The 44,387-nt window shown below is 52.5% G+C and carries 41 protein-coding genes and 2 tRNA genes; 25 read left to right on the top strand and 18 right to left on the bottom strand.

The annotated features are described in order from the left end of the window. Together PKY88_11915 and PKY88_11910 are read left to right on the top strand one after the other, a co-directional pair. The coding region (locus PKY88_11915; GenBank protein ID HOQ05906.1) for a hypothetical protein at positions 1–219 on the top strand (219 nt) is incomplete at its 5' end. Further along, positions 219–1,520, top strand: a complete 1,302-nt coding sequence (locus PKY88_11910; protein HOQ05905.1) for a TRAP transporter large permease — start codon at positions 219–221, stop codon at positions 1,518–1,520. The genes PKY88_11915 and PKY88_11910, both read left to right, overlap by 1 nt. A 33-nt stretch (positions 1,521–1,553) precedes the next feature. On the opposite strand, the gene PKY88_11905 is transcribed toward PKY88_11910, so the two are convergent. Both PKY88_11905 and PKY88_11900 read right to left on the bottom strand, forming a co-directional pair. Continuing rightward, complete coding sequence (locus PKY88_11905) at positions 1,554–3,914, bottom strand: glycyl radical protein (protein HOQ05904.1); 2,361 nt, start codon at positions 3,912–3,914, stop codon at positions 1,554–1,556. A gap of 5 nt (positions 3,915–3,919) precedes the next feature. After that, positions 3,920–4,837 (bottom strand): glycyl-radical enzyme activating protein, encoded by a 918-nt coding sequence (locus PKY88_11900; protein ID HOQ05903.1) that lies wholly within the window; start codon positions 4,835–4,837, stop codon positions 3,920–3,922. 238 nt (positions 4,838–5,075) lie between these two features. On the opposite strand from PKY88_11900, the gene PKY88_11895 reads away from it, so the two are divergent. Further along, a complete protein-coding gene (locus PKY88_11895; GenBank protein HOQ05902.1) occupies positions 5,076–6,908 on the top strand; it encodes a hypothetical protein in 1,833 nt (610 codons plus the stop codon). 137 nt (positions 6,909–7,045) lie between these two features. Next, positions 7,046–8,182 (top strand): acetoin utilization protein AcuC, encoded by a 1,137-nt coding sequence (locus PKY88_11890; GenBank protein HOQ05901.1) that lies wholly within the window; start codon positions 7,046–7,048, stop codon positions 8,180–8,182. A 140-nt stretch (positions 8,183–8,322) separates the two neighbouring features. Here the strand turns inward: PKY88_11890 and PKY88_11885 are convergent, their stop codons facing one another. From PKY88_11885 to PKY88_11870, 4 genes are all read right to left on the bottom strand, one after another. Beyond that, positions 8,323–9,702 carry an OFA family MFS transporter gene (locus PKY88_11885; protein ID HOQ05900.1) on the bottom strand — a complete coding sequence of 460 codons (1,380 nt, stop codon included), beginning with the start codon at positions 9,700–9,702 and terminating at the stop codon, positions 8,323–8,325. A 102-nt stretch (positions 9,703–9,804) separates the two neighbouring features. Beyond that, positions 9,805–11,076 carry an OFA family MFS transporter gene (locus PKY88_11880; GenBank protein ID HOQ05899.1) on the bottom strand — a complete coding sequence of 424 codons (1,272 nt, stop codon included), beginning with the start codon at positions 11,074–11,076 and terminating at the stop codon, positions 9,805–9,807. Positions 11,077–11,154: 78 nt separating this feature from the next. Next, positions 11,155–13,137, bottom strand: coding sequence for an acetate--CoA ligase (gene acs / locus PKY88_11875; protein ID HOQ05898.1), 1,983 nt, complete (start codon positions 13,135–13,137; stop codon positions 11,155–11,157). Between the two features lie 195 nt (positions 13,138–13,332). Beyond that, positions 13,333–14,103, bottom strand: coding sequence for a hypothetical protein (locus tag PKY88_11870; protein HOQ05897.1), 771 nt, complete (start codon positions 14,101–14,103; stop codon positions 13,333–13,335). 245 nt (positions 14,104–14,348) lie between these two features. Between PKY88_11870 and trpS the strand changes: the two genes are divergently transcribed. The 16 genes from trpS to PKY88_11790 all read left to right on the top strand — a co-directional run bounded on the left by trpS (position 14,349) and on the right by PKY88_11790 (position 29,450). Then, positions 14,349–15,320 (top strand): tryptophan--tRNA ligase, encoded by a 972-nt coding sequence (gene trpS / locus PKY88_11865; protein ID HOQ05896.1) that lies wholly within the window; start codon positions 14,349–14,351, stop codon positions 15,318–15,320. Further along, positions 15,317–15,586 (top strand): DUF2007 domain-containing protein, encoded by a 270-nt coding sequence (locus PKY88_11860; protein ID HOQ05895.1) that lies wholly within the window; start codon positions 15,317–15,319, stop codon positions 15,584–15,586. Before trpS ends, PKY88_11860 begins: the two co-directional genes overlap by 4 nt. After that, a complete protein-coding gene (locus PKY88_11855) occupies positions 15,583–16,629 on the top strand; it encodes a segregation/condensation protein A (protein ID HOQ05894.1) in 1,047 nt (348 codons plus the stop codon). The genes PKY88_11860 and PKY88_11855 overlap by 4 nt, the downstream gene beginning before the upstream one ends. A gap of 95 nt (positions 16,630–16,724) precedes the next feature. Beyond that, positions 16,725–17,051 (top strand): thioredoxin, encoded by a 327-nt coding sequence (gene trxA / locus PKY88_11850; GenBank protein HOQ05893.1) that lies wholly within the window; start codon positions 16,725–16,727, stop codon positions 17,049–17,051. A gap of 123 nt (positions 17,052–17,174) precedes the next feature. After that, entirely contained in the window at positions 17,175–18,053 is an 879-nt protein-coding gene (gene rfbA / locus PKY88_11845) for a glucose-1-phosphate thymidylyltransferase RfbA (GenBank protein ID HOQ05892.1), read from the top strand. After that, complete coding sequence (gene rfbC, locus PKY88_11840; protein ID HOQ05891.1) at positions 18,053–18,610, top strand: dTDP-4-dehydrorhamnose 3,5-epimerase; 558 nt, start codon at positions 18,053–18,055, stop codon at positions 18,608–18,610. Before rfbA ends, rfbC begins: the two co-directional genes overlap by 1 nt. 3 nt (positions 18,611–18,613) lie before the next feature. Then, on the top strand, positions 18,614–19,465 hold the full coding sequence (gene rfbD, locus PKY88_11835) for a dTDP-4-dehydrorhamnose reductase (GenBank protein ID HOQ05890.1): 852 nt from the start codon (positions 18,614–18,616) through the stop codon (positions 19,463–19,465). Further along, positions 19,462–20,475, top strand: a complete 1,014-nt coding sequence (rfbB, locus tag PKY88_11830) for a dTDP-glucose 4,6-dehydratase (GenBank protein HOQ05889.1) — start codon at positions 19,462–19,464, stop codon at positions 20,473–20,475. Before rfbD ends, rfbB begins: the two co-directional genes overlap by 4 nt. Positions 20,476–20,548: 73 nt before the next feature. Beyond that, the gene (locus PKY88_11825; GenBank protein ID HOQ05888.1) at positions 20,549–22,723 is read left to right on the top strand and encodes an ABC transporter ATP-binding protein; all 2,175 of its coding nucleotides are present in this window, start codon (positions 20,549–20,551) and stop codon (positions 22,721–22,723) included. Continuing rightward, positions 22,720–23,535 (top strand): glycosyltransferase, encoded by an 816-nt coding sequence (locus PKY88_11820; protein HOQ05887.1) that lies wholly within the window; start codon positions 22,720–22,722, stop codon positions 23,533–23,535. Before PKY88_11825 ends, PKY88_11820 begins: the two co-directional genes overlap by 4 nt. 25 nt (positions 23,536–23,560) lie before the next feature. Continuing rightward, positions 23,561–24,361 carry an FkbM family methyltransferase gene (locus PKY88_11815; protein ID HOQ05886.1) on the top strand — a complete coding sequence of 267 codons (801 nt, stop codon included), beginning with the start codon at positions 23,561–23,563 and terminating at the stop codon, positions 24,359–24,361. Positions 24,362–24,376: 15 nt separating this feature from the next. Next, a complete protein-coding gene (locus PKY88_11810; protein HOQ05885.1) occupies positions 24,377–25,411 on the top strand; it encodes a glycosyltransferase in 1,035 nt (344 codons plus the stop codon). A 12-nt stretch (positions 25,412–25,423) separates the two neighbouring features. Then, complete coding sequence (locus tag PKY88_11805; GenBank protein HOQ05884.1) at positions 25,424–26,473, top strand: glycosyltransferase; 1,050 nt, start codon at positions 25,424–25,426, stop codon at positions 26,471–26,473. Between the two features lie 60 nt (positions 26,474–26,533). Next, complete coding sequence (locus tag PKY88_11800; GenBank protein ID HOQ05883.1) at positions 26,534–27,433, top strand: hypothetical protein; 900 nt, start codon at positions 26,534–26,536, stop codon at positions 27,431–27,433. A 263-nt stretch (positions 27,434–27,696) separates the two neighbouring features. Next, entirely contained in the window at positions 27,697–28,467 is a 771-nt protein-coding gene (locus tag PKY88_11795; GenBank protein ID HOQ05882.1) for a class I SAM-dependent methyltransferase, read from the top strand. Further along, entirely contained in the window at positions 28,464–29,450 is a 987-nt protein-coding gene (locus PKY88_11790; protein HOQ05881.1) for a glycosyltransferase, read from the top strand. Before PKY88_11795 ends, PKY88_11790 begins: the two co-directional genes overlap by 4 nt. Here PKY88_11790 and PKY88_11785 read toward each other — a convergent pair. Further along, a complete protein-coding gene (locus PKY88_11785; GenBank protein HOQ05880.1) occupies positions 29,401–30,807 on the bottom strand; it encodes a lipopolysaccharide kinase InaA family protein in 1,407 nt (468 codons plus the stop codon). The two genes, PKY88_11790 and PKY88_11785, sit on opposite strands and share 50 nt — an antisense overlap. 71 nt (positions 30,808–30,878) lie before the next feature. On the opposite strand from PKY88_11785, the gene PKY88_11780 reads away from it, so the two are divergent. Further along, positions 30,879–31,775, top strand: a complete 897-nt coding sequence (locus PKY88_11780) for a glycosyltransferase family A protein (GenBank protein ID HOQ05879.1) — start codon at positions 30,879–30,881, stop codon at positions 31,773–31,775. Here PKY88_11780 and PKY88_11775 read toward each other — a convergent pair. Next, positions 31,772–32,566, bottom strand: a complete 795-nt coding sequence (locus PKY88_11775; protein ID HOQ05878.1) for a hypothetical protein — start codon at positions 32,564–32,566, stop codon at positions 31,772–31,774. The two genes, PKY88_11780 and PKY88_11775, sit on opposite strands and share 4 nt — an antisense overlap. Positions 32,567–32,751: 185 nt before the next feature. On the opposite strand from PKY88_11775, the gene PKY88_11770 reads away from it, so the two are divergent. Then, positions 32,752–33,654 carry an NTP transferase domain-containing protein gene (locus tag PKY88_11770; protein ID HOQ05877.1) on the top strand — a complete coding sequence of 301 codons (903 nt, stop codon included), beginning with the start codon at positions 32,752–32,754 and terminating at the stop codon, positions 33,652–33,654. A 4-nt stretch (positions 33,655–33,658) separates the two neighbouring features. Next, the gene (locus PKY88_11765) at positions 33,659–34,873 is read left to right on the top strand and encodes a glycosyltransferase (protein HOQ05876.1); all 1,215 of its coding nucleotides are present in this window, start codon (positions 33,659–33,661) and stop codon (positions 34,871–34,873) included. On the opposite strand, the gene rdgB is transcribed toward PKY88_11765, so the two are convergent. The 8 genes from rdgB to PKY88_11725 form a co-directional block, all read right to left on the bottom strand. Then, entirely contained in the window at positions 34,870–35,541 is a 672-nt protein-coding gene (gene rdgB / locus PKY88_11760) for an RdgB/HAM1 family non-canonical purine NTP pyrophosphatase (GenBank protein ID HOQ05875.1), read from the bottom strand. The two genes, PKY88_11765 and rdgB, sit on opposite strands and share 4 nt — an antisense overlap. Further along, positions 35,529–36,131: an MjaI family restriction endonuclease gene (locus PKY88_11755; GenBank protein HOQ05874.1), complete on the bottom strand. Its 603-nt coding sequence runs from the start codon at positions 36,129–36,131 to the stop codon at positions 35,529–35,531. The genes rdgB and PKY88_11755 overlap by 13 nt, the downstream gene beginning before the upstream one ends. 11 nt (positions 36,132–36,142) lie before the next feature. After that, complete coding sequence (locus PKY88_11750) at positions 36,143–37,411, bottom strand: DNA methyltransferase (protein ID HOQ05873.1); 1,269 nt, start codon at positions 37,409–37,411, stop codon at positions 36,143–36,145. A gap of 140 nt (positions 37,412–37,551) precedes the next feature. After that, the gene (argF, locus tag PKY88_11745) at positions 37,552–38,463 is read right to left on the bottom strand and encodes an ornithine carbamoyltransferase (protein ID HOQ05872.1); all 912 of its coding nucleotides are present in this window, start codon (positions 38,461–38,463) and stop codon (positions 37,552–37,554) included. Then, positions 38,460–39,647, bottom strand: coding sequence for an aspartate aminotransferase family protein (locus PKY88_11740; GenBank protein HOQ05871.1), 1,188 nt, complete (start codon positions 39,645–39,647; stop codon positions 38,460–38,462). The genes argF and PKY88_11740 overlap by 4 nt, the downstream gene beginning before the upstream one ends. Positions 39,648–39,676: 29 nt before the next feature. Continuing rightward, positions 39,677–40,552 carry an acetylglutamate kinase gene (gene argB / locus PKY88_11735; GenBank protein HOQ05870.1) on the bottom strand — a complete coding sequence of 292 codons (876 nt, stop codon included), beginning with the start codon at positions 40,550–40,552 and terminating at the stop codon, positions 39,677–39,679. Positions 40,553–40,594: 42 nt separating this feature from the next. Continuing rightward, positions 40,595–40,666: transfer RNA gene (locus PKY88_11730), tRNA-Thr, on the bottom strand. A 67-nt stretch (positions 40,667–40,733) separates the two neighbouring features. Beyond that, on the bottom strand, positions 40,734–42,056 hold the full coding sequence (locus tag PKY88_11725) for a radical SAM protein (protein ID HOQ05869.1): 1,323 nt from the start codon (positions 42,054–42,056) through the stop codon (positions 40,734–40,736). A gap of 135 nt (positions 42,057–42,191) precedes the next feature. On the opposite strand from PKY88_11725, the gene rpmA reads away from it, so the two are divergent. Both rpmA and PKY88_11715 read left to right on the top strand, forming a co-directional pair. After that, positions 42,192–42,431 carry a 50S ribosomal protein L27 gene (gene rpmA, locus PKY88_11720; GenBank protein HOQ05868.1) on the top strand — a complete coding sequence of 80 codons (240 nt, stop codon included), beginning with the start codon at positions 42,192–42,194 and terminating at the stop codon, positions 42,429–42,431. Positions 42,432–42,511: 80 nt separating this feature from the next. Further along, the gene (locus tag PKY88_11715) at positions 42,512–43,183 is read left to right on the top strand and encodes an HAD-IA family hydrolase (protein ID HOQ05867.1); all 672 of its coding nucleotides are present in this window, start codon (positions 42,512–42,514) and stop codon (positions 43,181–43,183) included. A 1-nt stretch (position 43,184) separates the two neighbouring features. Here the strand turns inward: PKY88_11715 and PKY88_11710 are convergent. Next, positions 43,185–43,269, bottom strand: a tRNA-Leu gene (locus PKY88_11710). Positions 43,270–43,329: 60 nt separating this feature from the next. Next, positions 43,330–44,387, bottom strand: a 1,058-nt coding sequence (gene proB / locus PKY88_11705) for a glutamate 5-kinase (GenBank protein ID HOQ05866.1), incomplete at its 5' end; no start/stop codon positions are given.

The raw sequence follows: 44,387 nt of genomic DNA, 5'->3' as shown, positions 1-44,387 counted from the left end.
GTGATGATTCTCGGCGGGACGGAACTGGTTCAAATCACGCTGCGTCTGCAGCAGAAATCGCCGGCGCTGGGGGTCCAGATGGGATACGTGTATCTGGCGGTTCCCATCAGCGGTTTCTTTATGCTTCTGTACGGCGGAATCGGCCTCTGTGAGCGAGTGATCCAATTTTTCAAAACGTCTGTTCAGCAAACGGATGATTTTCAGGGCGAGGAGCAGTAATGGATTTTCCGATTCAGATTCTGGTTGTCAGTTTCGTGATTCTGCTGGTGCTGGGCGTTCCGGTGGCCTTTTCGATGGGGATTGCGTCGCTGCTGGGCATCCTGGCGATGGGCGATTTGCCGGCTTTTGCGGCGGTTGCCCACAAAATGGCCACGGGCATTGATGAGTTTTCTCTGCTGGCCATTCCCTTTTTTATTCTGTCCGGCTTGTTTATGGGCCATGGAGGGATTGCTCGTCGTCTGATTGATTTTGCGAACGTTCTGGTGGGGCATTTTCGCGGCGGGCTGGCCCTGGTGAATATTCTGACGTGTATGCTGTTTGGGGCGATTTCCGGTTCGGCGGCCGCGGCGGTTTCGAGTGTGGGCGGCTTTATGATTCCGCTGATGAACAAGCGCGGCTATGACCGGGATTTTAATGCCTCCGTGACGATTACAGCGGCCACGACCGGACTGCTGATTCCGCCCAGCAATGTGATGATTGTGTATTCCCTGGCGACCGGCGGGGCGGTTTCCATCGCCGCGATTTTTATGGCGGGGGTCATTCCGGGGATTCTGGTCGGCCTGGGACTGATGCTGGTCAGCAGCCTGATTTCCTGGAAGCGAAATTACGGCAAAGGCGAAACGCTGGAAGCCGGAGAGTCGGTAAGGCGGTTTATTCAGGCAATTCCGGCTTTGCTGCTGATTGTAATTGTGATGGGCGGGATTCTGAAAGGGATTTTTACGGCGACGGAGGCCTCCGCCGTGGCAGTGCTGTATTCGTTTCTGCTGGCGGTAGTGTTTTACAAGGAGGTCAAGTGGTCGGAAATCCCGGGGATTCTGCTGCAGGCCGGAGTAATGACGTCGGTGGTTTTTCTGCTGATTGCCACGAGTATGGCGATGAGCTGGGTGCTGGCGGCCGAGCGCATTCCGCAGGATATCAGCGCCTCGCTGCTGGGACTGACGCATAACCGAATTCTGGTTCTGCTGATCATTAATCTGATTTTGCTGGCGGTGGGGACCTTTATGGATATGACGCCGGCGGTTCTGATTTTTACGCCGATTTTTCTGCCGGTGGTGGCTACCTTCGGGGTCCATCCGCTTCACTTCGGCATTATTATGATTACAAATCTGTGCATCGGACTGTGCACGCCGCCGGTGGGGACGTGTCTGTTCCTGGGCTGCGGGATTGCTGAAACGACGGTGACAAGGGTAATGAGGCAGATCGGCTATTTCTATGCCGCGATGATTGTCGTATTGTTTATCTGTTCCTATGTTCCCGCCTTGTCGCTGTGGCTGCCGCAGCAGCTGGGGCTGCTGAAATAGACGTCTGTCTCTGCTGATGCAGAATCGCTGCCGTCAAATGGATGTCTGTTCCGTGCGGGCGATGATTTCGTTCTGCAGGCCTTCGCCGAGCTCCACAAAATAGTCGCTGTATCCGGCAACGCGGACAATCAAATGGCGATACTGCTGGGGATTTTTCTGGGCCTCCAGCAGGGTCTGCCGGTTGACGACATTAAACTGGATATGGTGGCCGTCCAGTCGGAAGTAGCTGCGAATCAGATGAACCAGTTTGTCCAGCCCCTCCCCTTCGAGCACCTGCGGAATGAATTTCATATTGAGCAGGGTGCCGCCGGTTCGAGCATGGTCGAGTTTGGCGGCGGATTTGAGAACGGAGGTCGGGCCGTGGGTGTCGGCTCCCTGACTGGGGGAGATGCCGTCGGACAGAGGCAGACCGGCCTTGCGTCCGTTGGGCAGGGCACCGGTAACCTGCCCAAAATAGATGTGGACCGTGGTCGGCAGGAGGTTAATGCGGTATTTGCCGCCCTTGGTGTTGGGTCTGCCGTTGATGGCGTCGTAGTATAGATTGAATAAATCGACGGCGACGGCGTCGGCGTAATCGTCATCGTTGCCGTAGCAGGGGGCCTGCCGGAGCAGATTCTGAATGTCTTCCATCCCTTCGAAGTTTGCCTCGAGGGCTTTTAAGAGGGTCCGCATGGTGAGCGTCTTGCGGTCGAAGACGTGGAATTTGACGGCCGTGAGGGCATCGGTGAGCGTACCGATGCCGACGCCCTGAATGTAGGTTGTATTGTAGCGCGGGCCGCCGTTGTGGTAGTCTTTGCCCCGCTTGATGCAGTCATCGACCAGCACGGACATAAAAACGGCGGGCATCCATTCTGCATACAGCCGTTCGATGATTTGGTTGCCGCGGATTTTGATGTTGATAAAGTGATTCAGCTGCTTTTTGTAGGCGTCGCGCAGCTGCTCAAAAGTTGTAAAAGTTTCCGGGTCGCCGGTTTTCGGGCCGACCTGAACGCCGGTTCGCGGGTCGCGTCCGTTATGCAGGGTGACCTCAAAGATTTTGGGCCAGTTGCAGTAGCCGGTGAGGATGCAGCTTTCTTTTCCAAAGGCACTCACCTCGACGCAGCCGCTGGGGCCGCCGCTTCGGGCATCGAAAAGCGATTTGCCGTCGTGGAGCATTTCGCGAATGATGACATCCGTATTAAAAACGGACGGTTGCCCCAGACCGGTGCGAATGACCTGACAAGCCCGTCTGACGAATCGGTCGGGGTTTTTGGCGCTGATTTGGATACAGCAGCTGGGCTGAACGAGCTGCATTTCCTCGACGACCTCGAGAATCAGATAGGAAACGTCGTTGACGGCGTCCTGTCCGGTCTGAGGGTCCACACCGCCGACGTTGATGAGCGAAAAATCGGTATAGGTGCCGCTCTGTTCTTCCGTGATGCCGACCTTAGGCGGGGCGGGCTGGTTGTTGAACTTAATCCAGAAACACTGGAGCAGCTCTTTGGCCTGCTCGCGGGTGAGCGTTCCGGCCTCCAGCTCTCGTTTGTAGAAGGGATACAGATGCTGGTCGAGGCGGCCCGGATTGAAGGAGTCCCAGACGTTCAGGTCTGTGATGACGCCCAGATGCACGAACCAATAGGCCTGCAGGGCCTCTCGGAAAGTTCGCGGAGCATAGGCAGGCACATGCCGGCAGACGGCGGCGATTTCCTCCAGCTCTTTTTTGCGGACGGGGTCGGATTCGCTCTGGGCCAGCTGCTGGGCTTTTTCGGCATACCGGCGGGCCAGGGTCAGCACGGCATCGATTGCCAGTTTCATTCCTTTGAGTTCCTGGAGTTTTGCGTGGGCCTCCGGGTCGCCGTAAAAGTCCAGACTGCGGATGGACTGGCTGATTTCATCCTGCAGGTCGAGCAGACCTTTTCGGTAAATCTTGTCGTCGAGGATGGCATGGCCGGGCGCCCGCTGCTCCATAAACTCGGTAAAAATGCCCGCTTCAAAGGCCCGATGCCAGTCTTCGCTCATTGCGGCGAAGACCTTTTCCCGCATCGTTTTGCCTTTCCAGAAGGGAATAATTTTTTCTTGATAAACCTTTTTGACATCCTCGCTGACATCAAAGGAGGTTCGGGTGCGCCGCGCCATAATTTCGAAATCTTCGAGGGTATGGCAGCACAGTTCCGGATAGGTATAGGTGGCTTTAGGAGCCGGTCCCCGCTCGCCGACGATTAATTCGCCTTCATTGATGCAGATGTGCTTGCGGCTCATGATGTAGTTGAGGGCTAGGCCGCGGACAACCGGAGGAGAAAACTCCATCGTGACGCCGCTCTGATAGAAATCGGTAATCAGTTCAGCCCGTTCAGCACTGATGTACGGTTTGGTGTTTACACTTTGAGCACGCAGTTTGGCAACTCGTTCGTTCATAGGTTCTATCCGCCGATTTTTACACAAAAACCCATTTCCTGCAGCGTCTGTGCAAGTTTTTTCATTTGTTCCACTGAGAGACGCCGGCTTCTGAACACTCGCTCGCTCTTGCCGAGCCGCTCCGCCTTGGCGATTCCTCCACTATTATACGGCAAAAGGTCGATTTGTTTTATGGTTTTCAGATTTTGTACATACTGTCCAATGGCCTGAATGCTGTCGGGTGAATCATTGAAGCCTGCAATGACGGGAACCCGAATGATGATTTGGCGAGCGTTTGTGCTTAACCAACTGATGTTGTCCAGAATCAGGGAATTGTCCACACCGGTAAACTCCCGATGTTTTTTTGAATCGAGATGTTTGATGTCGCACAAAAAAAGGTCACTGAAATCCAGAATTGACTTTAGAGTTTCACGTTTTCCATAACAGGACGTATCAACGGCCGTTTGGAACCCCATTTCCTTGCAGGCAGTCAGCAAAGCGTAGAGAAAGTCAGGTTGGGTGAGGGGTTCACCGCCTGAAAAAGTAACACCGCCGCCGGATTGGTCATAAAAAACGGAATCTTTTTCTATTTCTTTTAAAACTTCCTCAACAGTGACCTTCCGGCCGACTTTTTCCATTGCTTGGGCCGGGCAGGGGGAAATGCAGGCGCCGCAAACTGTACAGCGGCTTAAATCCCGATGTATTTTGCCGTTAATTCTGCTCAGTGCCTGGTTTGGACAGATTTGGAGACATCGTCCGCACTGGATGCAGCGGACAGGCCGATGGAGCATTTCAGGATTGGTTTCCCAGCTTTCCGGATTGTGACACCAGGAACATCGTAGCGGACAGCCCTTGAAAAAGACGGTTGTGCGAATGCCGGGCCCGTCGTGAATCGCGTATTTTTTAATATCAAAAATTGTACCTGTTATTTGTTTGTAATCCATTTTTTTGCCTTTTCCCAAACCTCATCGTAGTCGGAAAACAGTTCTTTTTCAACAGAAATCAAGATGCACAAGCTCTGAAATTGAGAATTTGGGCTTTTTTTAGTTGATTGTGCAAATATTTTCTGATAATATCACAGTCGATTGTGCAATCATTTTAACCGTTCAAAATCTCTGTTGAGGGATGCATTTGAGAGTGTCCCCTTTTTGACAGTTTCTTTGCCCGCAGTCTGGAGAAACTATGAGTTTGAGCAACAAACAGAGGAAGAGAAAAGAACCGGAGAAATCAAACCGCTTTGAGCATTTTATTACGGCTCGCGGAGATAAATTGATGGAAGGCGACAAGGAATATCGCTTTATTTCCTTCAATATTCCGGATTTGCATAACAAAGAAGATGTGATGTTTTTTGAAGAGACGTGCGCCTGGCGATGGCCGGATGAATATGAAATTGCTGATGCGCTTGAATCCATCCGCCAGTTAGGAGGGCGGGCGACGCGGCTGTATACCCTTTCTGTTCGGCGCCCCGGTGAGACACATCCGGTTCATGTGGAGGGCCCCGGGCAATTTAACGAGGAAGGATTTCGGGTGATTGATAAAGTTTTGCAGATTGCTGAGCAGAAGGGGATTCGCATCATCTTTCCTCTGCTGGACAGTACGAAGTGGTGGGGCGGAGTGGAAGATTATGCGGCTTTTCGCGGGAAAGAAAGTGTGACGATTTATCAAAGGCCGGACAGTGCCCGCTCGCGTTTTTGGACGGACAGGCAGCTGATTGAGGATTTCAAAAAAACCATTGAATATACGCTGAACCGAAGGAACGTTTATACCGGAGAATGCTACAAAGACTGCAAAGCAATTCTGCTTTGGGAGACCGGAAACGAACTCTGCTGTCCTCCGGAGTGGACTCATGAGATTGCCGGTTATATCAAAAGCATTGACCCCAATCATCTGGTTATGGACGGCTTTTTTGCTACGAAGGTCCGACCGGAGTCGGTCGAAGAGCCGTTTGTTGATGTTGTGACGACGCATCATTATCCGAGCCTGAATCCGGATTTTATCGGGGATGTTCGGGTTTCCCGGGAAATGGTCAGAGGCCGGAAACCCTATATTGTAGGGGAGCTCGGATTTGAAACGAACGGAAAGGTCCGCGAGCTGCTGGATTATGTGATTCAGGAAGGCATCAGCGGGGCCATGGTTTGGTCTCTTCGTTCGCATAAGCGGGAAGGGGGTTTTTACTGGCATTCAGAGCCGGATTCTTTCGGGCGGTTTCGTTCTTATCATTGGCCGGGTTTTCCAAGCGGAGAGGATTATTATGAAACGTCTCTGCTGAAATTGGTGCGTCAGAAGGCATTCGAGATTGCAGGCGTTCCGGAGCCGCCGCTGGAGAAGCCACTTCCGCCGACCCTTTTGCCCATTGAGGATATCACGGCAATTTCCTGGCGGGGTTCTGCGGGTGCGGCTGCTTATGATATCGAAAGAGCGGAGTCAGAAACCGGTCCCTGGGAGGTAATCGGCTGGAATGTTTCGGATGCCCAAGTCGAGTATGGACCTCTTTTTCACGATATGACGGCGAAAATCGGGAAACGCTATTTTTACCGGGTGATTGCCAAGAATGCAGCCGGACAATCGAAACCATCCAATCTTGCCGTCTCCCCGATTGTGGATTGTCAGGCGATAGTGGATGAGTTAAAAGATTGGTCGCAGGTTTACAGCTTTCGGGGGCGGGTGGTGCTTGAAACCACCCAGGCCCGCCGGATGAAGGAAGATGGAAGCCGTGTCAAAGGGGCTGCCGGCGGAGAGATGCTCTACCGGACCGAAGGAGCAATCTGCCGATGTGTGCTGGAAACGTATTTTGAAAAAAATATTTCCGATTTTGCTTTTTTCTTCAGCAAAGACGGTGTTTCTTTTGCGAAAGCCAAAAGCCGACGAACTGTGTATGACCCCGGCGATCCTGTCTATGGGTATTTTATCCCGGTTAAATATGAACTGACACTGGTTCCGCACGGTTCGAGATGGTTTCGGATAGTCTTTCGTACAGATGCACAAATCGGACGTATCCGGATTTATTACCGATAAGAGGAGGGGGAGTTTTTAGGAGGGGGACACGCAGACCGCCTTTGTACGCAGTTTTTTTTACTTGCCTACTGGAAACCCGAACTGTTTGAGGTATATTAGAATCAGCAAAGGAACGGTCTGTTCTGAAAGGCGTTTCTGTGAAAAAGGCCTTGATTCATAGCCCGCAGCTGGAACAGTATTCTTATCCGGACTCCTGTCCCTTCAAGACGTTTCGTGCCGCGTTGCTTTATCGGAAACTGCTGTCGATGGGATTGCTGAGCGGGCCGGATGTTTTCGAAGCCGCTCCGGAGAAAGCTGAACGCTCTGTTCTGGAACAGTTTCATTCTTCGGCCTATCTGGATGCGCTGGAGCGGGCAAACAGAGGGGAGTTTGATTCTTCGATGTTTTGGATGGGGTTGGGGACGGGGGATTGTCCGGTTTTTGACGGAGTTTATGATTATGCGGCACTGGCGGCGGGGGCGACGATAACAGGGGCTCGTCTGATTTTGGAGGGGAAAGCCGGGATTGCCTTTAATCCTTCCGGGGGGTATCATCATGCTCACGCCGGGAGAGCAGGCGGGTTTTGTTATTTGAATGATGTTGTTTTGGGGTGTCTGGAATTTGTAAAGGCGGGCAAGCGGGTGCTGTTTCTCGATGTGGATGTGCATCACTGCGATGGGGTTCAGGCGGCCTTTTATGACCGGGCCGATGTGATGACGATATCGACGCATCAGGACGGCCGGACACTGTTTCCCGGTACAGGGTTTGTGGATGAAATTGGAGAAGGCGAGGGACGCGGGTACAGTGTGAATTTTCCGCTGCCGCCGGGGGTCTATGATGAGGTTTATCTGAAGGTGTTTCGGGAGGGGGTTCTTCCGCTGATTGGGGCGTACGGGCCGGATGTGATTGTGCTGGAAATCGGTGCTGATACCCTGGCGGGAGACCCGCTGGCCGGTTTTTCGTTAACCAATAATGTGTATGTCGAGGTCGTTCAGTCTCTGCTGGTCTTTGGCAAGCCGATTTTAGCGGTCGGCGGGGGCGGGTACCATGTGGAGAATACAGTACGGGCCTGGGCGCTGGTTTGGGCGACTCTGTGCGGACGTCAGCAGACCGATGAAACCTGGGCGGGTCTGGGCGGTGTGATGCTGCAAAGTACGGACTGGAACGATGATAGGGGGCTTCGGGACCGGGTTTTGGTTCCCTCAAATTGGCAAAGAGAATCGGTGCTGCCGGCGGCGGAACAGGTGCTCAATGCAGTCCGCCGCACGGTCTTTCCGCTGCATGGGCTTTCCTGAGTCGATTTATTTTGGGGTTGCTGCTTAAAAAGCAGAAGAGATGATTTTTCTCTTCGGCTTATCCGGCGGAGGAAATTCAGGGGGAAGTTGTGAAAAAAAGAGCCCGGAGTGGTCCGGGCTCTTAAGGTTTTCAGCGGAAATTACGCTTTTTTGGGCGGTTTAATCTGCGTCATAACAGCTGCCGCTGCCAGGCAGGCGATGCCGGCGACCCAGAATGCGAGGCGGTAATTGCCGATGGTGAAGAGTTTTTCTACGACGGCTCCGCTGGAATCTCTGGACAGGTATGGAATGGTGTTTACTGTTTTCATCAGGGCGGCGGCCAAATAAGGTCCGACGATTCCGCCGGCACCGAATGCCGTGAACATACAGCCGTAATTGACGCCGAAGTGTTTGGTCCCGAAGAAATCCGCTGTGACAGCCGGATAGAGGGCCAGATAACCGCCGAAACATAAGCCGATTAGAGAAACGCCGACCAAATAGATGGGGTATTCCCGAAGCCGGTCCAGCAGAAGCATGGCAGCGCCGCAAAGAATAAACATCGTAATCAGCGTTCCTTTTCTCCCGAAGGCATCGGAAATTTTCCCCCAAAGAATCCGTCCGAGAGAATTAAAGATTGCCAGAACGGCGATGGCCGTAGCACCGGCGGCGGCAATCTGATTGAACGCGTCTTCCTGAATCGGAGGAGTCATCGCGGCTGTTCGGAAGGACTGCCAAATGGGCGATGCCTTCATAATGATTTGAAGACCGGCGGTGCAGCCGGCGAAATAGGTAATCCAGAGCAGCCAAAAGGCGGGCAGCCGCAGCATTTCGGAAGGGGTATAGTCGGTCTTCGGAGCGGCGGTGGATTGTACGGGTTGCGGCGGATTCCATCCGGCCGGTTTATAACCGGCGGGCGGATTGCGCAGCAGCTGGGCGCCGGTGACGACAGCGGTCAAAAAGATAATTCCCAGAGTCAGAAAAGTATTGAAAACGCCGATTTTAGGCAGAGAAAAGAGGGGGATGTTGAAGATTTGATACGGTATGCCGGCAATCAGGGCTTTGGCCAGCGGAGCAAAAAAGAACGCCCCGGCTCCGAAACCGGCAACAGCCAGACCGGTGACAAGGCCTCGTTTGTCCGGGAACCATTTGACACAGGTGGCAATCGGACAGACGTAGCCGGTGCCGATGCCAATGCCGCCCAGGACGGAAAAGGTCAGAATCAGCCACACCAGGGCCCAGGAAGGTTCAAAAAATTCCGTAAAACGGGCGAGAATGAGTCCTGTGCCGAGAATGATGCCGCCGGCGGTGGCGACTTTGCGAGGACCGATGCGGTCCTGGATACGCCCGCCGATGATGACCGCCAGCGCAAACATGGCCAAGACAATTTGGGCCGGCAGTGTGACGGCTGTTTCGGACCAGGAAGGAAAGAAAGTCTTTAATGGTGTTTGAAAAACACTCCAGATGTAGACCGCCCCTAAACTGATTTGAATGATTAACGCTCCAACAACGACCCACCACCGGAAGAATTTTTTTTGGTCCATGTTGTCTGTATTCCTGTTGAATAATTCGGTTCCGTTTTTTTACTGCGTTCGTTTTGGTACGGCTGAGTCTGTTTTTGGTTCAAGGAACTGTTGCGACGGTTTTTATCTGATTTCCACAGCGGCTGTTTTGGGAAGCGGCGGCCGCAGCAAAAACGTGCAGACCGCAGCCGCGATCAGCAGGAGAACGGCTCCATAATAGGCATAGGCAAAGGTTTTATAAAGGTCATACATTTTGCCTGCCAGATAGGCCAGCATAAAGCCTCCGACTCCCCACGAGGTAAAAACCAGTCCGTAATTGACACCAAAGTTTTTCAGTCCGTAATAGTCTTTGGTGATGGATGGGAAGAGGGCCAGATTGGCACCATAGTTGGCTCCGATCAGCGCTGAAAGGAGCGACAAAACCGGAACCGAGGCAAGCAGCGTCTTTTCCTTGGCCATAGACAGCAGAAAGATGCAGACGGCCTGGACCACAAAGCAAAGGAACAGGGCGGCTTTGCGTCCAATTTTGTCGCTGAGCATTCCTGCCCCGATTCGCCCTGCGCCGTTTCCGACGGCTAATACAGCCACGAGAACAAAGCCCATTTCCAACCCTGCCTGGACTTTTACAATGGCTGCCAGTTTGGCGATAATCATCAACCCAGCCCCGGCCCCGCAGGCGTACAGAAACCAAAGCAGATAAAACTGGATGGTTTGGAGCATCTCGGATGGGGCAAAATCCCGCTTTGCGGCGGCCGGAGCAGCGGCAGGGCTGTTTGCGGAGGAAGATTTGAGGGTTGCCGTGTAGCCCGGCGGCGGGGCTTTCAGCAGCTGAGCCAGAAAGACAACCGCAGCAAGAAATCCGATACCGAGAAACAGCACGGTTTTTTGAACACCGTAGGTGCTAATCAAATATTTTGTAAGCGGTGAAGCATAGACGGAGGCCAGACCGAAGCCGGACACAACGATACCCGCTATCAGTCCGGTTTTGTCTGCGGGAAACCACTTGACTGCCGGAGGGGTTGCGGATGCATACCCGAATCCGATTCCGGCCCCGGCCAGGATGCCGAAACCGAGCAGATATCCGATGGGGGACGTAAAGAAACTGGCGAAAATGAAGCCCATTCCAACCAAAAGACCGCCAATGGTGGCTGCCAGACGAGGGCCCATTTTGTCCTGCATTCGTCCGGCGGGGACCATGACTAAAGAAAAGATGAGGCAGGCAAACATATAGGGAAGGGATTTTTGGGTTTCCGTCCAACCCCACTCCGCGGGAATTCCTTTGCTGATTACGCTCCAGGTGTACAGAATTCCCAGGGCCAGGTTGATGCCCATTCCGGCAAATGTAACAGACCAACCGTGATTTTTAATGGGTCCGGATGATTGGTTTTCTGACATAAGACCTCCTTTTCAGATGTGTAAGAAAGGCCGAACGTGCGGGGATGCACGTCCGGCCTGAAGCAGTTTTGATTGTTTTTATCCCCGTCCTGCAATGAGTTTTTCGACAACGCTCGGATCAGCCAGTGTGGAGATGTCGCCGAGGTTGCTGATATCTTTTTCAGCGATTTTCCGCAGGATTCGCCGCATAATTTTCCCGGAACGGGTTTTGGGCAGGGCGGGTGCAAACTGAATGGCCTCCGGAGCGGCAATTGCTCCGATTTCCTTTCGGACATGCTGAATCAGTTCCTTTTTCAATTCCTCGCTTTCCTGAATGCCTTCTTTCAGCGTGACGTATGCATAGAGCCCCTGTCCTTTGATTTCGTGCGGAATGGGAGTCACGGCGGCTTCGGCCACTTTCGGATGGCTGACCAGGGCACTTTCGACTTCAGCGGTGCCGATGCGGTGTCCGGAGACGTTAACGACATCATCGATGCGTCCCATCAGCCAGTAGTCGCCGTCTTCGTCCACTCGGCAGCCGTCGCCGGTGAAGTACATGTTGTCGAACATCGTAAAATAGGTGTCAATGAATCGTTCATGGTCGCCCCAAGTTGTCCGCATCATTCCCGGCCAGGGCTTCCGAATGCACAATTTTCCGCCTTCGTTGGGTGCGCATTGTGTGCCGTCGTCCCGCAGGACGATGGGGTCCACGCCGAAGAACGGCTTGCAGGCACTGCCGGGTTTGAGGGTCATAGCCCCAGGCAGCGGGGTAATCATAAAACCGCCGGTTTCCGTCTGCCACCAGGTATCGACGATGGGGCAGCGTTTTCGTCCGACTTTTTCATAGTACCAAATCCAGGCCTCCGGATTGATAGGTTCACCAACGCTGCCGAGTACCCGGAGGGTGTCCAGTTTGTATTTCATCACCCATTCTTCACCCAGCCGCATCAGGGCCCGAATAGCCGTCGGAGCGGTGTAGAAGACTGTGACGCCGAATTTGTCGCAGATGTGCCAGAACCGGCCGGCGTCCGGATAGGTAGGTACGCCTTCGAACATCAAGCTGGTGGTGCCGTTGGCCAGCGGTCCATAGACGATGTAGCTGTGTCCGGTGACCCAGCCGATGTCGGCGGTGCACCAGTAAATATCGTCATCGTGAATATTGAAGACGATTTTGTGGGTGAGAGCCACGTGAAGCAAATACCCGCCGGTGGTGTGAACGACTCCTTTGGGCTTGCCTGTGGAACCGGATGTGTACAGGATAAACAAAGGTGTTTCAGCGTCCATCGGTTCGGCAGGGCAGTTCGGGTCGGCTTTGGCCATCAGGTCATGGTACCAGAAATCCCGCCCGTTTTTCATATTGCAGGGGTCATTGTTGACCTTTACAACGACCACATTTTCGATGGACGGGCATTTTTCGAGGGCTTCATCAGCGATAGATTTGAGCGGAATATGCTTGCCGGCACGAAGAGAGACATTGGCCGTAATCAGCATTTTGCAGCTGGAGTCATTGACACGGTCTTTGATGGCGTCGGCGCTGAATCCGCCGAAAATCACAGAGTGAATGGCGCCGATTCGGGTGCAGGCGAGCATGACAACAGCCAATTCGGGCACCATCGGCATATAAACGGCTACCCGGTCGCCTTTGCGAATGCCTTTGGATTTCAGGACATTGGCGAACTTGCAGACTTCCGCGTGGAGCTGTTTATAGGTGATTTTTTTAACAGCATTTTCTTCTTCACCCTGCCAGAGGATAGCCACCTTGTTTTCGACAGGAGTGCCCAGATGCCGATCGAGACAGTTGTACGAAACATTCAAACTGCCGTCAGCAAACCAAGTATGCTCGATTTTCCGTGCCTTGGTGTTCCAAGTGTACACCAGACTTTTTGTCGGTTTTTTGAACCAGGTAAGCATCTCGGCCTGCTGGAGCCAGAACTTGTCGGGCTCATTGATGGATTGCTCCCACATTTTCTGATACTGTTCCATGCTGTTGACCCAGGCGTTGGCTCGGATGGAAGCAGGCGGGGGAAATGTTCTGTTTTCCGTCAGAAGTGATTTCAGTCCTTTTGATGTTTGCTCTGCCATTACTCCTCTCCCTTTCAAAAAAAGGTTGGTCTTGACTATCAGTAATTCCGATGGCGAACCCGTATTTTTGACTGATAAAATATGATTTTAAGACAAAAATGCAACAAAAAAAGCGTTTTTTGTGAAAGATTATTGGTTTGTGAAGTACAAAAGTGCGCACTAATTCACATTTATGGAGGTTTAACGGTTTTTTTGTTATCTTTCCTGAAGGAGGGACAGTACGGCTTGGGCGGAAAGATGATTTTGGATTCCAATTGATTCGATATGAGCAGCGATTTGGGAAGAAGATAAGTCAAGGATTTCCTGTGCATAGTCCGTGTCGGATATCCGGGATTTCGAATGGGTTGCTTCTTCCAGAAGCTTGTTTAGATAGTCAGACAGTCCTTCTACAGAGTTCAGTGTTGCGGCCAATCTGGACCGGTAATTTCGAATAAACTCAATGAAAGACCTCAGTGCTTCGACACAGGCGGGACTTTCAACATTTCCCTGAAATAAATTGATGGCTTCCAACTGAATAGGAATTTCTTTACCGGCCGCAGACAGGAATAAAGTTTGCTTTTGCTGGTGGAGGGGTATGCCGTTATATTCCGCTGTTTGGCTGATTTGTGCTATTTCCTGAGATAGATTATCGAATTCTCCCTGAAGGATTTGTATTTGGGCAGGCGATAGCGTTCCGCTTTGTGCCTGCGTTGTCAACTCGAGCATCCGCTGAAGTTTTTCGGAAATCTCCCCCAAGTTGCCTTCGGCTGTTTGGAGAAGGGAGACGGCTTCATTTAGATTCAGAAATCCCTGTTTTACGGAGGCGATTTCACACCGCAGAAAAGAAGAGATAGCCAGCTGGGCGGCTCCGTCAGAAGCGCGGTTGAGGCGGCTTCCGCTGTCCGATTTCTCGAACCGGTCAAAATAGGCTTTCAGTACCTCCGATAGTCCTTGGAGAGATATGGATATGGTAGAAATTGAAACCATAATGTGCTCCCCTCAGAGATTGTACATTGTAAATTATAAAATAATATTAAGCAAAAAGAAAGAAAATATAAAGGAATACTTAAGAATTTTGTTTGTTTTTTATTATTTGTAAACAAGAAGGGGTTTTATGGGACGACAACCATTTTTTTTTGACGGGTGTAATCTCAATGGGTCAAATCTTGACGGAAGGGGTTTTACTTGATACTGTACAGTGCTTTAGAACTTTTTTGAGGAGATTTTACGTCGTGAGGATTCTTTCCGGGATTCAGCCGTCTGGGAAACTTCATATCGGCAATTATTTTGGTGCGATGAGACAAAACTTAGCCCTTCAGGAAGAACATGAAGGGTTCTATTTCATTGCGGATTACCATGCCTTGACGTCCAACCCCAATCCGGAGGCCCTCCGTCAAAGGACGATGGAAGTCGCAATGGATTATCTGGCGCTGGGACTGAATCCGAAAAAAACGGTCTTCTGGCGGCAGTCGGATGTGCCGGCGGTGACGGAGCTGCAATGGATTCTTTCGTGCATTACCCCCATGGGGCTGCTGCAGCGGTGCACCAGTTATAAAGATAAGGTTTCTCAGGGCATCAGCCCCAACCACGGGCTGTTTGCGTATCCGGTGCTTCAGGCGGCGGATATCCTGATTTTTGACAGCCAGCTGGTTCCCGTAGGGGCTGACCAGAAGCAGCATATCGAGGTGACCCGGGATATTGCTGTCAAGTTTAACAACACCTATGGAGAAACATTCGTGATTCCGGAGGATTACATTATTGAATCGGTGGCGGTTGTGCCGGGTCTGGACGGACGGAAGATGTCCAAAAGCTACAATAACACGATTGAAATCTTTGAGCCGGAGTCGAGTGTTCAGAAGAAGGTGATGCGAATTGTGACGGATTCGACGCCGGTGGAGGCACCGAAAAATCCGGAAACATGCAATCTGTTTGCCCTTCTGCGGCTGGCGGCTTCGCCGGAAGAATTGAAAGAGTGGGAAGAACGCTATAGGAAAGGCGGCCTGGGCTACGGGACAGTTAAGAAGAGAATTGCGGAGCTTCTGATTGAATATTTCCGGCCTTATCGGGCCAAGCGGGCGGAGCTGGAAAAGAATCCGGATTATGTGGAGAAGATTCTGATGGATGGGGCAGCGCGGGCGGATGCGGTGGCCCGCAGAACGCTGGACCGGGTTCGTCGGGCGGTCGGTTTGAAAGGGATTCTGTGAGCCAAGCGCAGAAGCTGATTACGGTGGCCCAATATGCGGACCCGATAGAGGCCCAGCTGGCCAGGATTGCACTGGAGGAGGCAGGGATTCGCTGTGTGATTCTCGGAGAACCGGTTGTCAGCGGTCTGTATCCGACGGGTGTTTTTCCTGTTTCGCTTCAGGTTTTGGAAACGGATGCGGAACGGGCGGCGTCTGTACTGAATGAAAAGATGCTTTTGGACGAATGGGGCGAGGAGGGTAAGGTGAGTGAGGGGGATGATTTGTGAGTGAATATCGTGTACAGCTGGATGTGTTTGCCGGCCCGCTGGACCTGCTGCTGTATCTGGTCCGCAAAGAAGAGCTGGATATCTATGATATTCCGATTGCCCGCATCACGGAGCAGTATCTTCATTATATTGAGATGCTCAAGGAGCTGGATATGGATGTGGCGGCGGAGTTTCTGGTGATGGCCGCCACCCTGCTGGAAATCAAATCCGCAATGCTTCTGCCGAAGAGCGAGGCCGAGGAAGGAGCAGAAGAAAGTGCAGGAGACCCTCGTTCAACCCTGATTCGACAGCTGCTCGAATATAAGCGTTATAAAGATGCGGCGAATCTGCTGTCTCTGGCGGGTGAGCAGCGGTCGCTTCGCTTTACACGTCCGGATTCTATCGTGTCTTCTTTGGAAAAGTCCCAGGAACCGCAGATTGACCTGGAACAAGTGAGTGTCTGGACGCTGCTGGAGGCCTTTGACCGGATTTTGAAGGCCACCGGCCAGATCGGCGATTTCAAACGAATTCAGGATGATACGCCGATTGACCTGTATCAGATTGAAATTCTTCATCGGCTTCAGACGGAAGGACCGAAAACGCTGGAAGCCATTTTTGAAGGACGCGGAAATCGGCTGGTGCTTATCGGGTTGTTCCTGGCGATGCTGGAGCTGATTCGCAACCGCTTGGTCTGGGCGGAGCAGGCCGACAGCGGAAGTCCTATTGTCCTTCGTTCGTTGACAGATGTTCCGGCCGAGGAGGCGGTCCGGGAAGCGATTCTATCAGTCCGGAATGCCCAGCAGTCCGCCGGACAGAGTGAATTGCCGGAGGAGCGGAGTTCTCTCGAAAAACCGGAAGACCTTTCCTCTGTTTCCGGCGAACTGGATGAGGAAGAAGAGGAGGACCTGGATATCGAACTGCCGGAAATCGATTTGTCCGGGGAACGGCCTCGGATTCCCATTCAGGAAATTCAGCCGCCGTCTGCCGGCCCAAATCCGTCGCCGGCAATGCCGTCCAGCCGCGGGGATTCTGAACAAATACCGGATTTTCCGGGGGCCCCATAGTTCCTGTTTGACAGGGTTTGAGAGCAGGGGTAGAATCCTCCTCAGGTTTATGAAACCGGATTGATTATTGATTTGTGAAGCGAAAGGAACCGTCTATGGCGGGTAATGTGATTGAATTGACGGATGCGGAATTTGAATCTATGATTCAGGGGACGGACAAGCCGGTTCTGGTGGATTTCTGGGCTCCATGGTGCGGACCGTGCCGGATGCTGGCTCCGGTGATTGAGGAAATTGCCAATGAATATGCCGGTCGTGCCCTGATTTGCAAAGTAGATACCAATGAACAGAGGCAAGCCGCGATTGAGTACGGGATTACGGCGATTCCGACGCTGCTTTTGTTCAAGAACGGCAGTCTGGAGAAAAAGTGGGTCGGCTTGACGAGCAAAAAGGCCATTACCGATGCTCTGGATGAGCTGCTGTAGGTTTGCCGGATTGAACTGTTGTTTGCGGGATACGGTTGTATCCCGTTTTTTTTGGATGGTCACCGGGAAATCTCGAACAGCGGCCGATTTTTCTGAGAGCTGCATTGGAGACAGGAAGGGATTATGGAACGAAAGGGGATTATCTTGGCCGGCGGAAGCGGGACACGTCTGTATCCGATTACGCAGGCCATCAGCAAGCAAATCCTGCCGGTGTATGACAAGCCGATGATTTACTATCCGCTGTCCACCCTGATGCTGGCGGGGATTCGGGAGATTCTGGTGATTTCCACGCCGGCCGATTTGCCTCTCTTTGAGCGTCTTTTGGGAGACGGCCGGCAATGGGGCCTGCAGATTGAATATGCCTGTCAGCCGCGACCGGAGGGACTGGCCCAGGCGTTTTTAATCGGTCGAGATTTTCTGGGGGACCGTCCGGCGTGTCTGATTCTGGGGGACAATATTTTTTACGGGCAGGGGCTTTCCCAGATGCTGCAGGAGGCGGCCCGTCAGGAAGAGGGCGCTTTGATTTTCGGATATTGGGTCAAAGACCCGGAACGGTACGGGGTTATCGAGTTTGACCGGAACGGCCGAGTGATCGGGATTGAGGAAAAACCGCAGAAACCCAAATCGCACTATGCGGCGGTGGGGCTGTATTTTTATGATTCGCAGGTGACGGAGCTGGCGGCGCAGATTCGTCCCTCGGCGCGGGGGGAACTGGAGATTACGGATTTGAATAATCTGTATCTGAAGCAGAACCGTCTTCAGGTGCGGCTGCTGGGGCGGGGGACGGCCTGGCTGGATACGGGTACAATGGAGGCGATGATTCAGGCCTCGGTGTTTGTCCAGACGGTCCAGCAGCGGCAGGGACTGATGATTTGCTGTCCGGAGGAAATCGCCTATCGGCAGGGATGGATTGATGCCGAACAGGTGCTCCGTCTGGCAGAACCGCTGAAGAAGAATCATTACGGTGATTATCTGAAACAGATGATAGAGGAAATCGGCTGATGGAGATTCTGCCGACATCGATTCCGGAGGTGCTGCTGATTCGGCCGGCTGTATTCGGGGATTCCCGCGGCTGGTTTCTGGAAACCTGGCAGCAGAAACGGTATGCGGAGCTCGGCCTGCCGGCGTTTGTTCAGGACAACGTTTCGTTTTCGCAGCAGGGGGTGCTTCGAGGGCTGCATTATCAGCATCCGCACGGACAGGGCAAACTGGTTCAGGTGTTGCAGGGCCGGGTGTTTGATGCGGCCGTGGATATTCGGGTCGGCTCGCCGACCTTCGGACGGTATGTCTGTGCAGAGCTGTCGTCGGACAATCACCTGCAGATGTACATTCCTCCGGGATTTGCACACGGTTTTTGCGTATTAAGCGAGACCGCTTTGTTTTCGTATAAATGCACGGATTTTTATGTGCCGGACTGTGAAGGCGGGGTCTGCTGGAATGACCCGGAGATTGGGATTGCCTGGCCGATTGAGAAGCCGATTCTCTCCGCTAAAGACAGCCGATACGGGCCGCTGCGTCAGATTTGTCCTTCCCGTCTGCCCAGGTATGAGGGAGTTTAATCTGTGAACGGGACAGGGCCGATTGTCATTTTGGGGGCTCGCGGGATGCTCGGGACGGACCTGACGGCCTGCTGTTTAAAGCACGGGTTGGAGGTTCGGGCCTACGACCTGCCGGAGCTGGATATACGGAACGAGGAGGATTTGAAGGAGGCGATGAACGGCTGTCGGGCTGTAGTGAATTGTGCCGCTTATACCAACGTGGAACGGGCGGAGCAGGAGCCGGAGCTGGCGATGCAGATCAATGCCGAGGCGGTGGGGCTGCTGGGACGCGCGGCGGCTTGGTATGGTGTGCCGGTGATGCATATCAGCACGGATTTTGTCTTTGACGGGACGCTGGAGCGGCCATATGTCGAGACGGACCCGCCCAATCCGCTCAGCGCCTATGGACGAAGCAAGTGGGAAGGGGAGAAGCGGCTGGTGTCTTCCGGGTGCCGATTTTGCATCGTGCGGGTTCAGTGGACCTATGGGCGGGCGGGTACGAACTTTGTCGTCAAGCTTCTGGAGGCTGCCAAGAGCCGTCCGGTCCTGCGGGTGGTGGAGGACCAGGTTGGCTCGCCGACGGCGACTTCGGAACTGGCCGAGGTGCTTGTTCAGATGCTGGGGCTGCCGGTGTTTCCGGAAGGGGTTTTTCATGCGGCGGCCTCCGGTTATACGTCCCGCTATGAGATGGCCCGTTTTATTTGTCAGGTCAAAGGACTTCCGAATTCGATAGAACCATGCAGAACATCGGAGTTTCCATCGGCGGCCAAACGGCCCTTAAACAGCCGGTTCGACTGCCGTAAACTGCGGTCTGTGCTGGGCAAAGACATGAGGCCCTGGCAGGAACCGCTCAGGGAATTTCTGGAGCAATTATGAGAACGATTTTGGTGACAGGCGGCGCCGGCTTTATCGGCAGCAATTTTGTACGGATGGTGCTGGATGAACATCCGGATACCCGGGTGGTGAATCTGGACAAGCTGACATATGCGGGCAATCTGGAGAATCTGGAGGGCTATAGAGACCATCCAAATCACATCTTTGTCAAGGGGGACATTTGTGACGGGGGCCTGGTTGAGAGTCTGATATCAACCTATAAGATTGATGCTCTGATTAACTTTGCGGCGGAAAGCCATGTGGACCGTTCGCTGGAAGAGCCGGGGATTTTCATTGAGACCAACGTTAAAGGGACGCTGACCCTTCTGAAGATTGCTCTGGAGAAAAAACTGGAGCGGTTTGTCCAGATTTCGACGGATGAGGTGTATGGTTCCCTGGGACCGGAAGGCAAGTTTACAGAGACAACACCGCTGAGTCCGAACTCCCCGTATTCGGCCAGCAAGGCATCTGCGGACATGCTGGTTCAGGCGTTTGGGCACAGCTGGGGGCTTCGGTACAATATTACGCGATGCTCCAACAATTACGGACCGTATCAGTTCCCGGAAAAGATGATTCCGCTGATGATTCATAATGCCCTGAAGGATAAGCCGCTGCCGGTGTACGGGGACGGGATGCATATCCGGGATTGGCTGTATGTGTATGACCACTGTACGGCCGTTTGGAAGGTCTTAATGGAGGCCCAGCCGGGACGGGTTTACAATATCGGCGGCAACAATGAAAAGCACAATCTCGACGTAGTACGTCTGATTTTGAAGGCCCTCGGAAAGCCTGAATCCCTGATTACTTTTGTCAAGGACCGGCCGGGCCATGACCGGCGGTATGCGATTGATTCGAGCCGGATTATGTCGGAGCTGAATTGGAGACCTTCGGTATCGTTTGAAGAAGGGCTTTCCCGCACGATTCGCTGGTATCTGGAACATTCCGAGTGGCTCAATCATGTGGTTTCGGGTCAGTATCAGGATTACTATAAACGGATGTATTCGAACCGTTAAGTCGATTTTGAATGCTTGACCAGCCCTCACCCCTGTGGTAATCTGCCTGTTTTGTTCGTTTCTGGAGAAGTGAATGTCGGATACAAAAGGTTTATCTGCTTTTTGGCGTGTGTGGGATGATGTCTGGCCGCAGTGGCCTCGGCTGGTAAAGCTGGTCTTCTGGTCTGTGATGATTGCGCTGATGATTTCCGTCAGTTTTGCGACGGTCATTCCGCTTTTGAAGGTGATGATGAGCGAAGAGGGGCTTCACGGCTGGGTGGACCGAAAGATTTGCAACTGGCGGTATGGGTTGGATTTTTATGTACCGGACCGTTCGGACTTTCTGGGGGAAGAGGGCAATTCGGTTCTTTATTATTTGCTGATTACGCGGGTACATTCCAAGTCCTGGGCGAAAGCAAACGGTTTACATCCGCAGGATCGGATCGTTGGTGTCAGTCCTTATCTTTCCTCGGACGGACAGCGGATCTTTTCCGGCAAGATGCTCGAGGCACTGGCAACCTGTCCTGCCGGGCAGCCGCTGACCCTGCAGGTGATTTCGACTGCAGATGCAGTTCCTTCCGTCAGAACGGTGGAGGCCGCCGCACCGGAGAAGCCGGCTTTCGCGGATTGGGCGCAATGGCCGGTCAGTTTTCTTCCCCGTGAGGAGACCAAAGAAACCAAGCTGCAGGCCATTGTTCTGATTATCATCGGGATGATTTTTATTACCATTCTTCGGTGCATGGCCCGCTTTTATCAGCATTTTCTGGCGGAAAAGATAGTTTTGATTGCCAATACCCGACTCCGGGAGCGTGTGTTTGCGCATGCGATGTATATGCCGGTCGGCTTTTTCAGCACCCGGGGCACGAGCGATACGACCAGCCGGATTTTTAATGACGTTTCGCAGAGCTGCCGGGGCATTAAGGTGCTGCTGGGCAAGACCCTGCGGGAGCCGCTGACGGCGGCGGGCTGTATTGGAGCGGCCTTTTGGCTGAACTGGAAGCTGACGGCTATCTTTTTGACGGCGGCGCCGCTGGTGCTGGGGCTTTTTGTGATTCTGGGACGCAAAATTAAAAAGGCCACAAAAAAATCGCTGGCCATTTCGGCCCAGCTGCTCGGACGGATTCAGGAAGCGATGCGTGGGGTGCGGGTCGTCAAGGTGTACAACCGCCAGGACCACGAGATAGAGCTCTATGAGAAAACCAATCAGGCCCTGCTCAAGCAGCTGATACGGATTGCACGGGTAGAGGCACTGACAAACCCGCTGATGGATGTATTGGGGATGTTTGCCGGTTCGGCTGCTCTGCTGTTGGGAGCGGCCTGGGTCATTCAGGGCTATGAGGGGATGCAGTCTTCGACTTTTTTTGCTTTGGTTATTTTTTTGGGCACGGCGGCGGAGTCGGTTCGAAAGGTGAGCGATGTCTGGAATGAGGTGCAGCGGGCGAATGCGGCGGCCGAACGGGTCTTTGCGGTGCTGGATGAGCCGCTGGAAAAAGAAGAGCCCGATGCCTTTGATTTGGCGCCGCTGCGGGAGAAGATGGTTTTTGAAGAGGTCCGGTTTACGTATCCGGGAGCCGTGCTGCCGGCCCTGAACGGAATTACGCTGGAGGTGCCGGCGGGGCAGACGGTGGCGATTGTGGGGCCCAACGGCTCGGGCAAATCGACGCTGGTGAATCTGATTGCCCGGTTTTATGACCCGGACAGCGGGCGGATTCTGATAGACGGCAGGGATATTCGGCGGGCGACGTTGCGGAGTCTGCGGGGGCAGATTGGGCTGGTGACGCAGGATATTGTGACGTTTCGGGATACGATTGCCAACAATATCGCCTACGGTAAGCCGGGGGCAAGCCGGGAAGAGGTGATTGAGGCGGCCCGTCGGGCCTATGCGCATGAGTTTATTGAGCCGTTGCCGGAGGGCTATGATACCATTATCGGCGAGCACAGCAGCGGATTCAGCGGCGGGCAGATGCAGCGGATTGTGATTGCGCGGGCGATTTTGAAGAATCCGGCGATTTTAATTTTTGATGAGGCAATGAGCCAGATTGACGCCGACAGCGAAGCAAAGATTCACGCAGCCCTGCAGACGCTGCTGAAAGGCCGGACGTGTTTTCTGATTGCGCATCGGTTCAGCACGGTGATTTCCGCCGACCGGATTGTGGTGCTGGACAAAGGGCGAATTGCGGGGCAGGGCCGGCATGAGGACTTGATTCGGACCTGTCAGGTCTATAAAAATCTGTATGAAACGCAGCTGATTGTGCCGCAGGGACAATGAGCCGGACGAACGGAATCGCGACAATTTGTGTGGTCAATTACAAGACGCTCGATTTGACGCGTCTGTGTCTGCGGAGCATTCGCAAATATACCCGCGGTCCGTATGAGGTGGTAGTGGTGGATAACAATTCGCAGGATGAGTCGCTGGAGTATTTAAAGTCGCTCAAATGGATTCGGCTGATGGAGCGAAAGGACCCGACCAATGATTCCAGCGGCGGATATGCCCATGCGGCGGCCCTGGATTGGGCCCTGCAGGAGTGCCGGACTGAGTTTCTTGTGTCGCTGCATTCGGATACGGTGGTGCATCGGGAGGGGTGGCTGGAGCTGCTGCTGGGGCCGTTTCTGGATGAGCCGAAGATGGCTTGTGTGGGCGGGGGGAAGGCGGAGCTGGAAGAGGCCTGGCGAGTCTGGCTGAAGAAAGCGACGGATTATAAGACCTTTTTTCGGAAGCTGTTTCGGGTGCCGGACCCGCTGGGGCGGTATCGGTATTACAATCGGACGGTCTGCTGTGCGTATCGGACGGAGATTTTAAAAAGGGAGAACCTGTCGTTTTTGATGGACCGGGACAAGGGGCTGACGGTGGGGCAGAAACTGTATTTTGAGCTGGAGGACCGGGGGTACAGGACGGTTCGCATCCCGGACCGGGTGCTGAAAGAATATATATTTCACCTGGCCCATGCGACGCAGGTTGTGAATGCCCCACAGTATCGTCTTCGCAGACGAACGATACAAAAAACACGGCGCCGAATACAAGAGATTATGAATTCCGAGAGGATTGCATCGATTCTTTCGGATGCCTCGCTGGATTTGTGAGGGTTTTATGGAAACATTTTTGAAGATGAAACACCCTCTTTTTTCTCTGAAAAAGAAGTGGAGAAGATGGAGGGGAAAGCGGCATTCCTATCCCGTCGGCAGTTTTCAGGGGCTTGTAGGGAAGATTCGTTTTGAATTTCGTGATACACCGAGGTATCGAAAGTTTTTTGAAGGCACCTACGAATTCGCTATACAGGAATCTATCCGGAAATTTCTGCCCAAGAACGGCATTTTTATCGATGTAGGGGCCAATTTAGGGTATATTGCTGCGATAGCCGCCGACCGTGTTGGCCCCGAAGGTGCCGTCCATTGTTTCGAACCAGCTCCTGAATACTTTTCCCATTTGGAGAGACTGAGGGAATTAAATCCATCCTATCGGTTTTTTTTGAATAATGTAGCCCTGGGAGAATCGTCAGGGGAAATGAAACGGTTGTATCTTCATCGTACAAATCCCGGAGGGTCTTCTTTATTGAAGGGATTTATCAGCTCCGGAGAAATTCAGTCCGAAATAGAAGTACAGAGTGAGCGTCTAGATAGTTATCTTCACCAAAAACAGATTCATCCGTCAATGATTAAGATTGACACGGAAGGATATGAATGGGCCGTTTTAAGAGGGTGTTCGGAATATTTCAAGCAGAACAAGCACTCCCTGCCTCCGGTTCTGGTAGAGGTGTCGAGAAATGGAATGGCCCATTTTGGAATTACGCCGGCTGACTTTGAGGGTTTTATGGCATCGTTCGGCTATAAGCCCTACTGTGTCTTTGGAATTCATCGTTTGAATCTGGCCGAAATTTCTTCAATGGAAGATATCTTGTTTCTTGCGTAGAGGGTAGGAAAATCAATGGCTTGGGCCAAACGGATTCTGATTATCGGTGATTTTAAGCTGCATTTGCCCGAATCCCTTCGGATAGAAAGGAGACATTGGATTAAGGGGTTTGTGCGGAGCGGCTGTGATGTTCAGACCTTCAGTTACCGAAATATTGTTCATCATTTTACTCCGTTTCATAAAAGAAAGTATGCTCTTCTTTTTGGGAGAAGAAAAACAGAGGAATCTCTGATTCAGATTGCCGAATCCTATCGGCCCGAGATGGTGTTGATTTCCAATATGAGGGATATCAGTCTGGAGTGTCTGGATGTTTTGAGAGATGCGCTGAAACATGCGGTCTTTCTCGGGCGAGATACCGATTGGAATCCGGCACAAAATCAGGAACGAATGCAGATTGCTCGTAAAATGGATATTGTCCTTGCGACGAATGCGGGCTCGTGGCTTCAGGACTATAAGAAGGCCGGTGTGCCTGTGTGTGCTTTTATGCCGTGTCCCTGTGAGCCCGATATTCAGCATCCTTATGAATCCGACCCGCATTGGCAGTCCGATATTCTTTTCATCGGCCGTTCGGAACACCCGATGCATGCTACGGATCCTGACCGAATTGCCATTTTGAAACGGCTGTCCCGGATGCCCTCTGCACGGATGTACGGCGGCCTGGGATATGAACGCATAGAACGGCTTGATGCATTTCGGGCTGTTTCGAACACGAAAATTGCTTTAAGCATTAATGCCGATAACAGGCAGCGGCTTTGTCATTCCGATCGTTTTATTAACTGTCTTTCCTGCGGGGCCTTTACGCTGGCCAAGTGGGTTCCTGATTCGAATCTGCTTTTTGAGGACGGGCGGGAAGTAAAGTATTTTCACAATGCACAAGAGTTTTTTGATTTGACGCATTGGTATCTTCAGCATGAAGAAGAACGACGTTCTATCGCGCAGGCAGGCATGGAGAAGGCCCATAGTCAGATGAATTGTACTTTGATGGCCCAGCGGGTGCTCGATTTGGTTGAGACAGGCGGCTACTCCGCTCCCTGGAAATATGTTTTTTAGAAGGAAACCGGGATGTTGAATGACAGCAAGCGGATATTCTTAATCGCTGATTTTAAAAATGATTCTCCTAAGTCCATCCGGCTTGAACGTCGCCGATGGCTTAAGGGACTGATTCGTCTGGGTCATGATGTCCAGCCGTTCAGTTTTTGGGATATTGCAGAACAAAAGTGTAAATGGCCGATTCCCATTCTGAAACATCGATGGGAAAAGGCAAGAACCTTTGAGGTTATGCTGGAGCAGATTCGCCGATATCATCCGGATATCCTGATCCTGTGTGTCCTGAAATATTTTAATCCAGAGATGATTCAGGAGATTCGGAAAACAGCTCCTTATGCTTTGTTGGTTGGACGGGATGCGGACTCTTATCCTCCGAATTATGCTCCGAGATGGTTTGAAATTCTGAAAATGCTGGACTTGGCAATTGTAACCAATGCCGGTGTATGGATGCAGAAATTTAAAGAAGAAGGTGTTCCTCGATGTGCTTTTTTTCCGTGTCCCTGTGATCCGGATATTCAAAGACCTTATCCGAATATAGAGGGAAAGTGGAAGTCTGATATTCTTTTCACAGGGTCTGAGCACCATTCCCGTTTTCCCGCTGAGATGGAAGAGGAAAGGCGTTTTTTGCTGGAACGACTGAAAGAGCGAAAAGGAGTTCGATTATACGGCTGTTTTGGTTTTCCTACTCTGGATGGAATCGAGGTCTTTTGGGCGATCAGCGGTGCTAAAATAGCCTTGAGTATTAATATTGTCAACAATATCCGGATGTATCACTCCGACAGATTGGTGAATTGTATTGCCTGCGGAACGTTCACACTGGCCAAACGAGTGCCGGATTCCGACCTTCTTTTTGAGGATGGAAAACATCTTCGATATTTTGATACGGCGGAGGAGTTTTTTGAACTGGCGGAGTGGTATTTGGCACACGAGGAGGAGCGGGAACGGATTGCCCGTGCCGGAATGGAACATGCCCATCGGGAATTCAACTGTACTAAGATGGCCCGGCATTTGATGGACTTGATCAGGACGGGCGATTACAATGCTCCATGGAAAGTCATTCTTTAGGCGAATAGAAAGTTTTCCAGCTCGGGCAGGTTGTTAAAGAGACCAAGGGACTAAAAACGAATGGCGGTTCAGCGGCAAATTGTTTATATCTTGTCCACCAACTATGCGGGCTCTCATCTTCTGACTTTGCAGCTGGGGTCTCACAGCCGTTGCAGGTCTGTTGGAGAACTGCATCATTTCCGTCGTAAAGACACACCGCGTCGAGTGTGCTCTATGTGTGCTTCGGAGGAATCCTGCCCGGTACTTGCAGGGATTCGAGGCTGCCCGGCCGAAAAATTTTATGACATCATTTTTGACAATCTGTCCCGCTTCTATCCTTTGGTTTCGACAGTGGTTGATAATTCCAAGAAGGTTCGGTGGGCCAGTCGGTTTTGGGGGATGCCCGGATATTCCTTCAAATATATTCATTTGATTCGAGACCCGCGGGCGCTGGTTCGCCGATGGAAGCTCAGTTTTGAGCCGACGGACAAATTCCGACGTCGGGTGAAGACGGCATGGCGATGCTGGAGGCATGCCTGGGAGATTTTGACTGGAGAAGAGAGCCGGGCCTATCTTTGGCACTGGCTTTATCAAAATCAGCAGATTACGGACTTTCTCGAACGGAATCGACTGGACGCCCGGCTTGTTACCTACTGCGATTTGGTATTTGAAGCGGATAGGGTGTTGGAAGAGCTGATGACGTGGCTGGGATATGGTTATGAGCCGCCGCAGAAGGAATATTGGAATTTTTCCCATCACGGCAGCGTAAAGAAGAACTATTTAAAACCGCCGCAGGGCGGCCAGCTGTATTTTGACCAGAGATGGAAGGAAGAGCTCGATGAGCAGACTCAAAAGGAGATTTATCATCATCCCTCTGTGACGGCTTATTTAAAGAAGATAGGAGTTTCCTTTGATTATGAGCGGGGTCTGACGATTCGAAGGAATGACTCGTTTCTTGAAAAGCCGAGTTTGATTGAATGATTTCTGCTTGCATACAGCGTCAAGGGATTGATTCAAAAAACATTGGTTCAACGTGTATTTCGGACAGGGGAAGTTCTTGTGAAGGAGTTGCATCGTAGTTGAATGCAGCTTTGTGGAGTTTTGAGAGAATGGATGCGAGGCTCATATCGTGCAACTTATGCGGCAGCCGTCAATGGAAAACATTTGTGTTCGGAATAGATCGGCTGCATGGATTTGAGGGGCGGTTCAGGTATGTGCAGTGTTCTGAATGTGGACTTGTTTTTATGAACCCGCAGATATTGCCGGACTCTATCATCAATTTCTATCCGGATGATTATTCGCCTCACCAGCAGAAACATTTCTTAACGGAAGAGCTTTTTAATATTCCTTTTTTAAAACGAATCCTCGGGCGGCTGAATTCAGACTCACAAGTTTTAGACGTGGGTTGCGGCAATGGGGCCTTTCTCTATAGTTTGAGACAAAAAACCAATTGTCAGGTGTTTGGTATAGAGCTTTCTGAGAAAGCAGTTGAGTCGGCTAAAGTCTGTTACGGACTTAATGTGTTTTGCGGGACTGTAGAGGGTTATCAGGCAGAAGAGAATGCATTTGACCTTATCACGGCATGGTCTGTTCTGGAACATGTTCCCGATCCGATGGGTTTTTTACAGATAGTCAGCAGGATGGTAAAGCCTGGAGGGTGGTTTTGCATAAAAACACCGAATGTCAGAAGCTTGAATGCCTGTCTGTTCAGAGACAAATGGTATGCCTTGGATTCTCCGAGGCATTTGTTTCTCTTTTCACCGCGTACAATTCGCTGCTATTTTCAGCAAAACGGTTTGGATGTACAATCGATTCTTTATGACGGAAGCTCCAAAACAACGCTTTGTTCATTGCAGTATGTTTTTTATGGGAATAATACGAATCCAATCACGAAAGACCGCATTCGAAGGTCTGCTTTGGCCAAAACTATTCTTTCTCCCTTGACTCATTTTTGCGGTTGTCTGAGGCTCGCCGATCAAATGTTTGTTTTTGGACGGAAAGGTCCCCTGGAATGAATCTGCTTGTTTTATCGAACAATCCGGAGCGGGCCAGTTATCGGGAACGGATTGGGGTGTATCTGGAGCGGCTGGCGGACTGCGGTGTGACTTGTCGGGTTGAGCGGATTCCTGCATCGTATCGACATCGCTGGCGGCTGTTTCGGGAGGCCGAACGGTTTGATGCGGTTCTAATTCACAAAAAGACACTGAATATGCTCGATGCTCGGATTCTGCGAAAATCAGCTCGGTGTATCCTATATGATTTTGACGATGCTGTAATGTACGACCCTCGCCAACCCGACAGGAATTGGACCAGCCATTCTCGGCTGTTTCGGCGGATGGTGAAGATGGCGGACTGTGTGATTGCCGGCAATCCTTATTTGGCGGAGCAGGCAAGGCCTTTTTGCAAAAATGTTCATATTCTCCCCACCGGTCTGGATGGGAGGGCTTATGCATCACAAATCAAGAAACCGCAGGATGGGAAAATCCGTCTGGTTTGGATCGGCAGCCGCAGCACGCTGCGCTATTTGGAGGAGATAAAACCCGCCCTTGAAAAGATTGGGCAGGAAAATCCTTCTGTAATTCTGCGAATTGTTGCAGACCAGTTTTTGGATTGCAAGTACCTGCCGGTTGAGAAGTGTATGTGGTCTTTGGATACCCAGACCCAACGGCTTCAGGAATGCGATATTGGACTGGCTCCGCTGCCGGATAACCGTTTTACGCGGGGAAAATGCGGTTTTAAGATTCTTCAGTATTTTGCAGCGGGGCTGCCTGTGATTGCTTCGCCTGTAGGGGTTAATCGTGATTTCATTGAGGAAAGCGGTGCGGGTTTTTTCGCCTCAACCCTCGAACAGTGGCATCAATCTATTCAACGACTCATCTATGATGAGCCGCTTCGAAAGGAATGGGGGCAAAGGGCAAGGGCTTATGTACAGCGATACGATCACCGGATTATTGGGGAACAATTTTGCCGCATTGTTTTGGATGCGCTGCGTGGATGAATGGTTCCAGCCGTTTGTAAAAAGCCGCCTCCATTTCTTTTTGGATGCTGTCTTTCCGCCGCAAAAACAGCTGCGAACGAATTGCGTCCAAATCAATCAGAACCGGCTGAGCGTTGATGAGTCGAATATTACTTGGTTTCAGATCATGATGAACCAGGCCGTTTTCAGCCAAAGAGGAAAGAAGTTTTTTTGTCTGGATAATAATTTTTTCCTTTTCTTCGGAAGCGGACGAAGATTTGAGGAATTCATCCAGATTGCTCCCTGGAAGAAACTCTGACAGCAAATAAGACTGCCGGAGCAAGCCAAACTGTCTTTGTATGATAAAAGCCAAAGGGCGCGGAGTGGGGATGCCGCAGTGCAGCAATTGATGGGCGGCCAGCCAGCATTTCCGGGCGCGGGAGCCCTTGAGAGTATGCCGCAGCGAGTGCCAGAAACTCTTGTAGTTGTAGCGTTTGACGGCGATATCCAGCGAGCCGTACTGCACGCGGCTGACAAAGCAGGTATTGCCGCGTTTGAGAATCTGCCCGGCCTCCATCAATTGGTCGATTTGGCGGATGAACTGCCGGGCGGTTTCCTCCGTCCAGTCCCGACGGGTAAACATGCCCCGGTACGGGCCTTCCTGAAGCGAGAAGTATCGTTTGCTGTTGCGCAGGGTTTTTTGGAGGGTTTGACGAAGGAACCGCCGCTGCTGCCGGAAGATATACGTTTCAAGCTGGGCGAGCATGTCCGCCGTCGGTTTTAATTCTCGGAGTCGGCCATATTGTTCCAGCAGCGGCTGGGGATTTTCCCGCAGGGCAGGAGGCATTGTGCAAAGCATGCCGGCCAGCTGCTCAAGTCCCTGCTCAACAGAGACAGGGCTGCGGCGGAAATGGATGGTTCCGGAGTCCAGGGCATAGAGGCAGCTGCCGTTGAAAAGAAAATTGCCCGGATGGAGGTCTTTTTGAAGGACCCCCTTTTGATGCATCAAGGCGACAAAGTCGAGCCATTTCAGACAGAGCTTGGCTTTCTGCTGCGGGTCTTCTGTTTTTTCAAGGAGGTTGGCCAAGTCGTCCGCTGGCGTGATTTTCTCAAGAACCATGGCCCATCGTCCTGAGGGGTCTTTTCCGGAATGCAGCAGGGCGGGGCTGGGGATGCCGCGTTCGGCCAGCCGGCAAAGTCCGCGCATCTCGCGTTTAAAATGGAGAAACCCTCGCAGGGGGCTGGTAAAGATTTTGACAATAACCGGCCGACCCTCACAGAATCCTTCATACGTATAGCGCACACCGCTCAAACGGCGCAATAGAACAGTGCACCGGACGGCGGCTGTATGTCCGGTTTTCGGATCGGTTATTTGAATGTCAAACGGCGTTTCCGTCATGTTCCTTACTTAACTGTTGTTTCTTCCGTATCTTAAATATATCATAGAGTTGTTTGGGAGGATACCGAAAAATGCCGAGGGTCAGTGTAATCATTCCTACCTACAACCGCAAGGTACTGGTGCAGGAGGCCGTCGAAAGTGTCTGCCGACAAACCTTCCGCGACTTTGAAATTCTGGTGATTGATGATGGCTCGACGGATGGAACAGCACAGGAGATTGTTGCTATAAAGGATAATCGGATACGGTATTTCCGGAAAGAAAACGGCGGGGTTTCTTCGGCAAGAAATCTGGGTTTACGAGAAGCAAAGGGGGCGTATATCGCTTTTCTGGATTCGGATGATTTGTATGTGCCGGACTATCTGGAAACAATGGTTTCGTCGCTGGAGAAAGCGCCGGAATACGGGGTTGCGTATGCTTCCGTCACGATGGAGCATCCGGACGGCAGCCGGCAGGAGCGAATGAATGACAAATATGCTTATTCCGGATGGATTGTGCGTTCTTTGTTTTCCCGTTTTTTTGTGTATTGCCAGGCCGGTTTGATTCGCCGGGAACTGCTGGACGGGTTCTTTTTTGATGAGACGCTGGAGCTGGCAGAGGACCAGGATTTTTTCCTGCGACTGTCCACTCGAACCCCGTTTTTGTTTGTCCCGCAAACATTCGTAATTCGGCGCACGCAGACAGAGAGTTTGAGCCGACAAGGCGGGAAAGGCAGGGTTCATCTGGATAATCTGAAGGTACCGGAGCGGTTTTATTTTGAATACGGCGGGTCTGACTGGATTCCCCGCAGGCAGGCGATGCGGATTTTATCGCGGAAATACCGAAAGACGGGATTCAAACTTCTGCAGGAGAGCAGAAAGACAGAAGGGCTCCAGTGTTTGAAAAAGGCGATTCAATATAACAAATGGTCATTGTTATCTGTTATGCTGGGGCGTTTGCGGTTTAGGACTTCTCTGTTTGGTCTTTTTTAGAGGGTTTCTGACCTTATCGACATATCTCCAGCGATGATTGCTGTTCCCTGTTTTTCTTCTTTTTGCAGTCGGTTTTTCAAATATTCATATTCCCGCCGGACATTTTTGCCTTTCTGCATGGCTTCAAGCAGTTTCGGATAGATTTCTTTGCTGTGTCGCAGACCTTTGAAATGGAAGATTTTTCCGGTTCTTAATTGATAATCGTTGTAGATTTCTACCGGCAGGAGTCGGACGGAAAAACTGTGCCAATCCTGAATCTGACGAGGTTTTCTCCAGTTGATGGTTTCGGAAAGAATCTCTGCCAGAGCGCTTTGGTCTGTATGACCTCCTGCCGCACATTTCTGCATCCATCGGTCCAGGAGAAGCTTCGGATACCAGCGGAAGAAAAGAACGCCGGAGTTGAGAATTCCGTTAAAGAAGTTCTGTATATCCAGTTTTCGTTTGGGTTTTACAGTGACGCCGATGTCAAAACCATCCAATTCAACACGTTGGCAAAAAAGGCAGTCTGCATCCACATAAAGGACGGGTTCGCTAAAATGTTCAAAATAATGCCTCAGGCAGGAGGGTTTATGGGTTGCGTTAATAAATGGGGTCGCTTTGTAGATTGTGTAGGATTTGTAATGCCTGCTGACCTGTAAGGGAATAAGGGTGCAGTCCAATTCGGCGGCTTCTTCAGAGGTCAGACCGATATCGTAGACGAGCAGCGGCTGGTGATAAAGACGGCGGACACCGTCCGCAAGCGGTTTGACGCAACGAAAAAAGCTGCTGTCACAAGCGGTCATAATCTGCATAAATCACCATTAAATACATCTCCTTTTGAGGTTAACAATACCAAAAATCATCGAGGAAACAAAAAGTCTTTTTATTGATTTTGTGAAAAATTCTTTTAAGGCGACTGACGGCAATTCAATTGCTTTTTGATCTTGTTATTCTATAATTCGATGGAGAAAGACTTGTTTGCGAAAATCGGTATTTTATGACGGTTCAAATAACAGCGATTATACCAGCGGCCGGACAGGGACAGCGGTGGAATCGTGCCTTTGGTACGCTGAAGCAGCTGGTTCCGGTCGATAAAAGCCGGCAGCCCCTTTTGCTTCGGACGATTCAGATGCTCCGGGACAGGGGGGTAGGGTCTATCTATGTCCTGACAAAAGACCCGGAGATTGAGAAGACGGCGGCGGAAGTTGCGGAGATTCTCCCGCCGTCTGCGGACCGGTATTTGAGTGATACGATGCTTTCTTCTCGTTCGCTTTGGTCTGAAAAGACGATAGTTTTACTCGGCGACGTCTATTTCAGTTCTTTCTGCATCGATTCGATTCTTCGAAACGGTCCGGAGTATTGCTTTTGGGGGGTTGGGCACGGCTCAGAGGTGTGCCGGAAGAATTTCAGGCGTCCGGAATTATTTGCCTTTTCTTTTTCGGATTCGGCCCATTCAGAAGTGGAGAAAAATCTAAAGATCAATTCGCTGCTGGCGGAGCTGCGGGGCAAAGGCCGGATGTTTTGGCGGGTCTTCGGGTGCGGCTGGGAACTATTTGGGCCGTTTTTTCGGCAGAATTATTCTCCCAAGCCCTCTCATTGGTTTCGAGATAGGGGATTTCGAGGCAATGATTTCTGGAGGGTGTACCGCTGTTGGCAGCGGAAGCAGCCGGTCTATGCGTATCAATACGGCAAATTGTGGGGGCTGTATCGGCTGCTGGGGAATGTAGATCCATTCGGCGGGCTGGATTATACATGGCCGCAGGACCAATCCGGACATTTTGTTCAGGTGGAGGATCAGACGCAGGATATTGACAGTCCGGAGGATTTTCAGCGGCTCTGTCAGCTGTGGAATGGGACGGCTCAGGGGACGAATCGAATTGAAGAAACGTTAACAGGGTGATTGGATGAGCGGGCTGGAGATTTTAGCGGCGGTTCTGATGGCGGCTCAGATTGTCTTCACCATCCAGGTGATCAACAATACCCGCTATGCGCTTCAAAAATACAAACGGGTTCGCAGGTATCGCACCAAAGCGGCGGTCATTGTGCCCTGCCGAGGTCTGGATGAGGCATTTGAGGAAAATATCCGCTCGTTTTTTCTGCAGGATTATGAGCCGTATGTGCTGCTGTTTGTGGTGGAGGATGAGCAGGACCCGGCGTATCCGGTTCTGAAACAGCTGATGGAGCAATACCGTCCCCAAAGCCGGGCGGAAGATGTGCGGCTGCTGACGGCGGGGCGGGCGAGCGGATGCAGTCAGAAGCTGCATAATCTGCTTTTTGCGGTTCGGCAGGCCGATGCGGATACGCAGGTGCTGGCGTTTGCCGATTCGGATGCGTGCGTGAAACCGAACTGGCTCAGTCATCTGGTGTATCCGCTGCGGGAGCCCCAGGCGGCCAAAAACGGAGCTGCGACGGGGTATCGATGGTTTGTGCCGAAGACGCCGAATTGGGCGACGCTGACCCTCTCGGCGGTCAATGCCAAGATTGCCCAGCTGCTGGGCAATACGCGGTTTAACCTGGCCTGGGGCGGGTCGATGGCAATCCGGGTCGATACCTTCCGCCGGCTGAATCTGGAGCAGATTTGGGCTTCGGCTCTGAGCGATGACCTTTCCCTCAGTGAAGCTGTGGCAAAAGCGGGTCTGAAGATTGCTTTTGTCCCCGCGTGTATGTCGGCTTCCTATGAGTCGGTTTCGTGGAAGGAACTGTGGGAATTTGGGCGAAGACAGTTTCTGATTACGCGGGTGTATCGTCCGAGGATGTGGCTGTTCGGTCTTTTTTCTTCTGTATTCGCAGTGTTCGGGCTTTGGGGCGGGGTTGCGGCGGCGGTGTGGACACTGCGGACAGGCCGGCCGTCGTGGATTCTTCTTTTCTGGCCTGCTGTGTTTGCTTTTTGTCAGTGGATTCATGCCTTTTTGCGGCAGAGGATGATCGGGCGGCTGCTGGAAAAAGACCGAGAATGCCTGAGACCGGCGGCTCGGGCGGATTTGGCTTTGTTTTGGCTTTTTTCGATAATTCTGCTGGGGGTTATTGCAGCTTCGGCGGTCGGCAGGACGCTGGTTTGGCGGGGGATTCGCTATCGGCTGCACGGGCCGATGCGGGTGGAAATCCTTTCTGCTGATTAGCCGGAGCGGAGGGTTCGGAGCAGGTTTTCCAGCAGGGGTTTCAAATTGCCGACGGCCCGGGCCCGATGGGAAATGCGGTTTTTCTCTTCTGCGGGAAGCTGGGCGGCGGTTTTCTTCAAGGACGGCAGCCAAAAAATTGGGTCGTAGCCGAAACCGTTTTCGCCCAGCGGCTCTTCTGTAATGAATCCTTCGACCGTCCCTTCGGTCTCCAGCAGCACCTGCTCGGCATCGGCCAGACAGAGCCGGCAGACAAAACGGGCTGTGCGCTGCCGGGGGGGGACTCCTTTGAGGAGACGCAGCACCTTTTCGTAATTGAGCCGGTCGATGGTTTTGCGGTCGGGCTGTTCTCCACGGATGGAATAGTCCTCGGCGGCAAAGCGGGCACTGTGGACGCCGGGCTTTCCGCCGAGGGCGTCGATCACCAGGCCGGAGTCGTCGGCCAGCGTAAGCAGTCCGGAGCCGCGGGCATAACCGAGGGCCTTCTTGCGGGCGTTGGCGGCGAAGGTGTCGCCGTCTTCCGGTACGGCAGGCAGATGGGGAAAGTCGGACAGCGTTTTCCAGAGTACCTGCTCGGCCAGTTCGCCCAGCATCGCTGTCAGCTCGGCCAATTTGCCCGGATTGGTGGTTGCAACCAGAATGGCGGGTTTGTCAAGATTCATTGAGTCCATCCAAGACGTTTGATTTCCTCTCTGATTTCGTCTATCACCTCGGGATTTTGGATTATCTTTTTCTTTCCATCTGTCAGAGAGATGATATAAAAGACTTTTCCGCCGTACTTTCGGGTAAACTTCTGATGTGTTTTCTTTTGAAATTTCAATTCATTGATGATTTGAGTGATATAGGCATGGCCTGCAGGTTTGATTTGAAGCCCGATGTACTTTTTGTTTATTTCGATATAAAAATCAACGTTGTATCCGCGGTCCCATTCATCCGGTGCCGGCTTAATTTCGATTCCGAGTGCCTGCCGGAGCTGTCCATAAATTGTCTGAATTTCGGATTGATACCCGTCAAAGGTACGATTGATGACAAGATTGATAATAAAATCAATACAATCCTGCTCGGAAATACTGTCCATTTCCGCGCGGCAGACCTCCGATATTTTTATGAACAATTGACGTCCGAGTGCCTCCAGGTGCTCTTTTGAGTAAGCGTTTTTATAATAAAATGTTTCCCACTCACGGAGAGTTTTGGGGGCACATTTTCGAATCAGTTCAGAAACTGGACCGACTTTGTTTTTACGGGTCAATCCCCATCGCATGTTTGCACTGTTTAAGAGCCACTCTTTTGCCATATAGTCGGCCTCGATTCTTTCAGGAATTTCGTACTGTATCGATGGGGAATAGATGTATCCGCTTCCGCCAACCCTTTTTTAATGAGGTGAGCGTTCAGAAACGTTTTATTCGAAAGGAATAAGTAGCACAAGAGGTGATTGTCTTCATCATAGGCGATTTTGTCAAACTTAAGAAAGACCTTTTGCCCTTTTGTTTTTTCTTCTAAGAAAGCAACAGCTTCCTGCCGGGTTTCTTTTTTCTCTGCGACTCCCAGTAAACGGATTGTGAGGCCGTTGTCCAATTTAAGCAGATTTGGAGCGAGAACGTATTTGACTCGAAAGAAGTCCTTGGGTGACGGCGTATCGCGGTTGATTTTTGAGCCGAAGGAGATTTGTCTCGGGTCTATTTTTTTGTCGAATTGGACGGCGTCCTTGAAAATATACGGAAGTTTTTGGATGGCTTTTTTCCAGTCTTTTCGGCTTATTTGGGCATTTCGAAATTCAATGGTACTGTCTGCAAAGATGGTGTGTTGTTCCAGACCCAGTTTTTTTTCAATCAAACTGCGAAAATCTTTGTTAATTTCATAGCCGATGGAATTGCGCTGCTGGCGGATGGCAGCGAGGGTTGTCGTTCCGCTTCCCAGGAAGGGGTCCAGAACGGTATCACCGACGAAACTGAACATACGGATCAGACGTTTGGGGAGTTCTTCCGGAAACATCGCCAAATGACCGTTTTGCCGTTCTCCGGGGAAATTCCAGTGTCCGGCAAAGTACTGATTCCATTCTTCGGTTGTAAGTTTGGACATTTTCTTTATCTGCGGACTGACAGACGGTCCATTTCCGGGTTTTTTAAAGATCAGAATAAATTCATAATCCAGTTTGAGGATACCATTTCGTGGATAGGGGAAGGAGCCCATGATGGAAGCGCCCCCGGTCGTGTTGCAGGTCGTTACTTTCTGCCAAATAACGGCCCCCATATAATCCAGTCCGATTGTCTCGCAGAATTTGATGATTTCGGTCCGTATAGGGATGATTTTATATCGGCCGTAATAGACAGAGCGGGCGAATTGGTCACCAATGTTGATGCAGAGCCGGCAGCCCTTATGAAGAACTCGAAAACATTCCGACCATACAAGATTCAGATTGTTGATATATTCCTCGTAAGTATGGTCGAAGCCGATTTGATCCGGCGAACCATAGTCTTTCAGTTGCCAGTAGGGCGGGGACGTGATAATCAGATGTACGGATTCGGATGGTACATCCGACATATCCCGGCTGTCCCCAAAGATGATTGTATGTCTCGTTTGCATAAGGATTCGAAGAGACTGTCTGACAGGCTATGATTATACAAACAGAATTTGTGCTTTCCAATAGAAAGCAGTCGGATGTCTGGAAAGCCGAAAGAAAGTCAGCTGAGGAGTTTTTTGAGCAGGGCGCGCTGGAAGTGTAGGCGGTTTTCGGCCTGGTCGAAGATGATGGAGTTTTTGGATTCGGCGACCTCGTCGGTGATTTCATATCCGCGATAGGCCGGCAGGCAGTGCATAATCTTCGCGTGGGCCGGGGCCTTGGCCAATAGTTCCGCGTTGACCTGAAACCCCTGAAAGTCGGCAATCCGCTTTTCTTTTTCGGCCTCCTGTCCCATGCTGACCCATGTATCCGTATAGATTATGTCCGCATTTCGGACGGCTTCGGCGGGTTTGTTTGTTGTAAATACCGTCCCCGGGCGGGCTTTTTCGGCTTCTGTGAGGGTTTGGTCGTCGAGCATGTATCCCTTCGGGGCGGCAATTTGGTACCGCAGGCCGAACCGGGCGCATGCCTCGGCCAGAGAGCGGGCCACATTATTGCCGTCGCCGACGTAGGCCAGCGTCAGCCCCTCCAGCCGTCCGAAATGCTCGAGGATGGTCATCATATCCGCCATTACCTGGCAGGGATGGGACCAGTCGCTGAGGGCATTGATAACCGGTACGGTGGACCAGCGGGCCAGTTCAAGCAGGGTTTCGTGTGAGAAGGTTCGGGCCATAATGCCGTCCACATAGCGGGAGAAGACCCGGGCCATATCCTTGGCGGGCTCTCGCTTGCCGATGATGCCGATGTCTTCGGGTTTTAAGTAAATGGCCGTGCCGCCCAAGTCCGACATCGCCACCTGAAAACTGACCCGCGTCCGCAAGCTGACCTTCTCGAACAGCATCGCCAGGACTTTGCCGGAAAGGCACAGGTCTCGTCCGCCGGATTTGTAGAGTTTTTTCAGGCGAATGCTTAAATCGAGCAGTTCCTGAAGCTCTTGCGTAGAAAAATCCAGAATGGACAGAAAATGCGTCATTTTTTGGCCTCCTCAGCGAGAACCTCGTCCAGAATGGCAATAGCGCGGTCCAGTTCTTCGGCGGTGATGGTCATGGAGGGCATAAACCGCAGGACGGTATCCTGTGTGCAGTTGATTCGAAGTCCTTTTTCGAGGCAGCGGCTGACAATGCCGGCTCCGGGGCTGTTCAGCTGGATGCCGATCATCAGACCAATGCCGCGGATGCCTTCGATGATTGGGTACTTGGCTTTCAGTTCGTTGAGTTTGCTGCGGGCATAATCGCCCATCCGCTGAGCATTTTCGAGCAGGTGCTCGGCCTCGACGGCCTCAATGACGGCGATGCCGGCGGCGCAGGCCAGCGGGTTGCCGCCGAAGGTGGAGGCGTGGGTGCCGGGCACGAGGGCGGCAGCGATTTCTGGTTTGGCAATCATCGCTCCGATGGCAACACCGCCGCCGAGGGCCTTGGCCAGGGTAATGATGTCCGGTACGACATCGAAATGCTGATAGGCAAACCATTTGCCGGTGCGGCCCATGCCGGTCTGGACCTCGTCGAGAATCATCACGGCGCCGGCTTCGTCGCAGAGGTTTCGGATGGTATGCATGTATTCTGCTGTGGCCGGATTGATGCCGCCCTCGCCCTGAATGGGTTCAATCATCACGGCCGCCACTTCCTCATCGAAGGCCTCCGTGAGGGCCTGGATGTCGTTGAAGGGCACGTACTCAAACCCGGGCACGAGGGGCATAAATCCGTCGTGATATTTCGGCTGGGCGGTGGCCGTTACGGCTCCGAACGTTCGCCCGTGGAAGCTTTTTTCCGCTGTGATGATCTTGTACTTGCCCTTGGCGGTGTATTTTCGGGCCAACTTGAGGGCGGCTTCGTTGGCTTCAGCGCCGCTGTTGCAGAAGAAGCATTTTCCGCCGAATGACCGCTCCGAGAGCAGTTTGGCCAGCTGTCCCTGCGGAAGGGTGTAGAAGGTATTGTCCATGTGCAGCAGCTGGGCGGCCTGTTTCTGGACGGCTTCGACGACGCGCGGATGGCAGTGGCCGATGCCGCTGACGGCCCAGCCGGGGAACAGGTCGAGAATCTGATTGCCCTCCAGGTCGACCATGATATTGCCCTTGCCCTGAACGATGACCTTGGGCAGCCGGCCGTAATTGCCGATGACGTATTGATTGTATAATTCAATGACTTCCTGGGTATTCATGGGATTCTCCCTTGCGCCGGGTCGGCGGTTTATTTGACAATCTGTGTCCCGATGCCTTTGTCCGTGTAAATCTCCAGCAGCAGCGAATGTTCAAATCTGCCGTTGATAATGTGGGCCTTTTTGGTGCCGCCGTCGATGGCGGTCAGGCAGGCCTCGACTTTGGGCATCATTCCGGAGGTGATGATGCCGTCGGCAATCATCTTGGCGATTTCGCCCTCGGTCAGCGTGGAGATGTAGCTTTCCGGGTCGTCTTTGTTGGTTCGGATTCCGTGTGTGTCGCTGAGCACGACGAGTTTTTCGGCCTTGACGGCGGCGGCGATTTTGCCGGCGACGCTGTCGGCGTTGACGTTGAGTTTGCCGCCGGTGCGGGTCATAGCCACCGGTGCAATGACGGGAATGACGCCCGCCTGGCAGAGCATGGTGAGCAGTTCGGCATTGACATCGCAGACCTTGCCGACCAGGCCGAGGTCGATTTTGCGCCCGTCGCCGTTTTCGAGGCGAAGGGGTTCGGCAAAAACCACGCAGCTGCTGAGGGAATGAAGCCCCATCGCCCGACAGCCCAGAGAACGGATGGTGTTGCAGATGGGGGTGTTGATTTTATGGACCAGCACATGCTCGGCAATCGCCAATGTCCGCTCGTCGGTATAGCGGCGTCCCTGCACCCATTGGGGCTCCAGTCCGGCTTCATTCATCGCCTGGGTGATGGCCTTTCCGCCGCCGTGGACAAGAATGGGACGCATTCCGACGGTAGCCATAAAAACCACATCCACCAGCAGTTTGTACTGGAGTTCCATATCATCCAAGATGCTGCCGCCCAGTTTGACGACGACGATTTTGTCTCGGAAGCGGCGAATGTACTCCATGGCTTCGATGAGCGCATTGGCTTTTCCGATGGCCTGTTCCATTTCGTTCGGTCTCCCAAAAAGTTCTGTCCGAAAATAGAAAAAAGCCAACGGAGGGATTTGAACCCACAACCGCCGGTTTACAAAACCGGTGCTCTACCGTTGAGCTACGTTGGCAAAAAACCTGTCCTGCCGGAAAAGGGGAATTGTACAGATTTTGCCGGTCGGATGCAAGGGATTTTGTCTAAATTCCGCCGTCGGGGCCGGGGGCGGAACCGTCGGAAAGGCGGCGGTTGAGCCGGCGGCAAAGCTCCTTGAAAAAGTTGGTTTTTTCCCGCCCGAGCAGGCGGATCGGAAAGGCGGTTTTGTTGTGGTTGAGCGGCTCGTCGAGGTCGGTCCACTGCCGGCACAGTTCGCCGTCCGGCGTTCCCGGGATGGGGGAAAAGTCGGCCAGCATAATCCGAATGCCCAGTGAATGGGCAAAATGCATGGATTCTTCGACCTGCTGGAGGTCGCCTTTGGGGTGCCCCAAGAGGATATACGCAGTGATTTGCTCGGAGCGGATGCCGGCGGTTTTGAGGGCCTCCACGGCCTCCGCCAGGTCGCCGGAAAGCACTTTTTGACCGGTGGCCTCCTGAAAGGCCCGGCTGGCACTTTCAAAGCCGAGATAGAAGGTCTGAAAGCCCGCCTGGGCCATTTTCTCCGCCGGCAGGGGGGAAAGCAGGCGGGCGTGGAGGGCGTTGGGGGTGTGAAAGGCGATTCCGTAAGGATAGCGAATGACGTAGTCCAGAAACGGAAGAAGGGTTTGCTGGGGATTGACCAGCAGTGCGTCGTCATAGAAGGCAATGTTGCGAACGCCCAAACGGGCCAGATGCTCGTAATCGGCGATGCACTCCTCCAGCGGGCGGGGGCGGAACGGCCTGCCGGTCAGCGGCTGATAGCAGTAACTGCACTGAAACGGACAGCCCTCTGTGAGGGTTATTATTCCCTTGTCCAGCTCCGGATATCCTTCCCAGTAAGGCGGGCTGTACTCGGCGGAGGGTTCAAAGCCCAGCAGTTCCCAGAGAGGCCCTAAATGGGTATCGGAGATGACGCAGTCGGCTCCGAGGGAATGGGCATGGTCTCGGCAGCAGGTAGCGTAGAACCCGCCCAGAACGATTTTGGTTTGCGGCTGGATTCGGCGGAGGGTTTGGATGATTTCCTGGACTCCGGGGTACCAATAGGTCAGAGAGGTTTGAATCAGGGCGAAATGAAAAGAACCGTAACGGTCGAGAAATTGACAAAAGGATTCCTGATTTCTCCCGAAGCGATTGTAGAAGCGGGGAATATCCCGGAGGGCGGCGGGCTTTTCGATTCGCTGATGCGGAAATTTGCCCCGTCCCCATGCGTCTTCTTTCAGGGAGGGGGAAAATTCGGGACTCCTGCGGTATAGAAAGTCAAACAAGTATAGTTTTGAAAAGGACTTAAGTTTTCCTGCGGTTCGGAGAAGGCCGTACGGTTTCAGCCAGAAATCATAGGCGGCAAAGTCATAAATCGGCGGGTTGACCAGCAGGATTTTCGGCTTCATAGCGTTTTTGTTTTTCCTTACTTTCAGCGGCTGTTCAAAAAAAAGATTTCCCTCTTTACAGTCAAGAAAGAATTTGTTAATCTTACTGGTCTTTGAGGAAATTGAAAACGGATAAGTCAGTGAACGAGGTTGGTTATGGCACATAAAAAGGGACAAGGTTCAACAAGAAACGGTCGAGACAGCAACCCGAAGTTTTTGGGCGTTAAGCGTTTCGGCGGGCAGACCATTTCGGCCGGCGGAATTATTGTCCGTCAGCGGGGCACTCAGTTCTTCCCGGGCTTTAATGTCGGGATGGGACGGGATCATACCCTGTTTGCCAAGTGCGACGGTGTGGTGCAGTTCCGCGGACGCAAGGTGGACGTGGTGGCCAATTAAGTGAATGCGGGTGTATTTGTTTTTCAAAAGCCGTTCGAAAGGACGGCTTTTTTTATGTTCACATATCGGAGAATGATGGAATGACAAACGGCGACGGTCTTCCTTATGGGGTTATTTTTGATATGGACGGCGTGCTGGTGGACTCCGAGGAGTTTTTGGCAAAAGCCGCCTGTCAGATGTTTGCCGAACATGGCCTGACGGTCAGGCCGGAGGATTTTGTGCCGTTTATCGGCACAGGCGAAACACGCTATCTGGGCGGGGTGGCGGAAAAATACGGTCTTGCCATCGATTTGAACCGGGCTAAGGAACGCACTTATGACATTTATCTTCAGATTATCCGCGGGGCACTGAGGCCTTTGCCCGGTGTGCATTCGTTTATCGAGCGATGCCGAACCCTGAACAAAAAGATTGCGGTGGCCTCCAGCGCAGACCGCCGAAAAGTCGAAGGCAATCTTCGGGAGATTGGTTTGGGCTTTGACTCTTTTGATGCGGTTGTGACGGGAGAAGATGCAGCCCGCAAGAAGCCGGCGCCGGATTTGTTCCTGACCGCGGCGGCTCGGCTGAAGCTGCCTCCGCAGAGCTGTCTGGTGATTGAAGATGCCGTCAGCGGCCTTCAGGCCGCCAAGGCGGCCCAAATGCGCTGTCTGGCTTTAATCACTTCGTTTCCAAAAGAAGCGCTGGCGGAAGCGGATTTCATCGCGCCAGATTTGTCAAAGGTGACAGAGGACGTCCTGCACTGGAAGGAAAATTGACTGCCGGAGGTGGGAGTCGAACCCACACCCGGGGTGAACCGGAAAGGATTTTGAATCCTTCGCGTCTGCCATTCCGCCACTCCGGCATGAAAACGGCACCAGCATAGGACCGGCGGCCGGATTCGTCAAGGGAATTTCCTGTTTGTTCAGGCGGAAGGATTGTTCGGCTCATCGAGGAAGACGATGTCCTCCGGCACGACGGCAACATCTCGGTGATTGGGGCCGAGAATTTGGCGGATTTGGCTGGAGTGTTTGCCGGCGACCTGGCGAAGTTCGGCGGAGTTGAGACTGGTGACGGCCTTGGCCTGCTGATTAATCATCACCACGGCTCCGGCGCTGAAGGTGCCTTCGATGCCGGTAATGCCTTTGGGGAGGAGACTTTTGTTCTGCCGAAGAGCGGCCATTGCGCCGGCATCGACGTAGATAGTCCCTTCCGGCCGGCTGTGGAGTATCCAGCGCTTTCGGTTGGGCAGTTTGGCGGATTTGGGCAGAAACAGGGTGCCGATTTCTTCACCTTCGAGAATCCGGCAGAGGATGTCCTTTTCACGTCCGTGGGCCAGAATCACACGGCAGCCCGCTGTAAAGGCGATGCGGACGGCTTCGATTTTGGTTTTCATTCCGCCGGTCGAATAGGCCGAACCCTTTTTGCCGGCGGCCCGTCGAATTTCTTCGGTGATTTCCTCCACGAGCCGGATGGGTTTGGCGTCCGGAAACTCTCTGGGATTTTTGTCATAAAGAGCGTCGATGTCCGTCAGCAGAATCAGCAGGTCGGCGTCAATCTTGCTGGCGACCAGAGCGCTGAGACGGTCGTTATCGCCGAAGGCCGTGCCGATTTCGTCGGTGGAGACACTGTCATTTTCATTCAGAATCGGCACGACACCTAAATTCAGAAGGGTTTCGATGGCGTTGCGGAGATTCAGATAGCTTTTGCGTTTGCTGAGGACCTCAGCCGTCAGCAGGACCTGAGAGACACTCAGTCCTTCTTCCTGAAAGGCCTTGTGGTATTCGTGCATCAGCAGGGGCTGGCCGACCGCCGCACAGGCCTGGCGAAGCGGCAGTTCCGTGATGGGGCCCTTGAGTTTCAGTGCGCCGGCCCCCATTCCGATGGCCCCGCTGGTGACCAGCAGGACCTGGCGTTCCCGGCGGTGCAGCTGAGCAATCTGGCGGGCGACGCTTCGGACATAGGAGGTGTCGATGCCGCCGT

It is taken from the genome of Anaerohalosphaeraceae bacterium (genome assembly GCA_035378985.1).
Classification (GTDB): Bacteria; Planctomycetota; Phycisphaerae; order Sedimentisphaerales; family Anaerohalosphaeraceae; genus JAHDQI01.
The sequence above is the reverse complement of the archived record's forward strand: the minus strand, read 5'-3'. Positions and strand labels throughout refer to the sequence as shown.

What these genes read in the sequence shown, in the direction of transcription:
- PKY88_11910 (HOQ05905.1), top strand. Translation starts at nt 219, where the DNA reads ATGGATTTTCCGATTCAGATTCTGGTTGTCAGTTTCGTGATTCTGCTG.
- PKY88_11905 (HOQ05904.1), bottom strand. Translation starts at nt 3,914, where the DNA reads ATGAACGAACGAGTTGCCAAACTGCGTGCTCAAAGTGTAAACACCAAA.
- PKY88_11900 (HOQ05903.1), bottom strand. Translation starts at nt 4,837, where the DNA reads ATGGATTACAAACAAATAACAGGTACAATTTTTGATATTAAAAAATAC.
- PKY88_11895 (HOQ05902.1), top strand. Translation starts at nt 5,076, where the DNA reads ATGAGTTTGAGCAACAAACAGAGGAAGAGAAAAGAACCGGAGAAATCA.
- PKY88_11885 (HOQ05900.1), bottom strand. Translation starts at nt 9,702, where the DNA reads ATGGACCAAAAAAAATTCTTCCGGTGGTGGGTCGTTGTTGGAGCGTTA.
- PKY88_11880 (HOQ05899.1), bottom strand. Translation starts at nt 11,076, where the DNA reads ATGTCAGAAAACCAATCATCCGGACCCATTAAAAATCACGGTTGGTCT.
- acs (HOQ05898.1), bottom strand. Translation starts at nt 13,137, where the DNA reads ATGGCAGAGCAAACATCAAAAGGACTGAAATCACTTCTGACGGAAAAC.
- PKY88_11870 (HOQ05897.1), bottom strand. Translation starts at nt 14,103, where the DNA reads ATGGTTTCAATTTCTACCATATCCATATCTCTCCAAGGACTATCGGAG.
- trxA (HOQ05893.1), top strand. Translation starts at nt 16,725, where the DNA reads ATGGCGGGTAATGTGATTGAATTGACGGATGCGGAATTTGAATCTATG.
- rfbA (HOQ05892.1), top strand. Translation starts at nt 17,175, where the DNA reads ATGGAACGAAAGGGGATTATCTTGGCCGGCGGAAGCGGGACACGTCTG.
- rfbC (HOQ05891.1), top strand. Translation starts at nt 18,053, where the DNA reads ATGGAGATTCTGCCGACATCGATTCCGGAGGTGCTGCTGATTCGGCCG.
- rfbB (HOQ05889.1), top strand. Translation starts at nt 19,462, where the DNA reads ATGAGAACGATTTTGGTGACAGGCGGCGCCGGCTTTATCGGCAGCAAT.
- PKY88_11825 (HOQ05888.1), top strand. Translation starts at nt 20,549, where the DNA reads ATGTCGGATACAAAAGGTTTATCTGCTTTTTGGCGTGTGTGGGATGAT.
- PKY88_11820 (HOQ05887.1), top strand. Translation starts at nt 22,720, where the DNA reads ATGAGCCGGACGAACGGAATCGCGACAATTTGTGTGGTCAATTACAAG.
- PKY88_11815 (HOQ05886.1), top strand. Translation starts at nt 23,561, where the DNA reads ATGAAACACCCTCTTTTTTCTCTGAAAAAGAAGTGGAGAAGATGGAGG.
- PKY88_11810 (HOQ05885.1), top strand. Translation starts at nt 24,377, where the DNA reads ATGGCTTGGGCCAAACGGATTCTGATTATCGGTGATTTTAAGCTGCAT.
- PKY88_11805 (HOQ05884.1), top strand. Translation starts at nt 25,424, where the DNA reads ATGTTGAATGACAGCAAGCGGATATTCTTAATCGCTGATTTTAAAAAT.
- PKY88_11800 (HOQ05883.1), top strand. Translation starts at nt 26,534, where the DNA reads ATGGCGGTTCAGCGGCAAATTGTTTATATCTTGTCCACCAACTATGCG.
- PKY88_11795 (HOQ05882.1), top strand. Translation starts at nt 27,697, where the DNA reads ATGAACCCGCAGATATTGCCGGACTCTATCATCAATTTCTATCCGGAT.
- PKY88_11790 (HOQ05881.1), top strand. Translation starts at nt 28,464, where the DNA reads ATGAATCTGCTTGTTTTATCGAACAATCCGGAGCGGGCCAGTTATCGG.
- PKY88_11785 (HOQ05880.1), bottom strand. Translation starts at nt 30,807, where the DNA reads ATGACGGAAACGCCGTTTGACATTCAAATAACCGATCCGAAAACCGGA.
- PKY88_11780 (HOQ05879.1), top strand. Translation starts at nt 30,879, where the DNA reads ATGCCGAGGGTCAGTGTAATCATTCCTACCTACAACCGCAAGGTACTG.
- PKY88_11775 (HOQ05878.1), bottom strand. Translation starts at nt 32,566, where the DNA reads ATGCAGATTATGACCGCTTGTGACAGCAGCTTTTTTCGTTGCGTCAAA.
- PKY88_11770 (HOQ05877.1), top strand. Translation starts at nt 32,752, where the DNA reads ATGACGGTTCAAATAACAGCGATTATACCAGCGGCCGGACAGGGACAG.
- PKY88_11765 (HOQ05876.1), top strand. Translation starts at nt 33,659, where the DNA reads ATGAGCGGGCTGGAGATTTTAGCGGCGGTTCTGATGGCGGCTCAGATT.
- rdgB (HOQ05875.1), bottom strand. Translation starts at nt 35,541, where the DNA reads ATGGACTCAATGAATCTTGACAAACCCGCCATTCTGGTTGCAACCACC.
- PKY88_11755 (HOQ05874.1), bottom strand. Translation starts at nt 36,131, where the DNA reads ATGCGATGGGGATTGACCCGTAAAAACAAAGTCGGTCCAGTTTCTGAA.
- PKY88_11750 (HOQ05873.1), bottom strand. Translation starts at nt 37,411, where the DNA reads ATGTCGGATGTACCATCCGAATCCGTACATCTGATTATCACGTCCCCG.
- argF (HOQ05872.1), bottom strand. Translation starts at nt 38,463, where the DNA reads ATGACGCATTTTCTGTCCATTCTGGATTTTTCTACGCAAGAGCTTCAG.
- PKY88_11740 (HOQ05871.1), bottom strand. Translation starts at nt 39,647, where the DNA reads ATGAATACCCAGGAAGTCATTGAATTATACAATCAATACGTCATCGGC.
- argB (HOQ05870.1), bottom strand. Translation starts at nt 40,552, where the DNA reads ATGGAACAGGCCATCGGAAAAGCCAATGCGCTCATCGAAGCCATGGAG.
- PKY88_11725 (HOQ05869.1), bottom strand. Translation starts at nt 42,056, where the DNA reads ATGAAGCCGAAAATCCTGCTGGTCAACCCGCCGATTTATGACTTTGCC.
- rpmA (HOQ05868.1), top strand. Translation starts at nt 42,192, where the DNA reads ATGGCACATAAAAAGGGACAAGGTTCAACAAGAAACGGTCGAGACAGC.
- PKY88_11715 (HOQ05867.1), top strand. Translation starts at nt 42,512, where the DNA reads ATGACAAACGGCGACGGTCTTCCTTATGGGGTTATTTTTGATATGGAC.